The sequence below is a fragment of the Corynebacterium afermentans subsp. afermentans genome (assembly GCF_030408355.1).
Taxonomy (GTDB): Bacteria; Actinomycetota; Actinomycetes; order Mycobacteriales; family Mycobacteriaceae; genus Corynebacterium; species Corynebacterium afermentans.
In genome coordinates, this window is sequence record NZ_CP046606.1 from 1869305 (window position 1) to 1925579 (window position 56275).

Sequence of the window (56275 nt, forward strand, 5' to 3'; positions counted from 1 at the left end):
CTGATCCGCGACGGCGAAATCGTGGACGGCCAGCCCGGCATCGAGGAGATCCGCGAGCTGCACGCGGCCGCCCGCAAGACGCTGCCGTGGGAGGGCCTGGCCCTATCGCGCGGCGAGGTGGCCATCCCGACGAAGTTCGTCGGCTTCCCGGAGCCCACCGAGTAGTCCGTGGCTGCAGACGAACCACTCACCCAGTCCACCACCGACCTGCTCGCCGCCGCGGTCGAGTCCCTCAGCGGCTCGCGCCGCCCCGGCCAGGTGAAGATGGCCAAGGCGGTGACCAACGCACTCGGCTCCGAGCGCCACCTGGCTGTGCAGGCGGGCACGGGCACCGGCAAGTCCCTGGCCTACCTCGTCCCCGCCATCCGGCACGCCCAGGCGCACGGCACCACCGTGGTCGTCTCCACGGCGACGATCGCGCTGCAGCGGCAGCTGGTGGATAGGGATTTGCCCCGGCTGGCAGACGCGCTTGAGCCGCTGTTGCCTGAGCGCCCCACCTTCGCCATTCAGAAGGGCCGCAACAACTACCTGTGCAAGCACAAACTGATGCTGGATAACGCGCCTTCGGAGTCCCTCATCGAGGAAGAGGACCTGTCCTGGCTGGGTAAGCACGTCAAGCGCGTGTCCGAATGGGCGCAGAACACTGAGACGGGCGACCGCGACGATCTGGTCCCCGGCGTACCGGACATGGCGTGGCGGCAGGTGTCCGTGACCTCCAACGAGTGCCTGGGTGCAACCCGCTGCCCGCACGGCGAGGAGTGCTTCGCGGAGCTCGCGCGCGAGCGCACCAAGGACGTGGACATTGTGGTGACCAACCACGCGCTTTTGGCTATCGACGCGCTCGCGGACGTGGCCGTGCTACCCGAGCACGACGCCGTGATCATCGACGAGGCCCACGAGCTCGACGGCCGCATCACCTCGGTTGCCACCTCCGAGATCTCCGCCCGTGCCCTGGCGATGGCCGCCCGCCGCGCTGGCAAGCTGGGAGCGGAGCGGGACACGCTCGAGGGTGTTATCGACGACTTCACCGCCGCCATCGACCTGGAGTCCCCGGGGCGCTGGGAGACCATCTCGGAGCCGGCCCGAGGCGCTTTCGCCGCGCTTCGCGACGCCCTGTGGAAGACCCGCACCGCCATCTCCGACGCCCCTCCCGGCGAGTCCGAGAACGACCCCGAGAAGTTCGCGGAACGCGCCAACCTGCGCAACCACCTCGAGGACCTGCACGACGCGGTGGTGCGCATCCTGGAGGTCTTCGACGAACCAGACCCCGCAAAGCACTCGGACGTGGTTTGGCTGACACGCTCGGAGCGCTACGGCGACTCCGTCTCCGTCGCGCCCCTGTCCGTGGCGGGTCTGCTGCACGAGAGGCTCTTTGGCGAGAAGACGGTGGTGCTCACATCAGCCACCTTGACCGTGGGCGGCAACTTCAACGCTATGGCCGCTTCCTGGGGCCTGCCGCAGGGCTCCTGGGACTCGCTTGACGCCGGCACGCCGTTCGATCCGCGCAAGTCCGGCATCCTCTACACCGCGCGCCACCTGCCCACACCGGGCCGCGACGGGCTGTCCGCAGAGACGTTGGACGAGATCGCGGAGCTGATCACCGCCGCCGGCGGGCGCACCCTCGGGCTGTTCTCCTCCCGCCGCGCCGCCGAGCAGGCCGCCGAAGCCATGCGCTCGCGCCTGCCCTTCGACATCCTGCTCCAGGGCGAGGACTCCACCGGCACGCTGGTGGACACGTTCGCCAAAAGCGAGAACTCCTGCCTGTTTGGCACGCTTACCCTCTGGCAGGGCGTGGACGTGCCGGGCAGCGCGTGTTCGCTGGTGATCATCGACCGCATCCCCTTCCCCCGTCCCGACGATCCCCTGCTGCAGGCGCGCTCCAACGCCGCGGATGCCGCGGGCCGTTCCGGCTTCATGGAGGTCTCCGCCACGCACGCATCCCTGCTCATGGCGCAGGGCGCGGGCAGGCTCTTGCGGTCTGTCGACGACCGCGGGGTTGTCGCCGTGTTAGACAACCGGTTGGTGACAAAGCGTTACGGGTCGTTCATCCGGCGCAGCCTCCCGGCGTTCTGGGACACCACGGACGCGGAAACTGTGCGCGGGGCGCTGCGCAGGCTCGTGGCTAAGCGATAGCAATCGCTGTGGTGGAGCCGGGCGCAACCTCGGTGAACCCCGCGTCGCGCACCGCCACCGCCTCGGGGCGTGCGGCAAGCTCAGCGAACTCCTCGCGGGGCATCTCGCGCACGTTCAGCGGGAAACCGGCTTGCGCCCACTGCTGCACCCAGGCCGTCTCACGTGCGGCCGCCAGCAGCATCGAAGCGTGGCCGGCCTGCGCCGCGGCCTTACCCGCAGACATCTGCAGCGACGCGTCGAGTGCGATTAGCGGCGCCTCTGAGTCGAGCGGGAGCACCTCCCCCGGTTCGATCTCCGTGCCCTTGATCTGCAGCTTCGCAATCGCGTGCGGCACCTCAGAGACCGCCGAGGGGGCAAACGCGCGCACGTTGCCGACGGTCACCCCGGGCAGCGCGTGCACATCGTCCCAGGCCTTGTTGCGGGCGCGGCGGGCCACTTTACGGATGCGGTGGGAGTACCAGGCGTCCAACGCCTCGCGCCAAAACCCGTCCTCTCCCGCGCGCGGGTCTAGGCACACCGCAACGGCGGCGCGGGCGGCGTCTGCAAGCACCTGGTTGCGGCTCGGCGGATCCTGCTTGGGCAGGTTGATGGCCAATTGCATCGCTTGCACCGACTGCGGGTCGTCCGGGTCCTCGGAGCGGGCCTTGTAGTCCCCCGAGACGCGCTGCTGGAGGAGACGGTGGGCGGATGCGATGTTCGGGTCAGTCACCCGCGCCATGGTACTACCACTGGCCGGGGGCGCCCTGCGGGCCGTGGTGCAGTCCACGCTGCGGTTGCTGCCAGACGCCGCCAGATGGTGCTTGGCCCTGCGGGTGCTCGGATACAGCGGTTTGCTGGAGGCACTCGCGGGTCCCATACACCGCAGCGCCGAGGCCGACCAGCGCGGTGAGCAGCCACGCCCACTGGCTCAGCGGCTCGGAGGTGAACAAGGCGTTCTTCGACCGGATAACGAAGTTGAAGAACCACAGCACCTGCCACACATGGGCCGTGACCAGCACGGACCACCCGATAGTTACGCGCTTGAGCACCAGGCACACGATGCCCGCGATTACGGTGAGCGCGAAGCCGTAGCCTGCGAACCGTCCGAAGTTCCAGCGGCTAATATCCGCGTAGAAGTCAGCCACGTCGGACAAGGAGAAGAAGAACACCGCGGCGCACACCGCTGCTACCCCTGCTGCGATCCACTGGTTTGAGCTGACTCGAGACTTGCCCCAGAACTGCTGGTCCTCGCCCGCGCGGCGGGACCGGACAAGCTCAGCAACGGTGATGGCGAGACCAGCCAGCGCCAGAAGGATCCACAACCACGTGCCCAACCCGGTGGAGGTCTCTGGGTCACCGTTCTTTAGTGCCCTTTCCAATCTGACATCCTCAGAATAATACTGCAGCAAAAAGGTAGTCCAGGATAGGCTGACGAACAGTTGGGCACCGTAGACAGCCAAACCAGCTACCGCCGTCTTCCACGAGCGTTCACCAATCGTTGCCAGCGCCACCAGCGCCAACATGGAAAACAGGACGAGCGACGTAGCAAGAGGCAATGGCGGGATCAAGCGGTTAATGCGCCACGATTGAATATTTGCTGGAGTATCTCACGTGGGGTTGCTCCGCCGAGGACTTGTCGTGGTGTGTCGTTGAGTTCGTCTTGTACCCAGGCGACGTGCTCGGGGGTTACTTCGGCGAAGTCGGTGCCCTTTTTGTAGAAGCGGCGGCGGATCTCACCGTTGGTGTTCTCGTTGGTCGGCCGCTGCCACGGCGCGTGCGGATCGCAAAAGTACACCTCGCAGCCGTCTTTGATGCGCACACGTGCGGTTTCAGCCATTTCCACGCCTTGATCCCAGGTGATGGTCTTGAGCTGTTCAGCGTTGAGGTCTTTGACCATCTGCTGGATCGTTTCAATCACCGTCATCGATGTGTGTTCGGTGGGCAGATGACCAAGCAGGGTGTAGCGGCTGGTGCGCTCCACCAGGGTAATCAGCGCGCTTTTGCCGCCGGTGCCGATAACAAGATCGCCTTCCCAGTGCCCGGGGATTGCCCGGTCGTCAGCCTCTGGGCTGCGCTTGGTGATCTCAGCGCCTTTGATCCACGGCTTACCGGTGAGCACACCGGCATTACGGGGCCGGGCTTTTCGCCGCTTGCCGCCGCGGATGAGCACATCTTGGGTCTTCATCACCGCTTCAAGCTCGGCGCGCAAGCTGCCTTTGCCCTGGATGTACAAGGCACTGTAGATCGCTTCGTGGGAAATACGCATGCTTTCATCATCGGCGAAAGCATGCTGAAGCCACACACTGATGCGCCCGGGCGACCACCGGCGGGCAAGACACGTCACCACCACAGCACGAAGTGCCGGGTTGTCGTCAAGCTTGCGCACCTTCGGCCGGCACGCACGCGCCTTGGCGCCCAGGCCGGCTTGCCGGGCGTTGTAGTACACCGTGGCCTCACCGTCTTCGCCGACAACTTCCCACCCGTTGCGGGCGATTTCCCGGCTGATCACGCTGTGGTGGCGCCCCAGCAGCGTTGCGATCTGCCTGGCTGACATTCCCTGGCTGCACCCATGTTGGATCGTCAGGCGGTCTTCATACGACAGTCGGACCCCGCGGCCGACTTTCACACGGTCCTCGGCATAGTCGGCAGGCGCGTGGCCTGCTTGCGTTTTCATTGGTGCTGGCACGGAATCAACTTTGCTGTGTGCAGGTGGTTTTACCGTGCAAGCCTCCGGCGTGTCCGCGCGCTGTGACGCATCACGGTTTCCGCCCGCCTTCTCCTGGCGTGCTTGCTGCACCCAGCGATACACCGAATTGGCAGACCGGTCGAACGCCGCCGCGACCTTGTCAACCGGCTCACCAGCCAGCACCCGTGCGACCGCGTCAGCTTTCTGCTGCGGGGTGATGCGGGGCTTTTGCTGCAGTTCGGTGAGCACACCGACTTTCGCCAACCGCTGGTACAACGCCCCTGGTGACATGCCTAACGTCGCAGCCGCATCCGGTACCGACATACCTGAAGCCACCAGCGCCACCGCCTCGTCGATGAGTTGGTCACGTGCACGTGCCAACGCCTTCTTCGGTGGGAGTGCGCCTGCTTGCTTGACCCATTCATAAACCGTGGCCTCTGCCACACCGGCCTCACGTGCAATCTCGCCGACATCATCGCCTGCAACAAGCCGCGCCACAGAAGTAGCCTTCACATCTTTCGGAGTCCAACGACCAGCCACAACAACCTCCAAGTCGAGGTGGCGCATTCACCCACTGACAACTCCAATGCCACCCACTCTGAGAATTTCAGGCCTCGAATGACTAGATCGAATTTGAAGCCGGTTTCGACGTTCCCCGAGTTATCGGCCGTGCGCTGGTATCCCCAGAGATTCTTCGATATCTCAACCCAGTCGCCCCCTACCGACGCTTTGTATGTAAACACGCGCAGGAAAGATGTAGCGACCGACAGCAAAAACAGCACGCCCACGCCGGCCGGGAACAGCTGGCGCGGAATCGTGCGCCCCGGAGGCGGCGCCTGGAGCTGGCCGGGGAAGCTGGGGCCCGGCTGCTGCCACTGCTGCCCCTGCACCGGTTGCTGGAACTGGGCAGGTTGGCCGCCGGCGTAGGGCGGAAAGCCCTGCTGCTGCGGAGGCTGCTGACCGCCCGCAAACGGGTTGTAACCCTGGGGTTGCTGCGGCTGCTGGTGCGGGGGCCAACCTTGATTGCTCACGGGGAACGGTCCTTTCATCGCGTTAGACAGACATGCAGTGTAGACGCAGCCAAGTCACAGCGCAGGGCAATATGCGCGGAACCACCCTGAAACGACGAAAACCCCCGCCGAAGCGGGGGTTTGTTCAGGAGGCTAGGTGGCCTGGACTACTTGGAGTCGCGGTGACCGACGTGAGCCTCGCGGCGCAGGGTCTCCACCATGTGCGGGTAGTGCAGCTCGAACGCCGGGCGCTCAGAGCGGATACGCGGCAAGGCGGTGAAGTTGTGGCGCGGCGGCGGGCAAGTGGTTGCCCATTCCAGCGAGTTGCCGTAGCCCCACGGATCGTCAACGGTGACGATCTCGCCGTAGCGCCAGGACTTGAACACGTTCCAGATGAACGGCAGCATGCCGATGCCCAGGATGAACGAGCCGACCGTGGAGACCTGGTTCAGCAGCGTGAATCCATCGGTGTCCAGGTAGTCGGCGTAGCGGCGCGGCATACCCATGTTGCCCAGCCAGTGCTGGATCAGGAAGGTCATGTTGAAGCCGACGACGGTGAACCAGAAGTGGATCTTGCCCAGCTTCTCGTCCAGCATGCGGCCGGTCATCTTCGGGAACCAGAAGTACACGCCAGCCGTGGAAGCGAACACCACGGTGCCGAACAGGGTGTAGTGGAAGTGCGCAACCACGAAGTAAGAGTCGTGCAGGTGGAAGTCCAACGGCGGGGAGGCCAGCATGATGCCGGTCAGACCACCGAATAGGAAGGTGAACAGGAAGCCGACGGCCCACAGCATCGGGGTCTCGAACGTGAGGTGGCCATTCCACATCGTGCCCAACCAGTTGAAGAACTTCACGCCGGTCGGCACGGAGATGAGGAAGGTCATGAAGGAGAAGAACGGCAGCAGAATCGCACCGGTTGCGAACATGTGGTGCGCCCACACAGCCATGGACAGACCAGCAATTGCCAGCGTTGCGAAGATCAGGCCAATGTAGCCGAAGACCGGTTTACGGGAGAACACCGGAACGATCTCGGAGATCAAGCCGAAGAACGGCAGCGCCAGGACGTACACCTCGGGGTGGCCGAAGAACCAGAACAGGTGCTGCCACAGAATCGTGCCGCCGTTGGCGGTGTCGTAGATGTGGCCGCCGAGCAGACGGTCGTAGAGCACGCCCATCGCCGCAGCAGTCAGCAGCGGGAAAATCATCAGGGCGATGATGGAGGTGACGAAGACAGTCCAGGTGAACGCCGGCAGACGGAACATGGTCATGCCCGGCGCACGCATTGTCAGCACGGTGGTGAGCATGTTCACTGCGGAGGCGATGGTGCCCACACCGGTGGCACCCACGCCGACAATCCAGAGGTTGGCTGAGACGGACGGGGTGTGCACAGAGTCAGCCAGCGGCATGTACATGGTCCAACCGAAGTCGGCAGCGCCACCCGGGGTGACGAAGCCGAGAAGCATGGCGATGACGCCGATGCTGGTGACCCAGAAGCCGAACGCGTTCAGGCGCGGGAAGGCCACGTCCGGTGCGCCGATCTGCAGCGGCAGCACGTAGTTGGCAAAACCCCAGACGATCGGGGTGCCGAACGCCAGCAGCATGACAGTGCCGTGCATGGTGAACAGCTGGTTGAACTGCTCGTTGGACAGGAACTGCAGGCCCGGGCTGAACAGCTCGGCGCGGATAAGCAGTGCCATCAGGCCGGCCACGAAGAACCAGACGAAGGACATGATGATGTACATGATGCCCAGTTCTTTGTGGTCAGTCGTGGTGAGTTGCTTGTAAATCTGCGAGCCCTTGCGAGCGTTGCCCGTGGGCTCTGGGCGTGTCGGCGGGACGTAATTATCCAGCCGCGGTGCCACAGCGGTCATCTGATCCTCCTGACTACGGCGCCTGCGCCTACCCCGGCCGACGCCGGATTAGGCCCAGATGCCACGAGTGATACCGGATCAGCATAACGTTCTGCACACTGTTTTTCCAGCCTCCGGCAATGCTGCCCCCGAGCGGGGTCAGCACCCGGCCAAGCCAACCCGGGCTGTAACTGGTGAGGCGCATGGGAACTGCCCGGCGGGCATGTAAAATCCCCGGCTCGCGGGCGCGAACCGGGGGGTCACGGAAGGTACGTCGTAAAGTTTGTGCCTAGAAATCCCAGTCGTCGTCCTGAGTGTCCTCCGCGCGTCCAATGACGTAGGAGGAGCCGGAACCGGAGAAGAAGTCGTGGTTCTCGTCCGCGTTCGGCGACAGCGAAGCCAAAATTGCCGGCGACACCTTCGTCTCGTCCACCGGGAACAGGCCCTCATAACCGAGGTTGTTCAGCGCCTTGTTGGCGTTGTACCGCAAGAAGCGCTTCACGTCTTCGGTCCAGCCGAGCGCGTCGTAGATGTCCTCGGTGTACTGGTTTTCGTTCTCGTAAAGGTCGTAGAGCAGCTCGAATGCGTAGTCCTTCAGCTCCTCCTTGCGCTCCTCCGACTCGCCTCGCAGCGCCACCTGGTACTTGTAGCCGATGTAGTAGCCGTGCACCGCCTCGTCGCGGATAATCAGGCGGATGATGTCGGCGGTGTTCGTCAGCTTGGAGTGCACCGACCAGTTCAGCGGCAGGTAGAAGCCGGAGTAGAACAGGAAGGACTCCAGCATCACAGACGCAATCTTGCGCTTGAGCGGGTCGTCGCCCTCGTAGTAGCTCAGGATGATTTTCGCCTTGCGCTGGAGGTACTCGTTTTCCTCGGACCAGCGGAACGCGTCGTTAATTGCGGGAGTGTCCGCAAGGGTCATGAAGATGTTGGAGTAGGACTTCGCGTGCACCGACTCCATGAAGGCGATGTTGGTCAGCACCGCTTCCTCGTGCAACGAATTCGCGTCCGGCAGCAGCGAGACCGCGCCGACGGTTCCCTGGATGGTGTCCAGCAGCGTCAGGCCGGTGAACACGCGCATGGTGGCTTGCTTTTCTTCGTCGTTGAGGGTGTTCCAGCTCGGGATGTCGTTGGACACCGGAATCTTTTCTGGGAGCCAGAAGTTGCCGGTCAGGCGATCCCACACTTCAAGGTCCTTGTCGTCCGGGACGCTATTCCAGTTAATAGCCTTCACGGGCTTTTCGTGGGACTCGAGGTAACGCGCGTAATCGTCAGTCATGGCGACCATCCTACTTCGGTGTCAAACGCCTCGGGAGACGTCCTGCGCCCCGCCCGGAAATCGGCTCCACGCGATGCCATAACTGGGCAGCTGCATGACATAAACTACTCGCATACTGTCGCAAACATCATCTCTTAAAGGAGGTCGCGCCGTGGCTACCAGCGGTCATCGGTCCTCTCAGCCACTACTTTCGTCGATCCTGGACACGCTCGGCGAGGAAATCGTTTCAGGCAGCCAGCCCGAGGGGCACACGTTCACCCTCCACGACCTGTCGGAGCGCTTCGGCATCTCCCGCACCGTCGCCCGCGAGGCGATGCGCGCGCTCGAGCAGCTCGGTCTTGTGTCTTCGTCCCGCCGCGTGGGGCTGAAGGTTCTGCCGCAAAGCGAGTGGAACGTGTTCGACCACGCGATTATCTCCTGGCGCCTGCGCACTGAGGAGCAACGCCCGGCCCAGTTGGCGTCGCTGCGCGAACTCCGCGACGCCATCGAGCCCACCGCCGCCCGCCTCGCCGCCACCAACGCCACGAAGGAGCAGGGCCGCCGCTTGTGCGAGCTGGCAGACCAGATCGTCGAGCTGGCCGGTCAGGATGCCGGCAACTCGGACGCATTCCAGGAGGCGGACCTGGAGTTCCACGCGCTCATGCTCGAGGCGTCGGGCAACGAGATGTTTGTGGCGCTGACCCCGCCGATCATGGACATCATGTCCGGCCGCGCGCTGTACGGCATCATGCCGGACGACCCGCACGTGGACACCATGCAGATCCACGTGGATCTGGCGCAGGCCATTGCTTCCGGCAATGCGGATGCTGCCGAGGATGCTTCTCGACGCCTACTCCGCGGCGTCAACGACTTTATGGAGATGTAACTCTCCCCGGTGAGCCCCGCCATGTTGCTGATCTGCTAGTTGCCCAAAAACGGAACTAGCAGATCAGCGGTTTTCTCGTCGAGAAGCACGCGCTCCCCTACCGCCCTAGAGCATGCAGGAAACGCAGCCCTCGATCTCGGTGCCTTCCAGCGCCATCTGGCGCAGGCGGATGTAGTACAAGGTCTTCACACCCTTCTTCCACGCGTAGATCTGCGCGCGGTTGATGTCGCGGGTGGTCACCGTGTCCTTGAAGAACAGGGTCAGCGACAGGCCCTGGTCGACGTACTTCGTGGCCACCGCGTAGGTGTCGATGATCTTCTCGTAGCCGATCTCGTAGGCATCCTTGAAGTACTCGATGTTCTCGTTGTCCATGTGCGGCGCCGGGTAGTAGACGCGGCCGATCTTGCCTTCCTTGCGGATCTCAATTTTGGAGGCGATCGGGTGGATCGAGGACGTGGAGTTGTTGATGTAGGAAATCGAGCCGGTCGGCGGCACGGCCTGCAGGTAGCGGTTGTAGATGCCGTCGCGGGCGATGTCGTCCTTCAGCTGCGCCCACTCCTGCGCCGTCGGCACGGCGATGTTGGAGTTTGCGAACAGCTCCTTGACCTTGTCAGTCTTGGGCTGGAATTCGGCCGGGTCGTAGCGGTCGAAGAACTCGCCTGTGGCGTACTCGGACTTGGCGAAGTCCGCGAACGCGGTGCCCTTCTCCACGGCGATCTTGTGGGAGGCCCGCAGGCACTGGTACATCACGGCGGCGAAGTAGGCGTTGGTGAAGTCCAGGCCTTCCTCGGAGCCGTATTCGATGTGCTCGCGGCCGAGGTAGCCGTGCAGGTTCATCTGGCCCAGGCCGATGGCGTGGGAGGCGTCGTTGCCGTCGCGCACCGGCGGCACGGAGTCGATGGAGGTCTTGTCCGCCACTGCGGTCAGCGCGCGGATGGAGGTCTCGACGGTTTTGGCGAAGTCGTCGGAGTCCATCGCCATCGCGATGTTCAGCGAGCCCAGGTTGCAGGAGATGTCGTGGCCGGTCTCGGCGTAGGTCAGGTCCTCGTTCAGCACGGACGGGGAGTTGACCTGCAGGATCTCCGAGCACAGGTTGGACATGTTGATGCGGCCGGTCTTCACCGGGTTCGCGCGGTTCGCCGTGTCCTCGAACATGATGTACGGGTAGCCGGACTCGAACTGGATCTCGGCGATGGTCTGGAAGAACGCGCGCGCAGAGATCTTGGACTTGCGGATGCGCGGGTCTTCGACCATCTCCTCGTACTTTTCGGTCACGGAGATGTCCGCGAACGGCACGCCGTAGACGCGCTCGACGTCGTACGGGGAGAACAAGTACATGTCGTCGTTGCGCTTGGCCAGCTCAAAAGTGATGTCCGGGATGACCACGCCGAGCGAGAGGGTCTTGATGCGGATTTTCTCGTCCGCGTTCTCGCGCTTGGTGTCCAGAAAGCGCATGATGTCGGGGTGGTGGGCGTTGAGGTACACCGCACCTGCACCCTGGCGTGCGCCGAGCTGGTTGGCGTAGGAGAACGCGTCTTCCAAAAGCTTCATCACGGGGATGACGCCGGAGGACTGGTTTTCGATGTGCTTGATCGGCGCGCCGGATTCACGGATGTTGCTCAGAAGCAGTGCCACGCCGCCGCCGCGCTTGGACAGCTGCAGCGACGAGTTGATGGCGCGGCCGATGGACTCCATGTTGTCTTCGATGCGCAGCAGGAAGCAGGACACCAACTCGCCGCGCTGCGCCTTGCCGGCGTTCAAGAACGTCGGGGTGGCGGGCTGGAAGCGGCCGGTCATGATCTCGTCCACAAGCGCGAATGCGAGCTCCTCGTTGCCGTCGGCGAGGAAGAGGGAGGTCATGGCCACGCGGTCCTCGAAGCGCTCGAGGTAGCGGCGCCCGTCGAAAGTCTTCAGCGTGTAGGAGGTGTAGTACTTGTACGCGCCGAGGAAGGACTTGAAGCGGAACTTGTACGAGTACGCGCGCTTGAACGTGTCCTTAATGAAGTTCCAGTCGTACTTCTCAATGGTGTCCGGCTCGTAGTACTTGTTGGTGACCAGGTAGTCGATCTTTTCTTCCAGGTCGTGGAAGTAGACGGTGTTCTGGTTGACGTGCTGGAGGAAGAACTGGTTCGCGGCCTCGCGGTCCTTTTCAAACTGGATCTGGCCGTTTTCGTCGTAGAGGTTCAGAAGCGCGTTGAGCGCGTGGTAATCCAGCTGGTCGCTTTCCTTGACCGGCTCCGGGACATTCTTACCGACAGTCTGGGTAGTCACATCTCGTCCTTCATCGTGTTCTTGAATATTTACCGGCGTATTTTTCGCGCAGTTTTGCAAGCCGCTCGGATTCGTCCGGGGCATCTTGCCTATCGACGACCTCCGGTCCCCCACGCAGCCCCAACCTTCCAGCGTTTTCGACCAGTTGGCGGCGCACGTGCGCAACGTCCTCGGCCGAGCCCATGAGCTCGAACCGGTACAAGTATGGGACCTTACACTTGTCGGCGATAACCTTCCCGGCAAGACAGTAATCTGCCCCGAAGTTGGAGTTGCCGGCGGCGATGACACCCCGGATCAGGCTCCGGTTGCCTTCGTTGTTGAGGAAGCGGATCACCTGCCCCGGCACCGGCCGCGAGTTGCCGCCGCTGACGCTCACTCCGCCACCGTATGTGGGGCAGATGAGCACGTACGGCTCGTCGACGTTGAGTTCCGGGTCGTTCCTGCGCAACGGGATGCGCTGGGACGGGAGGCCGAGCTTCTCCACAAACCGCTTCGTGTTCTCCGTCGCGGAAGAGAAGTAGACCACCAGCATGGCAGCCGCCTTTCTTCGTCTTGAGTTTTCTGTTGTGTGGCGCCCGCGCTTTTCCCGCCCCCTCCCAGAACCAAATCCAGCTACTAGGTTCCAGCTATTCGCCTTTTTGGGACCGTTAGCTGGGTCTTACTAGCTGGATCCGCGGGCCGGACGGGCGCGGGCGGCGGGGACCGGGCAGTTACGCAGCGGCGGCGAGGCCCTTGATGCGGTCCGGGCGGAAGCCGGACCAGTGCTCACCGTTCGCCTCGACGACCGGGGCCTGCACGTAGCCGAGGGCCATGACGTAGTCGCGGGCCTCGTCGTCCATGGAGATGTCAACCGTGGTGAACTCGAGGCCGGCCTTGGTCAGGGCCTTCTCGGTTGCCTTGCACTGCATGCAGGCCGGCTTGCTGTAAACGGTGATCGACATAGTTCTTCAGGCTCTTTCTGTGCGGGTCTTCGACCGGGATTCGACAGGGTTTCGACGCTTTTTCTCGCTTCCCCGGCTCCCCCGGGGCAACACCAAGAGACACTATACCTTGGGGGAAACTTCGGCAACTGCTACTACATGTAGTAGTTACACGGGTGGTATTCCCAGGATAGGGGTGGCGAATCACCTACATGTAGTTAGAACATGGACAGCTTTGGGCTCCCACGCGTGTAATTTTGGCCGAAATTAGTTTCAGGACGGGGGTTTCGCAGAAAAGCAAAAAGCCCCGCCACCAACCGGTGACGGGGCAGGATTCGCGCTTAGCCCTGGCGAGCCTTAAAGCGGGGATCCTTCTTGTTGATCACAAAAACCTTGCCGTGGCGGCGCACAACCTGAGCGCCCGGCTTGTTCTTCAGCGACCGAAGCGACTTGCGGACCTTCATCGGGCGCTCCTTTCTGCTCGGATTACCTGCAATTAGCGACCATCGGCGGGCTGCCGGGTCGCAACACGGGGGTAAATGTTACACACCGGACGCGCCGAATCAAAACCTCCTACCATGAGCGCCATGCAGTCAGACATCATCGCCGCCCTCGGCGTGGCACCGACCATCGACCCGCAAGAAGAGATCACCCGGCGCGTTAAGTTCCTGGTGGACTACCTGGACGCCACCGGCGCGAAGGGGTACGTACTCGGCATTTCCGGCGGGCAGGACTCCACGCTCGCTGGGCGTCTGGCGCAGCTGGCGGTGGAGAAACGCCGAGCAGACGGTAGCGACGCGACCTTCGTTGCGGTGCGGCTGCCTCACGGCGTGCAGGCCGACGAGGACGACGCGCAGCTGGCACTCAAGTTCATCCAGCCCGACGAGACGGTCACGGTGGACATCGAGCCAGCCACCACCGCCCTAGCTAGTGCTGTGGCGGACGCGCTGGGAGCGGGCAGCCTCGGCGATTTCAACAAGGGCAACGTCAAGGCGCGCATGCGCATGATCGCCCAGTATGCCATCGCCGGCGAGCGCGGCCTGCTGGTGGTGGGCTCGGACCATGCGGCGGAGAACGTCACCGGGTTCTTCACCAAACACGGCGACGGCGCCGCCGACCTCGTGCCGCTGGCCGGGCTGAACAAGCGCCAGGGCGCGGCGCTTTTGGCCCACCTCGACGCCGAACCCCGCCTGTGGGAGAAGGTCCCGACCGCGGACCTGGAAGAAGACCGCCCCGCGCTTCCCGACGAAGAGGCGCTCGGCGTCACCTACGTCCACATCGACGACTACCTGGAGGGCAAGCGGGTTCCCGCCGAGGCCGCCGAGCGCCTCGAGCACCTGTGGCGTGTCGGCCAGCACAAGCGCCACCTGCCGCCGGGCCCGAACGACACCTGGTGGCGTTAGGGCAGGTCGCGGAGGTCCGCCATCACCCGCTCTAAGCGCTCCTCACCGCGTTCCTCTTCGAGCCATTCCTCCAGAGTGAAGTCGAGCTGGATAGGTTCCCAGGTCACTTCGAAGGGTTTGCCGCGCTGCTCGAGAAGCCCAAGTTCTTCGAGCCTATCTAGCGAGTTTTTTACATTCCCCATCTGAATCTCCTCCTTTATTACCTACTGTCTATCACGCGCAGGGTCTCCTCCGCCGCGCGCACGAGCGCGGAGCCGTAGGACGGGCCGTGCGTCCACGCGTGCACCGCCAGCGGGTGCAGTTGGTGCACCGCGATGCGACGCTGCCAGTCGCGCCCCAGCTCGCCGCCGGCATCCAGGTACCCGTCCACGATCGCGCTGAAGTGCGGCGCGCCGAACAGCTCGAGCATCGCGATGTCGGTCAGCGGGTGCCCGCCGTGCGCGGCCGGGTCGATAAACCGCGGCCCGTCCGCGCCGAACAGCAGGTTGCCCGCCCACAGGTCGCCGTGGATGCGCGCCAGCGGGGCGTCCTCGTCTTCTTCGAGCAGCGCATCGCATGCTTGCTTGACGACGTCCATACCGCCGCCCCCGAGATTCCCCGCCCTTAGCGCCTTCTCGGCGAATGGCAGCACCCGCTGATGCACGTAGAACTCGGCCCAGCGCTCGGTGGGCTCGCACGCCTGCTGGCGGGTGCCGATGAAGTTGGGGCCTTCCCACCCGTCCGCGGGCGCGCCGAACGCGGCGGCCCCCATGGCGTGGATGGCGGCCAGCTCCCGGCCGGCCTCGCGTGCCGCGTCCACGGTCGGGCGGGCCGAATCCACTTTCTCGATGGTCAGCGTGTTCGCATCCTCGTCCAGGTCCAGCACCTCCACCACCGCGGTGGAGCCCTCGCGCAGCCAGCGCAGGTACGCGGCTTCCGCGGCCGCGGCTCCCGGCGCGCTGCCGTGCTTGACAAACGTGTCAGACATCGATGCCCTCGATTCGCAGTAGGAAACGTTTTGCCTCTACCCCGCCACGGTAACCGCCGAGTTGGCCGTCGGAACGCAGCACCCGGTGGCACGGGATGAACAGCGGCAGCGGGTTAGTGGCGCACGCGCTGCCCACCGCGCGCACCGCATTGGGGTTGCCCACCGCGCGGGCGAGCTCCGCGTAGGAGGTGGTCTCCCCGTACGGGACTTTCTCCAGCTCCCGCAGCACCGCAGCGCGGAACTCGGTCACGTTCTGCAGGTCCAGCGGCACGGAGAACTCCCGGCGCGTGCCGGCAAAGTATTCGGTCAGTTCTTGGGTGGCTACGGGGTGGTCCGAAGGTTCGTCGATAAGCAATTGCTCCCCCTCGAAGCACACGCGGGTCACGCCACGCTCACTGGCGACGAAGCGCAACGGCCCGATCGGTGACGCAAACATGCAGTTCAGAGTAGCTCCCGGCCGATGAGATCGCGCTACACTCCTAGCCATGCACCGGAAACTCACCACCGTCCTCGCCTGCGCCGCGGCCCTTACCTTGGCCTCCTGCGGCAACTCATCCGACATCATCGCTGGCACCAGCCCCGCTATCGCCTCCGCAGTGTGCGACGGCGACGACGGGTGCGAATCCGACATGCGCCAGCTCAGCCACAAGCTCGATGCGTCGGACGATGCCGACGGCGACGGCATCATCAACCGCGAGGAGCTCGACGCCGCCCTCACGCGTTTGGACAAGGAAGCCGAGGAGAAGGAGGCCGCCGCCTCGTCGTCTTCCGCGGCGGCCGCGTCCTCCTCCGCCGCAGCAGCGTCGAAATCCGCGGAAGCAGAGCGCGAAGCGGCCGAACGCGAGGCAGCGGAACGTGAAGCCGCAGAACGAGAAGCGGCCGAGCGAAAGGCAGCTGAACGTGAGGCAGCGGAGCGCGAAGCAGCCGAGCGTGAAGCCGCGAACCAACAACAGCAAGCACCCGAACCCGCACCCGAGCAACAGGCACCGGCGCAACCCGCGCCGGCGCAATCCGGCCCGCCAGCCATGGAGTGGGCCACCCTCGGCCCCTACGGGAGCCTGTTCACGTGCGAGCAAGCGCGCGACGTGTGGCCCGTTGATTCACACGCCTGCTACACCGGCGCTGACGGCAACGCATACTTCGAAGGCATGCGCCAGGCCGCTCAGTAGCGCCGCCCCCGCGAAACGAGAAAACTGCCCGGCCGAACAGCCGGGCAGTTTGTGTTTTGGTGGAGCTAACGGGATTCGAACCCGTGACCCCCACACTGCCAGTGTGGTGCGCTACCAACTGCGCCATAGCCCCTTGGATAACTCACGTAAATATACAGCCGGGCGCGCGGGCCTCCAAATCCCCAGCGGGAAAGCGAAACCGCCCCACCCCGGGGCCGGAGTGAGGCGGTGAAAACGTTAGCCGAAAGGCTTACATGCCGGCCAGGGTCTCCGGCCAGTTATCACGCTTGCCCTCAATGTCCTCGATGTCCTTACCGTCGACCAGGACGCGCGGGGTCCACGCCTCGCCGGTCTCGTCCTCCTGGTACTTCATGTTCTCAGAGCCCATGCGCTTGGCGGCCTCGATGTACTTGCCGTCGCGGATGTCCTGGATGGCCGCGTCGGATGCCTCGTAGTCCTTGGCCAGGTCGGCGAAGCCGTCGTTGTCGTACTTGTTGTACGCGGACTGTTGGTTCTGGAACAGGTAGTCGCGGACGGTGAACGCCTGCGCCAGGTCGCCGTTGGCGATCAGGGCCAGCTCGGCAGCGAGCGCCTTGGTGGAGTGGCCTTCTTGGCCTTGGTCCAGGGCGGTCATCGGGCGCAGTTCAACGTTGATCTCGCCGGCCTTGAGCTTCTCCAGCATTGCCTCGTCGGTGGCGATGTGCAGGTCCGCACAGTGGGTGCAGGAGAAGTCTTCGAACAGCTCGGCAGTCTTCGCGTCGGCGTTGTCGCCGGTGAGGTGGATGGTGTTTTCCTCCCCATCCCAGGCGACGTTGACGCCCTCGACGTCGATCATCTCTTCTTGGATTGCGGCGCTGCGGTTTTCGCGGCCGTTGAAGACGATCAGGCCGATCACCACGAGGGCGATGGCCAGGACGGCGAGGACTGCCCAGATGAAGGCGGCGTTGCCCTTCTTGTTCGGGTTTTCCACTTTGCGTGTGGTCACAGTTATCTCCTGTTGTGCGTGCCTTGCGGCATGACGGGTACTGTCTACCCGCTCAAGTTTAGGGGTAGATAGCGAACTTCTTAAACGGGCGCCACATCATAAACCCGGTAATCGCGATGTAGGCCAGGTCGCGCGCCACGGTGACAAGCAGGTTGCTCTCGCCTTCGCCGGCCTCAGACGGGTCGAAGCAGCCGCAGTCGATGACCAGCCCGCGCTGCCAGGCGGATAGCAGGCCGATGATGAACAGCGTCAGCACGATGATTGACACCTTGCCGGACCAGCGCAGCTTGATGCCTAGAAGCAGCAGCAGGCCGCCGGCGACTTCGAGCGGGCCGATGATGTGAGCCAGCAGGTAGGACCAGTCGGGGGTGAAGATCTCGTAGGCCTCGATGGTCTTGGTTACGTCGAGGGGGACGCCGAGTTTCGCGATGCCGGCGTCCAGCCATACGTATGCCATGAAGAAGCGCGCGAGTGCGGAAAGTACATCCAGCACCAGCGCTTTCGTGTCGCGCTCGGGCGCGGGGGTTGTCGTTGTGCTCACAGGTCGTACGTTACTCCATTAGTTGTCCAAAACTTCAGAAACGAGCGCCTGTGCCTCCTCTTGCACCTGCTTCAAATGCGCGTCGCCCTTGAAGGACTCGGCGTAGATCTTGTACTTGTCCTCGGTGCCAGAGGGCCGCGCGGCGAACCACGCGTTTTCAGTGGTCACCTTCAGCCCGCCGATGGCGGCACCGTTGCCGGGAGCTTCAGTCAGCTTTGCGACGATAGCTTCGCCCGCCAACGCATCCGCCGCGACCTGGTCCGCCGACAGCGCTTTGAGCTTGGCCTTTTCTTCGCGGCCGGCCGGGGCGTCGATGCGCGCGTAGGCCGAGGCACCGTACTCAGTCTCGAGCTCCGCGTAGCGCGCGGACGGGGTTTTACCGGTCACGGCGGCGATCTCCGCGGCGAGCAGGTCCATAATCAACCCGTCCTTGTCGGTGGACCAGACGGTGCCGTCCTTGCGCAAAAACGACGCGCCGGCAGATTCTTCCCCGCCGAAGCCGATCGTGCCGTCGATAAGCCCCGGCACAAACCACTTGAAGCCGACAGGCACCTCCACCAGCTCGCGGCCGAGCGATGCGACCACGCGGTCGATCATGGAGGACGAGACCAGCGTCTTGCCCACCGCGGTGCCATCCGCCCAGCCGTCGCGGTGGCTGAATAGGTACTCGATGGCCACGGCCAGGTAGTGGTTCGGGTTCATCAAACCGGCGTCCGGGGTGACAATGCCGTGGCGGTCCGCGTCGGCGTCGTTGCCGGTGGCCAGATCGAACTTGTCTCGGTTGTGCACCAGCGAGGCCATGGAGTTCGGGCTGGAGCAGTCCATGCGGATCTTGCCGTCGGTGTCCAGCGTCATAAACCGCCAGGTGGCGTCCACGTGCGGGTTGACCACCTCGAGGTTCAGCCCGTAACGCTCGCCGATCGCACCCCAGTAGTCCACGGACGCACCGCCCATCGGGTCAGCGCCGATGTGCAGGCCGGACGCCTTGATCGCGTCCATGTCCACCACGTTGCCCAGGTCGGAAACGTAGTGGTCGAGGTAGTCGAACTTCCCGGCGCGCTCGTCCAGCACGCCAGTGACAGGGGTGCGCTTCACACCGTCGAGGCCTGCGGCGATGTACTCGTTGGCGCGCTTGGCAATCCAATCCGTCGCCTCCGCCGGCGCCGGGCCGCCGGTGGGCGGGTTGTATTTGAAACCGCCGTCGCGCGGCGGGTTGTGGGACGGGGTCACCACAATGCCGTCGGCCTTGCCGCTGGTGTGGGTCAGGATGGCGTGGGAGACGGCCGGGGTGGGAGTGTAGCGCCCTTTAGCGTCGACAAGCACCGGCACCCCATTGGCGATGAGCACCTCGATCGCGGAGACCATCGCCGGCTCGGACAGGGCGTGGGTGTCGCGGCCGATGTAGACCGGCCCGTCGATGCCCTCGCCGCGGCGGTAGTCCACGATCGCCTGCGTGGTGGCCAGGATGTGCGCCTCGTTGAACGCGTTGTCCAGGGACGAGCCGCGGTGGCCGGAGGTGCCGAAGGCGACCTGCTGGTCCGGGTTGTCCGGGTCGATGTCGCGGGTGTAGTAGGCGGTGATCACCTCGGCGATGTCGATGAGGTCGTCCTCGCGGGCGGGCTGTCCGGCGCGTTGGTGTGCCATGGGAATACTCCTTGTGTCTCAGGCAGAGTCCTTCCCACCATCATCGCCCGTGAATGTTTTTCCTGCCACCTATATATTATTCACCGCGCTGTATGTTTTACTTCTGTTCATGGCTGACAACTTGAACAACATCCTCAGTGCTATCTCCACCTTTGTCTGGGGACCGTTCCTGCTCATCCCTCTGCTGCTGGGCACCGGCCTGTTTTTGACCGTACGCCTGCGCGGCATCCAGTTCCGCACCCTCGGCCGCGCCACCCGCCACGCCTTCGTGGACAAGTCCGAGGAAGGCGCGGGCGACATCTCCAACTACCAGGCGCTGACCACCGCCCTGGCCGCCACGGTGGGCACCGGCAACATCGTCGGCGTGGCCACCGCGATCTCCATCGGCGGGCCCGGCGCGCTGTTTTGGATCTGGCTCACCGGCATCGTCGGCATGGCCTCGAAGTACTCCGAGGCATACCTGGGCGTGCGTTTCCGCACCACCGACAAGAAAGGCAAGCAGCAGGGCGGGCCCCACGAGTACTTAAAAACCGGTGTCGGCGGCCGCTTCGGTAAATTCCTCGCTGCGGCGTTTACCCTGTTCACCATCTTCGCCTCCTTCGGCATCGGCAACCTCGCCCAGGGCAACTCCATCGCCGCGGGCATGAACGACGCCTTCGGCATCAGCGCGAACGTCGCCGGCGTGATCATCTTCTTCGCCGTCGGCGCGGCCGTGCTCGGCGGCATCGAGGGCATCGGCAAAATCACCGCGGCGTTCGTGCCGCTGATGATCGTCATCTACGTCGGCGGCGGCATCACCGCGCTGGCGCTGATGGCGGACCGGGTGCCGGCGGCCATCACCACCATCTTCACCGACGCGTTCACCGGCACCGCAGCCACCGGCGGTTTCGTCGGCTCCGGCATCATGCTGGCCATCCAGTTCGGCGTGGCCCGCGGCATCTTCTCCAACGAGTCCGGCATGGGCTCCGCCGCAATCGCCGCCGCGGCCGCGAAGACGCAGCACCCGGCGCGCCAGGCGCTGGTGTCCATGACCCAGACGTTCATCGACACCATCTTGGTTGTCACGATCACCGGCCTGGTCATCGTCACCGCCGGCACCTGGGACATGGGCCGCGACCAGGCCGCGATCATGACCGCCACCGCCTTCGAGACGGCCCTGCCCGGCGAGTGGGGCAGCCTGATCGTCTCCGTCGCCCTGATCTTCTTCGCGTTTTCCACCATCCTGGGCTGGTCCTACTACGGCGAGCGCGCCATCGTGGCACTGTTCGGCGACTGGGCGTCCATCCCCTACCGCATGTTCTTCACTGCCCTGTCGTTTGTCGGCGCGGTGGCGTCGCTGGAGCTGGCGTGGACGTTCTCCGACCTGTCCAATGGGCTGATGGCCATCCCGAACCTCATCGGTCTGCTCATCCTGTCGGGCTTGGTGGTGCGCGAGACCCGCGAGTACCTCGCCTGGGACCCGAAGCTGACTAAGACGCCGGAAGAGGTCGCCGACTTCGTGGAACGCCAGCAGATGGACTGGCGATAGACTCGCAGCCGTGGACACATTCCGGACAGCATTGCTGATTGGCCTCGGGGCGGGCCTTGGGGCCGTCGTCAGGCACCTTGTTGTGCTCTATGGCGCCGCACCCGGCACCACCGCGGCGCTCGCACTGACCTTCGCCGTCAACATCGCAGGCTGCTTCGCCATGGGCGCGTGGAAACCGGGCCCAGTGTGGGGCACCGGGTTTTTGGGCGGCTTCACCACCTTCTCCGCGATTTCGGTGGCGGCGATGCAGTCGGAGGCGATCATCGCGCTGGTCATCATTGCACTTAGCTTTGCGACGTCTATAGTTTCCTACCTTCTCGGCCACACCCTCCGGGAGCGCCGCCATGGCTAGCTGGCTCGGATTGGCACTCACCCTCGCCGTGGTGTTCGCCGGCGGCGTGCTCGGCGGCATGTCCCGGTTCGCCTTAACGAAGCTGATCGGCAACGCCCACGCCGCCACCTTCGCCGCCAACACCGTGGCCTGCGCCGTAGCCGGTTTCGCCGCCACCGCCCCAATCGCGTGGCAGATCGCGCTCGGCGCAGGCTTCGCCGGCGCGCTTTCCACCTGGTCCACGCTGGCGCGTGAGCTCGGCGACCTGATCGCCGCCGGGCGCCACCGTGAAGCACTTCGCTACGCGCTGTGCACGGCGGTGCTGGGCATCGTCGCCGTCTGGTTCGGCATGCGCTGGGGCCTTCGCGCCTTCGCCGGATAGGGCGCTAAGGTGGACAAATGTGCAGTTCGATGACCTAACAACCGGCCTTTCCGTGGCGTTGGGCGCGGGGCTTGGAGCTGTCGCACGCTACCTGGTCCTCATCTGGGTTAGCCCCACCACGCCCGAAGCCCTCGCGCTGACCGTCACCTCTGCGGTGAACCTGGTCGCCTGCTTTGCCATGGGCCTGTTCCAACCCGGCCCGTTCTGGGGCGTGGGCTTCCTCGGCGGGTTTTCCACCCTGTCCGCTGTTTCCCTGACCGCGGTGTCGGATTCGCCGGTGTGGGCCGGATTCATCATCGCGCTCAGCCTCACCACCGCCACCCTGGCCTGGATGGCCGGCGACGCCACCCGGGGACACCGGCATGCCTGACCTGTTGCCTCTACTCATCGGAGTTGTGGCCGTGTTCATCGGCGGAATGCTAGGCGGGTTTGCCCGCTGGGTACTCATGCGCCAGATCCACAGCACGCTTGCGTCCACTTTCGCGGCGAACGTCTCGGCGGCCGCAGTCATCGGCTTCGCGGTGGCAGCGCCGGGCGTGTTGCGCGTCGGCATCGGTGTGGGTTTCGCAGGTGCCCTGTCCACCCTGTCCATGCTCGCGCGGCAGCTCGGGGAGATGGCAAAGGCCGGCGAGTTCGTCCTGGCCGCGAAGTACGGCGTGGGCACCGCCCTGGCCGCCATCGCCGCCTCCGCGGTCGGCGTGTACGGCTTCGGGTGAGCCCCCCCTACTCCGCGATCGCGTCCAGCGGCGGCGTCTTCGCGGCCCTGCCGGCCGGCCACACCGCGGCCAACAAACCGACGACAAACGAGCCGCCAAGCACGGTGCCGATGAGCGGCCACGGGACCACGATCGTCGTTAAGCCTTTCGCCTCAAGGACAGTAAGGAACGCCCACCCCAAACCGAGCCCCAACAGCACGCCGAGGATCGCGCCATAGACCGTCATCTGCACCGACTCGAGCGTGATCATCGTCCGGATCTGGCGGCGCTGCGTGCCCACCGCGCGCAACATGCCGATCTCCTGGCGGCGCTCTATCACCGACAGCGTCAGCGTGTTCACAATGCCCAGCACCGCAATCACCACCGCCAGGGACAGCAGCGCATAGAGGATGAACAGCATCTGGTCGATCATGGCGGAGACCTCGCCGGCCATATCCTGCGTGGAGCGCACCTGCACCACAATGTCGTGGCGCACCAGCTCCTCGAGGTTGGCGCGCAGCTGGTCCTCGTCCACCGTGCCGTCGTTGTTCACACCGATCATGAGGATCCGGCCCGTGCCGCGCGCGCCCGTGGCGGCGGCCGCCTCGTCGGAAACCACAAACGACTGCAAGATATTTGACGGCGCAAACAGCCCGCCCAGGGTTGCCTGAACCGACTCCCCGCTGGGCCCGGCGACAGTCAACGTGTCGCCGACGCGCCAGCCGTGCTCCTGCGCCAGCGGCTCGGGCGCGATGATGGTGTTGCCGTCCAGGCTGGAGCTCCCCGCAACCATGTCCAGGGTGATCAGGTCCGCCGGGTCGCCGCGCAGCACGTCGGTGACGCCGAAACCGCCGAGCTGGTAGCCGAACTGCCCGTCCACCGAGATCGGCGCCTGGGTGTAGGCGGCTGTCTCGCCAGCGCCCTCGACCGATTGCAGGCGCTCCGGCAGGTCCTCCGGCAGCGGGAACACCCCGTTCTGCGGTCCGGAGAGCACGAAGTCCGCGGACACCTCGCTGGTGGCGACGTCATCCACCGAGCGCTTCATCGACGCGCCCAGCATGCCAATCACCGTCACAAGCGCAATGCCCAGCATCAGTGCAAACGCCGTGGTGGCGGTGCGGTGCGGGTTGCGGCGCGTGTTTGTGGAGGCGAGTGTGCCCACCGCGCCGAACGGCGCGCCGATGACCCTGCCCAGCGGCGGCACCACCGGCAAGCTCAGCGCCGGGCCGGACAAGAACAGGCCGGTAATCGCAGCCAGCGCCGCCGCCCCCACCAGGGCCGCTCGGCGCCCGGTCGGTCCGTCGTCCCAGCCCATCGCGTACACCGCGGCGGCCACGCCCGTGGCCACCAGGACAAGACCCGCGACAGTGCGCCAACGCAGCGGCTGCGGCGTGGCGGCCTCGCTGGAACGCATCGCCTCCACCGGCTTGACCTGCCCCGCCTTGCGCGCCGGCGCCAGGGCTGAGAGCACCGTCACCAGCGTGCCCACCACAATCGGCACTACCACCGCGCGCACGGACAGGCCCGTACCCGCATCCGGTAGCGGCATGCCGTAGCGCGCCATCGCCACCCGGATCAGCGCCACCAGCCCCACGCCACCGGCGACGCCGAGCGCAGAGCCAATCACACCCACCAGGGCGGACTCGAACGCCACCGAGCGGGTGATCTGCCCGCGCGCGGCCCCCAGCGCGCGCAGCAGCGCGAACTCGCGGGTACGCTGCGCCACGATCATGGAGCAGGTGTTCGCAATGAGGAACGTCCCCACCAACAAGCCCACCAGGCCGAACGCGACCAAAAAGTAGCTGACAAAGCTCAGGCCATCCCGAATCTGCTGGGAGATTTCTTCGGCCACATCCGCGCCCGCGCGCACCTCCAACTCAGGAAACTCGCTTTTCAACCTATCGACGACCCCCTGTCCCCCATCCACCGTCACCGCCGGCACCGACGCGCCATCCCGGTACACGTCAAGGTATGCCTGCTCCCCCACCCGCAGCACCAGCGACGTTTCCTGCGCCAGCGGGTCCTCATACAACCCCGTGACGGTGAACTCGTTGCGCCCGTCCTTGTCTACCACGATGAGCTTCTCGCCCATCTCGATGCCGTACTTCTGCGCGCCGTTCGCGTTGACGGCGATGTCGCCGGCGGCGGTGGGAGCGGAGCCGTCGATAAGCAAAGGCGCCCTTCCCACTGCCTCACCTTCGCCGTAGAAAGGCATGAGGCGCGAGGTTCCGAGTTGCGTCTGAATCGCAACTTCATCTTGCCTAGCGACGACCACAGGAACATCCACGAACACATTCACCCGATCGACGCCCTCGGTGCCCCTGATGGCGTCGAACGTGTCCCTATCGATGCTGCCCTCGGTCGGGCGCACCACCGCATCCACGTCCTCGAGCGCCGTGTCCACCGCAGAATCGAACGTGGCGGACAGCATGTTCGTGAACATCAGCGCACCCGACAGGAACGCCGTGCCCAGCACAACTGCCAGCACCGTCAGCGCGAGTCGCAGCTTGTGCGCTGCGACGTTGCGCAGCGAGACCTTCGTCAGCGTGTCGGCCATCTAGTCCTCCATGCCAGCCATGACGCGGAGGATGGAATCCATGTCCGGGTCGCGCATCTCGTCGACGATGTTGCCGTCACGCAAAAACACCACCCGGTCGGCATAGGACGCAGCACGGGCATCATGCGTGACAATGACCACCGTCTGCCCGTCCTTATCCACCGCCGTGCGGAGAATCTCCAGGACCTCGCGCGACGCGTTGGAATCCAGGTTCCCCGTCGGTTCGTCGCCGAAAATCAACTCAGGGCGGCTCACCAACGCGCGGGCGCAGGCGACGCGCTGCTGCTGGCCTCCCGACAGCTCCGCCGGGCGGTGATCCAGGCGCTTGGCTAGGCCGAGGCGCGCAGTAACCTCATCGAACCACGCCTGGTCAACCTTGCCGCCCGCAATGCTCGTGGGCAGCGTGATGTTCTCAGCGGCGGTGAGAGTGGGAACCAGGTTGAAGGACTGGAAGATGAATCCGAGGCGGTCGCGCCTCAGTGTCGTGAGCTCCTTGTCATTCAGCTCCGACAGATCTGTCTCCCCGATGTACGCCGACCCCGTGGTGGCGGAGTCAAGCCCCGCCATCACGTGCATGAGCGTCGACTTCCCCGAACCGGACGGTCCCATAATCGCAGTGAACTCGTTACGGCCGAACTCGATATCGACGCCGTCGAGCGCTCTGACTTCGGTATCGCCCTTGCCATACGTCTTGACCAGCGACACCGCTCGTGCCGCAGCCCCGCTCACTGCGGGTTCTGGCGTTCCTGTGCCGGGTGCACCTGTGTGGGGTGTTTCTGTCTCAAGGATCTCGTCCGAATCAGCCATCGAGGTTCGCCTCCCTGTCATTCCGTTCCTCCGGGACTATACGCACCCGGTAAGGCGGGGAAGGTCGTTAGCTACTCCCTTGAAGAATTCGTGGGTGTTCCCCAATGATGGGGGTCGGCAGGTTGTCCGCAATGCGGATGTTCGCGGCGGCGGCTTTCGTAAACGTTGACGGTCCAGCCGTTTTCGGCCGCTGGTTGCCCAGGTGGGAAATCGCGCGCTTTGTGTCAACTTTTACGAGACCGCCAGCTACATGGTCCGTGGGTAAGCACCCATTGTTGGTGCAGGCCCAGTTGTCCGCAATGCGGAGTTTGGTGGGGCCGGGCTTTCGTGGGTGTGCGCCAATGATGGGTGCATCTGGGGTTGTCCGCAATGCGGAGTGTGGACCGTACCTGGGTTGTTGTGGGTGCGTTGTTGGTCGAGTAGTGGAGGTCGAGTCCGTCGGTGTACGCGGGCGTACTCGACGTCCGGTACTCGACTTTCGCCCCACTGTCGGCGTCATCGTGGCTGCGTGTGCTGTCCCCGCGACCTATGTGGCCCCTAGTTGGCAGGTCGCGGCCCGCCGGGTGATTTCGCCCCGGGGATTTCATGGGTGTGCACCAATGATGGGTGCCACTGTGCTTGTCCGCAATGCGGAGTGAGGCCCGGGCACGGAATTGGTTGGTGTGCACCAATGATGGGTGCGGGTGTGGTTGTCCGCAAGGCGGAATTGCACCCCGGACTTTCGTGGGTAAGCGCCAATAGTTGGTGTATCTGGTGTTGTCCGCAATGCGGAGTCTAGCCAGGTGGGTTCGGGCCAGGCATAGCAAAGCACCCGCCGCACCATCAGTGTTGGTGCGGCGGGTGTGTTGTGTGAAGTTGTTGGGTCGGCGGTAACCTACTCTCCCACTCCCTCCCGGGGGCAGTACCATCGGCGCGGGCGGGCTTAGCTTCCGGGTTCGGAATGGGACCGGGCGTTTCCCCGCCGCCATCAACCACCGACACACCTTTGGGGCATGGTCGGCTGATTAACAATCAGCGTGATGCAATTATTGTTGGCCAACCGGTTGTATCGCCGGTGGTGTGTTGTGTCAGTGACTGCACAGTGGACGCAAGCAACAAGCTTGTGTGTTTCTTCGCGGTGTTCACAACCTATTGGTGTGTGATTGGTGTTTATTGGTGTATTAGTACCGGTCGCCTCCACACATTGCTGTGCTTCCAGGTCCGGCCTATCAACCCAGTAGTCTCCTGGGAACCTCAAATGAAACCTCATCTTAAAACAGGCTTCCCGCTTAGATGCTTTCAGCGGTTATCCCTCCCGTACGTAGCCAACCAGCCGTGCTCCTGGCGGAACAACTGGCACACTAGAGGTACGTCCGTCCCGGTCCTCTCGTACTAGGGACAGCCTTCTTCAAGTTTCAACGCGCGCGGCGGATAGAGACCGAACTGTCTCACGACGTTCTGAACCCAGCTCGCGTGCCGCTTTAATGGGCGAACAGCCCAACCCTTGGGACCTACTCCAGCCCCAGGATGCGACGAGCCGACATCGAGGTGCCAAACCATCCCGTCGATATGGACTCTTGGGGAAGATCAGCCTGTTATCCCCGGGGTACCTTTTATCCGTTGAGCGACACCACATCCACAAGTAGGTGCCGGATCACTAGTCCCGACTTTCGTCCCTGCTCGACTTGCAAGTCTCGCAGTCAAGCTCCCTTGTGCACTTACACTCTACACACCTGATTGCCAACCAGGCTGAGGGAACCTTTGGGCGCCTCCGTTACATTTTGGGAGGCAACCGCCCCAGTTAAACTACCCACCAGGCACTGTCCCCAACCCAGATCATGGGCCAAGGTTAGATATCCACTACGGTCAGAGTGGTATTTCAACAACGACTCCACACACACTGGCGTGCATGCTTCCAAGTCTCCCACCTATCCTACACAAACCGCACCGAATGCCAATACCAAGCTATAGTGAAGGTCCCGGGGTCTTTTCGTCCTGCCGCGCGAAACGAGCATCTTTACTCGTACTGCAATTTCACCGGGCCTGTGGTTGAGACAGCAGGGGAGTCGTTACGCCATTCGTGCAGGTCGGAACTTACCCGACAAGGAATTTCGCTACCTTAGGATGGTTATAGTTACCACCGCCGTTTACTGGGGCTTAAATTCTCCGCTTCGGACAACGTCCTAACGGGTCCTCTTAACCTTCCAGCACCGGGCAGGCGTCAGTCCGTATACATCAACTTAACCGTCTTCGCACGGACCTGTGTTTTTGATAAACAGTCGCTCCCCTCTCTTCTCTGCGACCCCAACCAGCTCAACACGAATGTGTGTCACCGGTTGTGGTCCCCCTTCTCCCGAAGTTACGGGGGCATTTTGCCGAGTTCCTTAACCACAGTTCACCCGCTCGCCTTAGTATTTTCTACCTGACCACCTGTGTCGGTTATGGGTACGGGCCGTACATGCACATCGCTAGAGGCTTTTCTCGGCAGTACAGGATCACCAACATCACCCGATTCGGGCTACGCATCACGCCTCACACTTGATGACAACCGGATTTGACCAATGTTGTCGTGCCACACGCTTGCACCGCAATCCAATAAGCGGCTTAGCTACCTCACTGCGTCACCCCATCACTGACCTACAACGGATCAGGCCCCACGCATCACCACCAACCAACCATCCCCGAAGGGATGGCAACGATCGGCAGATCAGGGTGGTTAGTCTCACCGCTTCGATACTGGGCGCGCACATACGGGTACGGGAATATCAACCCGTTAACCATCGACTACGCCTGTCGGCCTCGCCTTAGGACCCGACTCACCCTGGGAAGACGAACTTGACCCAGGAACCCTTAGTCATCCGGCGGGCAAGATTCTCACTTGCCATTCGTTACTCATGCCTGCATTCTCACTCGCATGCAGTCCACCGCTCCTTCCGATACGGCTTCACCCCACACACGACGCTCCCCTACCCAAACAACAAAATTGTTTGCCGCGGCTTCGGCGGTGTGCTTGAGCCCCACTGAATTGTCGGCGCGGAACCACTCGACCAGTGAGCTATTACGCACTCTTTCAAGGATGGCTGCTTCTAAGCCAACCTCCTGGCTGTCTTCGCGATCCCACATCCTTTTCCACTTAGCACACCCTTAGGGGCCTTAACCGGCGATCTGGGCTGTTTCCCTCTCGACTATGAAGCTTATCCCCCACAGTCTCACTGCAATGCACCACTATAACCGGTATTCGGAGTTTGGCTGACGTCGCTAAGATGATAGTCCCGCTCAACCAACCAGTAGCTCTACCTCCGGCAAGCTCACATCACGCTGCACCTAAATGCATTTCGGGGAGAACCAGCTATCACGGAGTTTGATTGGCCTTTCACCCCTACCCACAGCTCATCCCCTCAGTTTTCAACCTAAGTGGGTTCGCGCCTCCACAACCTCTTACAGCTGCTTCACACTGGCCATGGGTAGATCACCCCGCTTCGGGTCCAGGACATGCCACTTGCCACCCTATTCGGATTCGCTTTCGCTACGACTACCCCACACAAACGGGTTAACCTCGCGACATGCCGCTGACTCGCAGGCTCATTCTTCAAAAGGCACGCCATCACACACAAGGTGCTCTGACGGATTGTAAGCGCATGGTTTCAGGAACTCTTTCACTCCCCTCCCGGGGTACTTTTCACCATTCCCTCACGGTACTTCATCCACTATCGGTCACACTGAGTATTTAGGCTTACCGGGTGGTCCCGGCAGATTCACAGCAGATTCCACGAGCCCGCTGCTACTCGGGAACACAAACAACACAACCACACACACCTTCACGTACAGGACTCATCACCTACTCCGGTGCACCATCCCAGATGCTTCCGCTGATGCATATGCGTTGCGCTTGCAGTCGGCAGCCTGCAACATTTGCGCCCCACAACACCGCACACGCAACCCCTGCCAGGTATCACACGCACACGGTTTAGCCTCATCCGCTATCGCTCGCCACTACACACGGAATCACAATTGTTTTCTTCTCCTACGGGTACTGAGATGTTTCACTTCCCCGCGTCAACCCCCACACAGACTATGAATTCACCTGCGGGTAACACCACACAACCGGTGCTGGGTTTCCCCATTCGGACATCCTCGGATCAACGCTTTGTTGGCAACTCCCCGAGGCATAACGCAGCCTCACACGTCCTTCATCGGCTCAGCATGCCAAGGCATCCACCATACGCCCGTAACAAAACACACGGACACACAAACAAACAGGTATAAACACCAAAACACAAAAAAGAAAGATACTCGCGTCCACTATACAGTTCTCACACAACACAACCCCACACACAACCAACCACAACAACGCAGCCGTGTACGCAGGGCCCAACAGGAACAACCAATGCTGCCCCAGACACCCAACAGTGCACCAACGAAAAACCCCTTTTGTCACGCAATATGGTGTATCCACCAACCCCAACACCACGCAGCACACACCCCAACCAGGCACCACCATCACCACCTTCGATGACACGGCGACCTACGGGTATGCCTCCACCCGGCAAAAACAACACAGTGGCAGTCACACACTCGGCGACTCAACCACATTCGCCCACAACTGTGGGCACACAAAATAAAAGCTCCTTAGAAAGGAGGTGATCCAGCCGCACCTTCCGGTACGGCTACCTTGTTACGACTTCGTCCCAATCGCCGATCCCACCTTCGACAGCTCCCTTTAACAGGCCACTGGCTTCGGGTGTTACCAACTTTCATGACGTGACGGGCGGTGTGTACAAGGCCCGGGAACGTATTCACCGCAGCGTTGCTGATCTGCGATTACTAGCGACTCCGACTTCATGGGGTCGAGTTGCAGACCCCAATCCGAACTACGACCGGCTTTCAGCGATTAGCACACCCTCACAGGCTCGCAAACGCGTTGTACCGACCATTGTAGCATGTGTGAAGCCCTGGACATAAGGGGCATGATGATTTGACGTCATCCCCACCTTCCTCCGAGTTAACCCCGGCAGTCTCTCACGAGTCCCCAACCGAATTGCTGGCAACATAAGACAAGGGTTGCGCTCGTTGCGGGACTTAACCCAACATCTCACGACACGAGCTGACGACAACCATGCACCACCTGTACACCAACCACAAAGGGAAACCGTATCTCTACGGCGATCTGGTGTATGTCAAGCCCAGGTAAGGTTCTTCGCGTTGCATCGAATTAATCCACATGCTCCGCCGCTTGTGCGGGCCCCCGTCAATTCCTTTGAGTTTTAGCCTTGCGGCCGTACTCCCCAGGCGGGGCGCTTAATGCGTTAGCTACGGCACGAACCCCGTGGAAGGGACTCACACCTAGCGCCCACCGTTTACGGCATGGACTACCAGGGTATCTAATCCTGTTCGCTACCCATGCTTTCGCTCCTCAGCGTCAGTTACTGCCCAGAGACCTGCCTTCGCCATCGGTGTTCCTCCTGATATCTGCGCATTCCACCGCTACACCAGGAATTCCAGTCTCCCCTACAGCACTCAAGTTATGCCCGTATCGCCTGCAGTCCCGCAGTTAAGCTGCGGGCTTACACAAACGACGCGACAAACCACCTACGAGCTCTTTACGCCCAGTAATTCCGGACAACGCTCGCACCCTACGTATTACCGCGGCTGCTGGCACGTAGTTAGCCGGTGCTTCTTCTCCAGGTACCGTCACAAATAAGCTTCGTCCCTAGCGAAAGGAGTTTACAACCCGAAGGCCGTCATCCCCCACGCGGCGTCGCTGCATCAGGCTTGCGCCCATTGTGCAATATTCCCCACTGCTGCCTCCCGTAGGAGTCTGGGCCGTATCTCAGTCCCAATGTGGCCGTACACCCTCTCAGGCCGGCTACCCGTCGACGCCTTGGTAGGCCATTACCCCACCAACAAGCTGATAGGCCGCGAGCTCATCCCACACCGAAAAACTTTCCACCACACCATCCAAAATGTGGTCCTATCCGGTATTAGACCCAGTTTCCCAGGCTTATCCCGAAGTGCAGGGCAGATCACCCACGTGTTACTCACCCGTTCGCCACTCGAGTACCAGTGCAAGCACTGGCCTTTCCGTTCGACTTGCATGTGTTAAGCACGCCGCCAGCGTTCATCCTGAGCCAGGATCAAACTCTCCACAAAAAACGTTTCAGAAAGAAACAGGCCGTGAAAAGCCCAATACCCAACCAAAAACAAACCAACCAACACCCAAACAGGCGCCGGACTGGCAAAAATCCAAAAATTACAAGGTTCAACAACCGACCCCAACCCGACGGGGTTATAAAGCAGGGCCGATCAAAATACGTGAAACATGTTCAACCACACCCCACGCACACTATGAACCAAAAGATGACGCGATCCATCATTGGAATTCAACCACGCCACCACCGGCACACACCCAAAAAGGCGCACACCACACAGTGCACAAAAAGAGGCAGGCAAACACACCCACGCAACAAAAGTACATTGGCACACTATCGAGTTCTCAAACAACACCAGCACACCCAACACCAACCCACACACAGTGAGCCAGCATCAAAGTGACTTTGGAATCTACCAGCGATTGTTTTCCTGCCCGCCACACAAACCGGAAAGAATCTCACCTTCCAGCGGGGCGTTGTCGGTCTCGCTGACTCGATATAAGTTACACACACCCCACACACAACACAAACCCGCAGCGCACAGTCGGTTTTTAAGCGCGTTCAACATGTGCACCAAGCGCGTTTAACTGCTCGACGAAAGCCGGGTAGCCGCGGTCGATGTGGTGCACCTCGTGCACGGTGGTCACCCCGTCTGCAACCAGACCGGCGAGCACGAGGCCGGCGCCTGCACGGATGTCGGAAGACCAGACGTCGGTCGAAGACAGGTTGTTCACCCCACGCAACATGACGTGGTGGCCGTCCACATGCGCGTCAGCCCCCAGGCGCAGCATTTCGTCCACGAACCGGAAGCGCGCCTCGAAGACGTTCTCGGTGATCACGGATACGCCGTCGGCAATCGCGGACAGCGCAATCGCCATGGGCTGCAGGTCGGTGGGAAATCCCGGGTATGGCAAGGTCTGATAGTCCACGGCGCGCGGGCGGTGGTCCATGCGCACGCGGAATCCGTTGTCATACGTCTCCACGTCGGCGCCCGCGAGCTTCAGCTTCGAAAGGGCCAAGTGCAGGTGCCCGGGTGCCGCACCGGTGACGGTGATGTCGCCCTGCGTCATCGCGGCCGCGTACGCCCACGTGCCGGCGACGATGCGGTCGCCGACCACCGTGTGCTCCGTCGGCGAGAGCGAATCGACGCCATCGACAGTGATGGTGGACGTGCCGGCACCGTCGATACGCGCGCCCATGGAGTTCAGCAAGGTGCACAGGTCCACAATCTCCGGTTCGCGCGCCGCGTTGTCCAGCACTGTGCGGCCATCCGCGAGCACGGCTGCGGTGATGATGTTCTCCGTCGCTCCCACGGACGGGAAGTCCAGTTTGATGGAGGCGCCGGTGAGTCTCTCGGCACGCGCCACCACTGCTCCGTGCTCGATATGCGTGGTCGCGCCCAGTTTCTCCAGGCCGGACTGGTGCATATCCAGCGGTCGGGACCCGATCGCGTCGCCGCCGGGAAGCGCCACATACGCCTCGGTGCAGCGGGCCACCAACGGTCCTAGCACCGCCACGGAGGCGCGGAACTGGCGCACCGCATCAAAGTCGGCGTGCGGGGAAACCTCGGCCGGGGTGTGAATGCGCACCACGTCGCCTTCGATGTCCACCTCGCAGCCCAGCCCGACCAGGACGTCGCGCATCAGCGGAACATCAAGGATCTGCGGGCAGTTACGCAGCGTGGTGGTGCCTTCGGCCAGAAGGGCTGCGGCCATCAGCTTGAGCACGCTGTTCTTGGCGCCGTCGACGCGAACTTCGCCCGCAAGCCGGGCGCCACCTGAAACCAAAAACCGTTCTTTCACGTCCGCCACAGTACAGAACCGCAAGCGACGTCGATAGGCAAATGCTTAAGGCAGCGCGCCGATGCGACGGGCGGCATTGACCGCCTCATACCTGGTGTGAGCACCGAGTTTGCGCATCACGCTGCGGAGGTAGGACTTCACGGTCTCAGCACCGATGCCCATCTCCGCGGCAGCCTCAACGTTGGTGTGCCCAAGGGCCACGCAGGCAAGCACGTCCAGCTCGCGCGCCGACAACTTGGTGGTCTGCTTCACGGCGACCGGAGACACCAGCTGCTCGCAGAGCTGCTCCAGCTCCTTGCGCAGCTTCTCGTCCTCCACCCGGTTCGTCAGCATGCGCAGCTTCGAGTGGGTCGCGCGCACCTGCTCCCACTCCGCGCCGTTCATCGCACGCCCGGACTTCGCGCCAGCCCGGTCCCCGCCGTCGGAGGAGCGCAGCGCCGCATTGACCGCAAGCTCCTGCTCGAGGGTGCGGGCGGTCATAGCGACCTCTTCGATAACTTTGTCGCCCAGACGCACGGGCGAATGCACGCCGACGTACAAAACGCCCCGGATCTCGCGCTGCACGATCACCGGCACGGCCACGACGGAGTGCAGGCCCTCGTCCTGAATCTGCTGGTCGTACTCGTGGGAGATCACAGAAGCGCGCGTGTAGTCGGCGATACCCACGGCGCGGCGGGTAGACACGACACGGCCGCCAACGCCAGCGCCCTCAGCGATGCTGAGGTTCTGCAGTGCCGGAGTGCGCAGGCCGATCCATTGGGTGATCTGGATCCGGTTGTCCGACAAGAGAGTGCCGTACATCGCCACTGGAATGCCGGTTGCGGTCTTCAGCGCGGTCAGCGCCGCGCGAATCGCGTCATCGTCGTCCTTGATGCGCTGCGCATCCATCGTCATACGTGTCGCCTTCCACCGTTTCGGGGGCACCCATTTGGGGCACACCCGAATCCGAACAGGACTCAAAAACCACAGTGATCATATCGCGCGAACGGGGGTAGCCAAATTTAACCCCGCTCTCAAAGCGCGAGACGCGTCCCACCGAAACCCCTTCCGTACCGGACAGTACACTACCGACAAACCATACTGTCTACTTCGGCGTGTATGCTGTCACTGGAAACGCAACAAACCAAGAAAACCCCAGGAGGGGATGACTTATGGCGAAGATCGCAAGCAACGTTCTCGACCTCATCGGCGGCACCCCGCTGGTGGAACTCACTGACATCACCGAGGCCAACGGCTCCAAGGCCCGTGTGCTGGCCAAGCTGGAGTTCTACAACCCGGCAAACTCCGTCAAGGACCGCATCGGCAAAGCCATCATCGAGGCCGCCGAGGCGTCCGGCGACCTGAAGCCGGGCGGCACCATCGTCGAAGCCACCTCCGGAAACACCGGCATTGCGCTCGCACTCGCGGGTGCCGCGAAGGGCTACAAGGTCATCCTGACCATGCCGGAAACCATGTCCAACGAGCGCCGCGTGCTGCTGCGCGCGTACGGCGCTGAGATCGTGCTCACCCCGGGCGCTGCCGGCATGAAGGGTGCCGTGGAAAAGGCCAACGAGCTGGTAGAGCAGAACGAGGGCGCCATTCTGGCCCGCCAGTTCGAGAACGAGGCCAACCCAAAGATCCACTACGCCACCACCGGCCCGGAGATCTGGGAAGACACCGACGGCGAGGTGGACATCCTCGTCGCAGGTGTGGGCACTGGCGGCACCGTCTCGGGCGCCGGCAAGTACCTCAAGGAGCAGAAGGCGGACGTCAAGGCCGTGGCCGTCGAGCCGGCTGCGTCCCCGCTGCTGTCCAAGGGCGAGGCTGGCCCGCACAAGATTCAGGGTCTGGGCGCGAACTTCATCCCGGGCACCTTGGACCGCAACGTCGTGGACGAGATCATCGCCGTGACCAACGAGGACGCGGTGTCCACCTCCCGCGAGCTCGCGGTGAAGGATGCCATCCTCGGCGGCATCTCCGCAGGCGCGAACGTTAAGGCAGCGCTGGAGCTGGCCGAGCGCGAGGAGAACGCGGGCAAGACCATCGTGGTGATCATTCCGGACTTCGGCGAGCGCTACGTCTCCACCGTCCTGTACGAGGACATCCGCGACTAAGCACTTTTGCTTAGCGACGAGCTGTCGCCCCCCGGCACCGACACCATCCGGCGCCGGGGGAATTTTTATCCCCACAGAAAATGAACCGCTTGGTACACTGCGCCCCATGCTTTCCCTGGCTGCAAAGGTTGTTTCCACTGTCCGCGAGGACCTGGCGAACGCGCGCGATCACGATCCCGCCGCACGCGGCGACGTCGAAAACGCGGTGGTGTACTCGGGTCTGCACGCCATCTGGGTGCACCGCCTCTGCCACGCAATGTGGGAACGGAGCTGGAAGGGCCCGGCGCGCATCCTGGCGCAGCTGAACCGGTTCTTCACCGGCATTGAGATCCACCCCGGTGCGACAATCGGCCGCCGGTTCTTCATCGACCACGGCATGGGCATCGTGATCGGCGAAACTGCGGAGATCGGCGACGGCGTAATGCTCTACCACGGCGTCACCCTGGGCGGGCAGGTGCTCACGCAGACGAAACGCCACCCCACCATCGGCGACAACGTCACCATCGGCGCGGGCGCGAAGGTGCTGGGCCCGGTGACCATCGGTGCCGGTTCCGCCGTCGGCGCGAACGCGGTGGTGACCAAGGACGTGCCGGAAAATTCCATCGCAGTTGGTATTCCGGCGAAGGTCCGTCCGCGTAAGACGGACGAGTGCGTGAAGCTGGTGGACCCGGACAGCTACATCGATCCGGGCAGCTACATCATCTAGTTACGCCAGCAGGTCCCGGTACTGCGGGTTTTGCTCAATGTAGCGCTCAACAGCGGGGCAGGACGGGGTGACCAACATGTCGTCTGCGCGGGCGTCGTCGAGCGCCGCCTGGATAAGCGGCTTGGACAGGCCCTGGCCGCGGAATTTGGGGTCCACCACGGTGTGCGGCAGGTCGCGCACACCGTTCGCGTCGGCGTAGGTGGCAAAGCCCGCCACTTCCCCGCCCACGAGGATTTCGTACTGGTTTTCCGTCTCGTTCTTCTGCACGGATATTTCCGGGTTCTCAGACATGCAGCCGACTATATGCGAAACCCCTTCCGCATTGCCGCGGAAGGGGTTTCGGGAGTGTGGCCAGAGCCAGGATCGAACTGGCGACCCCACACTTTTCAGGCGTGTGCTCTACCAACTGAGCTATCTGGCCGGAACTACTCGTTTGCCAAGCAATTCAGCGACCCTGACGGGACTTGAACCCGCGACCTCCGCCGTGACAGGGCGGCGCGCTAACCAACTGCGCCACAGGGCCTTATTCTGTTGTTTTCAGTGCGCCTTCCAGTGTGTTTCACACTGTCTCTTGCACGAGTTGATACATTACACAGCACCCTCGATCGGCCACAAATCGCCAGCGTACGGGAGGTTGCAGGCCCGGATTGCTCTTCGACGCCCACGTGCGAGGAAGAACACGACCGCCGAGCAGCCCCGCTCCGATCCGTCTTCATGCGTCGGCGTCCAATCCGGGCCGCCGTTGCCAAGTTCGCCATCCATGGCCACCTCGAACTCGAAAGGCTGCTCCGCGCCAGTGATGTCATAGCCTTCATGCACCCGCCCCATGCCGACCCAGATGTATTACTCACCCTGGTAGGGAGTGCTGGTGTCGTGCCTTGCGCAGCGCGTTGCCCATCGGTGTGTAGCCCTTCGGCGTCAGCCCGTCGATAGCCGCGCCGAACTTTTGGTTGTCCACCTTGCCAATTAGCACGAGGCGCTGGATGTCCTTGCAGCCTTTTTCGCGGTTGTCGGGCGCGTTGGATTCCTGCGCGCCGTAGGCAATGAGCCCCATCTGCGCGGTATCCGGCAGGAAATCAACGAGCTCGCGGGTCGCTTTCTTCGCCGCGTCGATACGCGGCCCCTCGGCGTCCTCCTCGACCATGGAGTAGGACGCATCCAGAATCAGAACACCCTTCGCGTCAGCGGAGCCTCCGCTTGCCGACGCCCTCGTGGTAGAGCTCGACAGCGTCTTCGTCTCAGCGCTGACTGCAGTGCTCGATTCCGCGGCAACAGATGTTCTGGAGATAGCAAAAGGCCAGTCCCCGGTTTTCCGAGAACTGGCGTGCATTTGGCGACCCTGACGGGACTTGAACCCGCGACCTCCGCCGTGACAGGGCGGCGCGCTAACCAACTGCGCCACAGGGCCGTACCCCCAACGGGATTCGAACCCGTGTTGCCGCCGTGAAAGGGCGGAGTCCTAGGCCTCTAGACGATGGGGGCCTGTCAAAAAGACAGCTCGCCCATCATACGACAGCGCGCCTATATCAACCAAATACGCAGTTCGGCTGGCTAACGGGCGACCGGAGTCATGCGCGAACGGTCATCGTTGGAACGAACAACCTGGGTACCGAACGGGAAGCAGGTGACGGGGATGAGCTTGAGGTTCGCCCACGCCAGCGGCAGACCGATGATGGTGACCGCTTGGGCAGCCGCGGTAATGACGTGGCCGATGGCCAGCCACAGCCCCGCGACGATAAACCAGATGACGTTGCCGAGCAGGCCAAACGCCCCGGTATCGCCCTGCACGACCTCGCGGCCAAACGGCCAGATAACGAAACCTGCGATGCGGAACGACGCCACCCCGAACGGGATAGTCACAATGAGCACGCACGCGATGATGCCCGCCAGCACGTAGCCGAGGAACAACCAAATGCCCGCGGTGAGAAACCAGATGATGTTGAGAATGAAGCGAAGTAAACCCATACCTGGATCCTAGCCAGGCAAGACGAGCAGGCTCACCGCCATGACCGCCATACCTGCGATGAGGCCGTAGATGGCGGTGTGGTGGCGGCCGGTCTGGATGGCGGTGGGAAGCAGTTTGTCCAGGCTGACAAACACCATGATCCCGGCGATGGCGGCGTAGGCCACGCCGAGCGTCTCCGGGCCCAGGAACGGGCGAAGCAACAGGAACCCGATAAGAGCACCCAACGGCTCGGCCAACCCGGACAGCGTGGCCCAGCCGGCGGCCTTCCACTTCTGCCCGGTGGCCTGCCGTAGCGGCACCGCCACGGCCACACCTTCCGGGATGTTGTGGATGGCGATCGCGATAGCAATCGGAAGGCCCAGCGCAGGATCTTCAAGCGCCGCGATGAAGGAGGCGAACCCCTCCGGGAAGTTGTGCACCGCGATGGCTAACCCGGTAACCACGCCGACATTGCGCATGGTTTTTCCGCCCGAAGGGTCTTCGTGTGGATTGATCTCTTCGGGCACGAACCTGTCAATCAACGCGATGACGGCGATGCCCGCGAAGAACGCGACGGTGCCCCACACTTGCGCCCTGTCGTCGCCCCCGAGCGAGGCGACCCCCTCCGGCAGCAGCTCCACCAGCGAGATGTAGACCATCACGCCGGCGGAAAATCCCAACGAAGCAGCGAGGAACTTGTCGCTGGGGTTGCGCTTGAGCGCCACAAGCAGGCCGCCGAGGCCGGTGGAAAGGCCGGCGAAGAGCGAGAGCCCGAACGCAAGCGCAACATTCATGCGGGTAACTCTAGCCCCTAGTTGCCCTACTGGGCGCTAGCGGGCGGACGCCCAATCGCCGCCGAGACGGGCTTGCCCCACTTGACCAGATCCTGCGTCATATCGTCGTGCGGGATCTGCGCTTCGATGACCACGGGGCGACGGGTGTTTTCGCTGGCGATGCGAAGCGCCTGGCGAAGCTCGCCGGCAGTGGTGGCGGTGATGCCGATGCCCTCGCCGTCGCCCGCGTTGAATGCGCTGACCAGGCCTGCGTAGTCCCAGTTCTTGTAATAGTTGTATGGGCCCTCGTGCAGGGCGGATTCGATGACGTAGCCCTTGTTGTTCACCACGATGACGGTGATGTTGTCCTCGTAGCGGATCATGTTGCACACCTCTTGGGCGGTGAGCTGGAATGAGCCGTCGCCGACCATGAGGATCGTGTGGTGCTCGTTGCCTTTAGCTATGGCGTATCCGTGGGCGGAAGGCACCGACCAGCCGATGGCGCCCCACTGCATCTCAATCTCAAAGCCCGCGCCGCCTGGCAGCTGCATGTGCATCCCGTTGAACCAGGAGTCGCCGGTTTCAGCGAACAGCGTGGAATCGGCGCTGATCAGCTCGTTGATCTGGTGCACCATCTCGGCGCGGGTGAGCGGAGCCGAATCCTCTGCAGGGGTGTAGTCGGCCGCCTCACCGGTGATGTCGTCCCGGTTGTATTGGTCGAGTGTGGCGGTGTTGCGCTCCACCTTTGCCTCGAGTGCCTCCAGCACAGCGGCGATAGGCAGGTTAGTGTACTTTGCGCCCGGCGTGGTCACGCCGTCCTCGGCAACGGCGATGTAGCCGGAGTCGTTCGGCACCGTGGTCGTCCAACCCACCGTGGAGTAATCCGTGAACATCGGGCCCGCAGCCAACACGCAATCGGCAAGGTCCACCATGGCCTCTGCACCTGGAGCGGAGGAATTGCCCAAGTAGTGGCCGATGAATTGCGGGTGATCCTCCGGGAAGAAGCTCTTGGCGTTCGGCTGCACGGCCACCGCGCATCCGATGGTCTCCGCCACACGTTTGAAAGCGTCGATGGCACCGTACGGGCGCAGGTGCGGGCCGGCAAGCAGGAGCGGTTTTTCCGCAGCGTTGATTCGCTCGGCGATCTCGGATGCCGCCCGCTCGACCGCCTCCTGGTCGTAGTCGACCTCCCACGCACGCTCGAACGTTCTCGGCTGCGGGTCCGCGCACTCGGCGTCCGCCAAGTTGGAAGCGATCTCGATGTAGCACGGTTTGGATTCGCGCAGGGCGGTGGCGATGGCGTCGTCGATAAGCGACGGTGCCTCCTCGGCGGTGAGGATGCGAACCGTCTTGCAGGTGACGGGGCGGAACATCTCCTCTTGGTAGGAGTAATCCGTCGTGCCGATGGTGTGGTGCAGGAAGCGGCCGGACGCCTCGTCGTTAGTGTTGTAGCCGGCGGAGATGAAGATCATGGGCAGGCGTTCCGCGTACGCGCCGGCGACGCCGTTGAGCGCGGAGAATGCGCCTACGTTGAAGGTGATCACACAGGCGGAGGCGCCGTTTGCGCGGGCGTAGCCCTCGGCGGCGTAGGCGGCGTTGAGCTCGTTGGTGCAGCTCATCATCTTCAGGTTGTCGTTCTTCAGCAGCTCATCCAGCAGTTGCAGGTTATAGTCACCCGGAACCTGGAAGTAGTGGTCCAGGCCGATTTGCTCAAGTCGGGTGGCCAGGTAGTGGCCGACGGTGGTAGTCATGGTTGCCTTTCTGTAGGACCGTTGGATCACCCACGGTATGCAACACCCGTATTGATAGCACCATAATCTTGGCGACTCCCCCGCTTCATTGTGACGCGCACAACAAACCCCCGCCACGGTGTGTGACGGGGGTTGAAGGTGGGCCCTGCGGGGATCGAACCCGCGACCTGCGGATTAAAAGTCCGTAGCTCTACCAACTGAGCTAAAGGCCCGCGGGGGCTAATGGTAGCCCGTGGGCCCATTAGCCCGGAAATCGGGGCTGGCTTAGTCCTGCTTCAGCATGGTGCCGGTCTCTTCCATGCGCAGGTGGAAGTCGAAGGCGTGGCGCAGATCGTGCGGGGTTGCCTGGTACTTGCACTTGGAAGCGAGCTCGACGTACTCCTCCAGCAGCGGGCGGTACGACGGGTGGGCGATGGAGATCATCTTGGCCACGCGGTCACGCGGTGCGAGACCGCGCAGGTCGGCCACGCCGTACTCGGTGATGAAGACCATGGCGTCGTGCTCGTTGTGGTCGATGTGGGACGCGAACGGGACGATGGCAGAAATCGCGCCGTCCTTCGCCACCGACGGGGAGATGAAGGAGGAGATGTAGGCGTTGCGCGTGAAGTCGCCGGAGCCGCCCAGCGCGTTCATCAGACGGGAGCCGTTGATGTGGGTGGAGTTGGCGTTGCCGTAGATGTCCGCCTCGATCATGCCGTTGGACGCGATCAGGCCGGTGCGGCGGATGACCTCCGGGTGGTTGGAGATGGACTGCGGGCGCAGGATGATGGACTCGCGGTAGCGCGACGCCTCGCTGTTCATCTTCTCCGCGTACTCCGGCGACAGGGAGAACGAGGTCGCGGACGCCACGGTCATCTTGCCGGCGTCGATGAGGTCGACCATGCCGTCCTGGATCACCTCGGTGTAGGCCTGGATGTTCTCAAACTTGGAGTCCATCAGGCCCGCCATCACGGCGTTGGGGACGTTGCCCACGCCGGACTGCATGACGTAGCCGTCGTAGGCCAGGCGGCCGGCTTTGACCTCGTTTTCGAGGAAGTCCAGGAAGTTGCCGGCGATCTGCTCGGAGATCTCGTCCGGCGCCTTGAACGGGGCGTTGCGGTCGGGCGCATCCGTCTTAACCACGGCGATGACCTTCTCCGGGTCGATCTCGATGTAGGTGGTGCCGATACGGTCGCCGCACTTGGTGATCGGGATCGGGATGCGGTTCGGCAGCGGCGGCACGGTCCAGATGTCGTGCATGCCCTCGAGCTCCTCGGACTGCCACTCGTTGACCTCGATGATGATCTTCTTCGCGGCGTTGAGGAACTCCACGGAGTTGCCCACCGAGGAAGACGGGACGATGTTGCCCTCTTCGGTGATGCGCACGGCCTCGACGATGGCCAGGTCCACCTCGCCGAAGAAGCCCTGCTCAACCAGCATGCCGGAGTGCGACAGGTGGATGTCCTGGAACTTCATCTCGCCGGCGTTGATCTTTTTACGCATGGTCGGGTCGGACTGGTATGGCATGCGGTAGCGCAGCGCACCAGCCTCTGCCAGCACACCGTCGCACTCCGGGGCCGTGGAGGCGCCGGTGTACATGTCGATGGAGAAGTCCTGGCCCTTGTCGTGGGCGGCCTTCGCCTTCTCCGCAATCGCGGCCGGCAGGGCCTTGGGGTAGCCGGCGCCGGTGAAGCCGGAGGTGCCGACCTTGTCGCCGTGGTTGACAAACTGGACGGCCTCTTCGGCGGACATGACCTTGTCGCGCAGCTTGGCGCTTGCAATGCGGTCGCTCATGATGCTCCCTCAAATCGTTTCGTGCGGGTAGATAACATTCCCCACAATATTGTGACGTACGCCCCACTGCCAGAATTCGGGCGGAGTGCGTCGTAAAGCAAGTGCTTATCGACGGGACCGTACCCCCGAACGGGCGTAAACCCGACGATTGGACGGGACCCATGCTGCACAGGAAGAATGGGCCGCACTATGACTGCAGTTGCCCCCGCCCTGACAATCGGCGGCATTGACCTGAGCTCCCCCGTCATCCTCGCGCCGATGGCCGGGGTGACAAACATGCCGTTTCGCGTGCTGTGCCGCGAGATCGAAGAGGAGCTCACCGGCACCTCCTCCGGCTTGTATGTCTGCGAGATGATCACGGCGCGCGCCATGGTGGCCCGCAACAAGAAAACCCTGCACATGACCAGCTTCGCCGACGTGGAGACCCCGCGGTCGATGCAGCTGTACACCGTGGACCCGAAGTTCACCTACGAAGCCGTGCGCATGATCGTGGAGGAAAACATCGCCGACCACGTGGACATGAACTTCGGCTGCCCCGTGCCCAAGGTCACCCGCAAAGGCGGCGGCTGCGCCATCCCGTACAAGCGACGCCTCTACGGCAACATCGTCGACGCAGCGGTGCGCGCTGCCGAAGGCTCCGGCATCCCGGTCACGGTGAAGTTCCGCATCGGCATCGACGACGAGCACCACACGCACCTCGATGCGGGAAGGATCGCCGCCGAAGCCGGCGCGGCCGCCGTGGCGCTGCACGCCCGCACCGGCGCCGAGCGCTACTCGGGCACGGCGCACTGGGACGAAATCGGCCGCCTGGTCGAGCATATGGACGGCACCGGCGTGCCCGTTATCGGCAACGGCGACATCTTCGCCGCCGATGACGCGGCGAAGATGATGGAGCAGACCGGCTGCCACGGCGTGGAGGTCGGCCGCGGGTGCCTGGGACGGCCGTGGCTGTTCGCCCAACTCGGCGCTCAGCTGCGCGGCGAGGAGATCCCGCCGGAGCCCACCCTGGGGCAGGTTGCAAGCATCATCTACCGCCACGCGGAGCTGCTGGCCGCCCACGACGGCGAGGAACACGCCTGCCGTGACATCCGCAAACACACCGGCTGGTACCTGCGCGGCTTCCCCGTGGGCGGCGAATTCCGCAAGTCGCTAGCCCAGGTCAGCTCCCTAACAGAGCTGAAAGAGCGCCTCGTCCCCATCGCGGACTCTGAAGAGAAGGCCCAGCACGCCGACGACGCCCGTGGGCGTCAGGGCTCCGCCGGCAAGATCGCGCTGCCCGAGGGATGGCTGGACGACCCGCAGGACGACACCGTGCCGGAAGGCGCCGAAATTGAAAATAACGGCGGGTAACACCCCGGTTCCCGTAGCATGTAGCCATGCTACGCACCGTGTACAGGGAACATCTTCAGGCATTCAACGAAGACGTCCTCGAGATGTGCGACTCCGTGCGCGAAGTTATGGAATACGCCACAGCCGCGCTCTTGGAGCAGTCTTTAGAGGACGCCGAGGCAGCCCTCACAGCCACCGACGCGCTCAAGGAGATCGGCCAGCGCTGCGAAGAACGCAGCATGAGCCTGCTCGCGCTGCACAGCCCCGTCGCTTACGACCTGCGCCAAGTGGTCTCCGCGATCTACATCGTGGAAAGCTTCGAACGCATGGGGTCCCTTGCAAAGAACATTGCGCTGTTAGCCCGCCTGCGCCACCCCTCCCCCGTCTACCCTGAGCAGCTGCATGGCTACGTCCAGGAGCTCGTCCGCCTCGTCTACGAGATGGGTGCCGCGACGCGGAAACTGCTGGTCGAGCCTGACGCGGACGCTGCCGTGGAGCTGCACACTATCGACGAAGGTGTGGACGATATGAAGGCATTCCTCAGCACCCTGGTCACCGACCGGGAATGGCAGTTCACCAACCGGGAAGCCGTCGACGTGTCTATGCTGGCGCGCTACTACGAACGCTACGCCGACCGCTGCGTCAGCGTGGGCCGCCGCATGGTCTTCCTCATCACCGGGCTCAAACCTGAGGCGTACGTGCAGCAGCGAGACGAGGTGGACTACGACCCGGCGGAGAAATTCGCCACCATCGAGCGCAAGTTCCGCATCCAGAAATAGGTGCAAAAGGGCGACGCCCCTTACGGTGCGTGGTGCACCGTAGGGGGCGTCGGAAAGCGGAATGCTTTAGCCGAAGCGACCGGAGATGTAGTCCTCGGTCTCCTTCTGCTCCGGGTTCTCGAAGATGGTGGTGGTGTCGTTGAACTCCACCAGGTGGCCCGGCTTGCCGGTGGCCTCGAGGGAGAAGAAGGCGGTCTTGTCGGACACACGCGCAGCCTGCTGCATGTTGTGGGTCACGATCACGATGGTGTACTCGTTCTTCAGCTCGTGGATGAGGTCCTCCACGGCCAGGGTGGAGATCGGGTCCAGGGCGGAGCAGGGCTCGTCCATAAGCAGAACTTCAGGGCGCACCGCGATCGCACGCGCGATGCACAGACGCTGCTGCTGACCGCCGGAGAGGCCGCCGCCCGGCTTGTCCAGGCGGTCCTTGACCTCTTCCCACAGGTTCGCACCGCGCAGGGACTGCTCGGCGACCTCCCTGAGCTTCTTCTTGTCCTTCTCGCCGGACAGGCGCAGCCCTGCCACGACGTTGTCCTCGATGGACATGGTCGGGAACGGGTTAGCCTTCTGGAACACCATGCCGATGGTGTTGCGCACGGCGACCGGGTCGACGTTCTTGCCGTAAATGTCGTTGCCGTCGAGGCGGATTTCGCCCTCCACGTACGCGCCGGGGATGACCTCGTGCATGCGGTTCAGGGTGCGCAGCACGGTGGACTTGCCGCAGCCGGACGGGCCGATGAAGGCGGTCACAGCCTTGGACGGGATCTGCATGTTGACGTTCTGCACGGCGTGGAAGTCGCCGTAGTAGATGTTGACGTCGTTGAGTTCGAGCTTGGTAGACATCTGGGTATCTCCTGGGTGGGTGTGGGAACGCGGGTGGGTTACTTCTTGACCGAGAAGCGCTTCGCCACGAAACGTGCGAGCAGGTTCAGGGTGACAACGAGGATCACGAGCGTCAGCGCCGCGCCCCAGAGTCGGTCGTTTGCCGGGCCGGTTGCACCGGACTTCCACATGTCCAGCATGAACAGCGGCAGTGAGGACTGCGGCTTGTCAAACATGTTGAACCAGTTGGTGGTCGGGGTGGAGCCGACGAGGATCAGCACCGGGGCGGACTCGCCCATCACACGAGCGATGGCGAGCATGACACCGGTGACGATGCCGGACAGCGCAGTCGGCAGCACGATGCGCATGATGGTCTTCCACTTCGGAACACCCAGTGCGTAGGATGCCTCGCGCAGGTCCATCGGAACCACGCGCAGCATCTCCTCGGTGTTGCGGACCACAACCGGGATCATGAGCAGGATCAGCGAAAGCGACACCGCGAAGCCGGAGCGCTGCTGGCCCAGGATAGTAATCCACAGGGCGTAGACGAACAGCGCCGCAACGATGGACGGCACACCGGAGAGGATGTCCACCATGAAGGTGGTCATTTTGCCCAGCTTGTTGCCGTTGGAGTACTCCACCAGGTAGATCGCGGTGAAGATGCCGATCGGGATGGAAAACAGCGACGCAACTAGCGTCTGCATGAGGGTACCGGCGATGGCGTGGAGTGCGCCGCCGCCTTCCTTGGATGAGCGGACGCCGACCATGTCCTGGGTCCACCAGGCCGGGTCGATCACGGCGCCCAGGCCGCGGGAGACCACAGTGATGAGCAGCCAGAGCAGCGGGATCAGCGCGAGGATCATGCACAGCCACATCAGGCCACCCATGATGGAGTTGGTGGTCTTGCGGCTTGAAGCGATGTCCGTGAACGGGCTCTCGCCGGTGCCGCGAGAGCTGCGTGCCGGAGCGGGGTTTTTGATAGCTACCTCGGAGGAGCCGTTATTCGGTACTGCAGTAGACATTTCTGCTTTCCGCTCCTTACTTGTTAACGATCGCGCGCGCGATCGAGTTGACGATGAAGGTCAGCAGGAACAGCACCAGGCCGGCTGCGATGTAGGCACCTGCGGAGACCGGGTTGCTGAACTCCGCGGCGGCGTTGGCGATCGCGGTGGCGAAGGTGGTGCCGCCGTCGAACAGGGAGCCGCGGAAGTCGTTCGCCGGTGCCACGGCCATGTACAGTGCCATGGTTTCACCCAGTGCGCGACCCAGGCCCAGCATGGAACCGGCGATGAAGCCGGACATGCCGAACGGGATCACGGTCATGCGGATAACTTCCCAGCGGGTGGCGCCGAGCGCCAGTGCAGACTCGATCTGGCCGGGAGGGGTCTGCACGAAGATCTCGCGGGCGGTTGCGGCGATGATCGGCAGAATCATGATGGCCAGGACGATGCCACCGGTCATCATGTTGCGGGCCGTGGAGAACGGCGGGGAGTTTTGGTAGGTGGCGAACAGGAAGAAGTCGCCGCCCCAGCTGTTGACCCACTTGTAAAAGTCGCCCAGCAGCGGACCGAGCACCTGCGCGCCCCACAGGCCGTAGACGATCGACGGCACGGCGGCGAGCAGGTCCACCAGGGTGCCCAGCGGGCGAACCAGCTTCTCCGGACAGTAGTTGGACAAAAACAGCGCCACGCCGAGCGCAATCGGCATCGCGATGATCAGCGCGATGAGGGAGATGGTCACCGTGGAGAGGAACATGTTCGGAATGCCGAACTTCATCGCCTCCAGGTTCGCCGTCTGCCACTGGCCGCCGTAGGTGAGGAAGCCCAGCACGCCACGGTCGTTACGCATCAGGGGCGGGAGGGCCTGGATGAGCAGGAAGATGCCGATCGCCGCGACCAGCACAGTGATTAGGGTTGCGGAGGTGGTGGAGAGGAACTCGAAGACGCGGTCGCCGGGGCGCTTCACGCCGGCACCTTTGCCGGATTCGCCCGTCAGGGGAGCCTTTTCCTCGTGCTCCTTGGTCAGAGTGGTGCCCGTGGAGTTCTGGTTTACAGGATCAGTGGTGTTCGCGGGCCCTGCACCGCGGTCGAGGTGATCGTTAGCAGCCATTTGCTCGAATCCTTCGAAGATGAATCATTGTGGACGGCGGAAATTGGGGCTCGCGCTCCGCGTCTCCGCATAGAGAGACCCCCCGAGATCGCAATCTGAGGGGGTCTATCTGCCTACCGCGGCGTTAAAGACCGCGGAGGCCGGTTTGCCAGCGTTTACTTGATGGCGTTGATAGCCTCACGCAGACGCTCAGCGTGTGCACCCTTGACCGGGATGAAGCCCTCGGAAGCGAGCTCCTCATCCTGGCTGTCCAGTGCGACGTTCAGGAAGTCCTTGACCATCTTGGAGGTGGACTCGTCGTAGCCTGCGGAGCAGACGATCTCGTAGGTGGTCAGGACCAGCGGGTAGGCGCCAGCGACGTCGGTCTGGAACAGCTTGTCAGCGTCGACGACCATGTTGTGGCCCTCGGTCTTGAACTCAAGGTTGTCCAGGGTCTTCTCAACAGCCTCGTCGGTCAGCTCGACCGGGCCGCCACCGAAGTCGATGTTGGCCTTCTTGTCAGCGAAGCCAGCCTCAACGTAGGTGATTGCACCCTCGGTTGCGTTGACCTCCTGTGCCACACCGGAGGAGCCGTTGGCGCCGGTGCCCACAGCGTTCGGGAATGCCTTGCCGGTGGACTCCCACTTGCCGTCGGAAGCGGCAGCCAGGAACTTCTGGAAGTTGTCGGAGGTGCCGGACTCGTCGGAGCGGTAGAAGACGTTGATCGGAGCGTCCGGAAGCTCAACGCCCTCGTTGTTCTCTGCGATCTTCGGGTCGTTCCAGGTGGTGATGACGCCCTGGAAGATCTCGACGATGTTGTCGATGGACAGGTTCAGCTCGTCCACGCCCTCGAGGTTGTAGGCGATGGCGACCGGGCCGACGACGAACGGCAGGTGCCAAGCCTCGTTGCCGCCGCAGCGCTCTGCAGCAGCCTCAACCTGGTCGTCCTTCAGCGGGGAGTCGGAGCCAGCGAAGACAGCCTGGTTGGCGATGAAGTTCTTCTGGCCGGAGCCGGAGCCGGACGGGGTGTAGGCCAGCTGAGCACCCGGAACCTCGGATGCGTAGACGGACGCGAAGTAGTCCATCGCGTTCTGCTGGGAGGAAGCGCCCTCAGCAACGAGGGTGCCTTCCTGGCCGGACAGCTCGTAGTCGCCGGACTTCGCGTCGCCGTCCTTGCCGTCCTTGTCGTCGGAGGAAACAGCCTCGGTTGCGGACTCAACAGCTTCGGTAGCTGCGTTGTCCTCGGAGTCGCCGCAAGCGACGAGGGAAGCGGAAGAGAGGGCAACGACGCCAGCGATTGCGGCGGTGCGCTTGAAGTTACGGATCACGGGATACCTTTCCGGTGCTAACGGGTCAGTTTCGAGTGTCGGAGCAACTGTCCGAATACTCACAAGTGAAAACCTACGGAACCCTGGTTAATGGCCGGTAGCCAGTTAAGTGAATAACTGGTGAACTCCCGTCCATCACACTGTTTTCGCAGGTTAAGGCCAGGCTACTTGTACACGACGTGACTTTCATCAACTTTGAATCCGAGCTGCAAATACCGCTTCACGGCCGGAACATTATCCGCCTCAACATAGAGGATGACCTGCGGTGATCCCTCTACAACAAGGTGGTTCAGCCCCATCTGCATCAGTGGTCCCCCCATTCCCTCCCCCCGATGCCGCGAGGCAATCCCAACCACATACACCTCACCCGTCCCATCCGGGTGCCGTTTGGTCCAGTGGAACCCAGCCAACTGTTCGCCTTCATACAGCAATTGCACACCTGCAGGATCGAACCAGTCGGCTTCCATCGCGCGGTGTAACCGCTCCAGGTCCCAGCCACCTTGCTCAGGGTGCCAGGAGAACGCGTCGTTGTTTACTTCGAGCCACTGCTTCTCGACGGCGTCCCGTCCCCAAAGCTCCACCGCACCTACGTAGTCCAGTGCTTCGAACCCACCCGGCAGCTCAGGCCCGCCGCTAGGGATGTCGTCGGCGGAAATCCCCATCACCAGCAGTTCTCGAGACACGCTGAGTCCCAGTTTCGCCGCGAGCGCCTTCGCCCCCGCAAGGTTGCCGTGCGCCCACAGGCCAGTATCGGGGCTTTCCGCACGGACTTTGCGCGCCAACGCCTCGCCGATCCCCTTGCGGCGGAAGTCAGGGTGCACGACCAGCTCCGCGGAGCCGTCCTCCGCCAGCCCCGCGCAGGCCACCACGTCGCCGCCGTCTTCGACCAGGAAGTGGGTGTGGCGCACGCGCTCGTCGTCAAGCCCCTGCACAAAGCTTTCAGAAAAGGCGGCGATGCCATCGGCGTCTTCGGCGGCCTCAAGCAAGGGTCGCACGCGGTCGCCGGGCAGGTGGGCGCTTAGGATATCTGCAGTCATGGCTCCCAAGGCTACGTGCGGGAAGGAGGGCGCGGTGAAGAAAGCAGCCGTGGTTGCGGTAGCGCTCGTCGCAGCCCTCGGGCTCGCGGACACCGCGCTGGCCTCGCATGTGGAGCACGGTCTCGCGCGCGAGGGCGTGGAGACGGAGGTCAGCGCCGTGCCGTTTGCGTGGTCGGGCGTCACCGGCCGCGTCCCCCGCGTCACCGTGAAACGCACCGACGCGGACATTCCCGGCCCCGGGGTGGGCACCGTGAGTGTGGAGATGTTCAATCTGAAGCTGGACAACCCTGCGGATGCGCTGCGCGGCGAGGTCGTCGGCGCAGATGCCCGCCTGGTGCGCCGCCGCATCCGCCTGGATGGCGTCGGCTTCGGCGAGCTGCTGGGCATCACCGATCTGGACATGGCCAACCCCTACGACATCTCCCCCGCCGGCGGCGTGGCCAGCGAGGCGCGCCTGACCGGCACTGTGCCCGGCGCGCGGGAGCCCGCAACGGTGGTGGTGACGCTGCGGCTTGTCGACGGCACGTTCCACATGCGCCCCAGCCAACTCATCGATGTCGCAGCTGGCGAAGAACAAACCGTACTGGACGGGTTCACGTTCGACCTGGACACCCGCGGGCTGCCCCTGGGCGGGCCCGCGGACTTGGTGCAGCTGCGCGGCGGTTCGTTTGAACTATCCCGCGACCGCGTAAACACCGTGGTGGAACCTGCGGATCTGGAGCCGCTGGCGGGAGCGTCTACGCTGGGACAGCATGACTGAACAGAACAACACCCCGGAACAAACTCCAGACAACAAGCTCAACGGCAACGACGCTGTGAACCTCGCGGCGGAGCAGTCCAAAAACACCGCCCACCGCAACATCCCGGAGCTGGGTTTTGAGGACATGCCGCTCGAGGCGGACACCGCGAACCTGCGTTACGGCCCCTCGCTCCACGACGGCCTGTTGGCCCTGCTGCCGCTCGTCGGCGTGTGGTCCGGTTCCGGCCAGGCCAACGACCCTTCCGACCCGGAGGGCGAGGAGTACGCCTTTGGCCAGCAGCTCATTGTTTCCCACGACGGCGAGAATTACCTGCGTTTCGAGTCCCGCATCTGGCGCTTGGACTCCGAGGGCGACGCCACCGGCGCGGACCAGCGCGAGGTGGGTTTTTGGCGCATCTCGCTTAAGGACGAGATTGAGGTGACGTTGACCAATTCCCGCGGCCTGGTGGAGATCATGTACGGCGGGCTGGTCAACGAGCGCGCATGGCAGCTCACTAGCGCCTCCACCATCGCCACTGAAACCGGCCCGGCGGCCCACGGCCCAGGCAAGCGCCTCTACGGCCTGATGCCCAACAACAACCTGGGCTGGGTGGACGAGCGCGTCGTCGACGGCGAGTCGGTGCCCTACATGTCCGCCGAGCTGAAGCGGGTGGCGGGCTAGCCTATCGCGCCTTCGATGAGCTGCCTGATCTCCGACGCGTTGTCGGGGGCGGGCAGCTTTTCGCCGTCGAGGCGCTTCACGCGCGCGGCGATGCGGGTGGAGCTGACCAGCCAGACCGACTCTGCCTTGAATAGCTCGTTGAGGTAAATGTCTTTGGTCTTGCACTTCCAGCCCAGCTTTTCCGCGTGCTCAAAAACGGCGGCCTGAGTGGTGCCGGCCATCACGCCCGCCCCGGGGGCTGGTGTGCGCAGGCGGCCGCCCTTTTTCACCATGAGCACGCTCGAAGTCGCCCCCTCAAGCACGCGCCCGGTCTCCGGGTCGACGTAGATGATGTCGTCCGCGCCCTGCTCGTCCGCCCAGCGCAGCGCGGCCATGGTCAGCGCGTAGTTGAGCGTTTTCGCGCCGTCGCGCATCCACGGCACATCGAGATCGATGGCGTAGCCGCGCGGGGTGGTCAGCACATTCACCCCGCGTTCGCGCTGGCGCAGCACCTTTTTCGGCAGTGTCCGCACGGTGATCCACGCGGTGGGCACTCCGGTGGTTTCGCGGCCGCGGGTCATGGTCCAGGTGCACTTGGCCTCGATGTCCGGGGCGTCCCCGCGCTCGCGGCAGTAGTCCGCCACGGCTTCCTCGGTCGCGCGAATCCAGTGCTCCCGGCCCGGCTCAGGCAGGCCCAAAAGTTCCGCGGAGCGCGCGAAGCGTTGCAGGTGCTTGTCCAGGTTCTGCGGTTTGCCCCCACGCACCAGGATGGACTCGAAGATGCCGTCGCCGCGCGTGACGGCCGCGTCGTCCCAGAACACGTGCGGCATGTTCGGGTTCTGGCGCCGCACCGAGCCGCCGAACGGCTCCACAAGGTAGATCACGGGCGCTGGCGTTAGCTGGGGAAAAACCATAATGCCCCTATGATAGGCGTCCATGGGTTACACAACGGAGCTTTTGACACGTCCCGGCGCACAGGAGCTGCGCGGCCCTTCGCTTCTCGACGCCAAGGGTGTCCCCTGGCACTACGGCAACCCCCTCGTGGAGCAGCGTATTACCGAGCCGACGCTGGTGGACCGCTCCCACCGCGCCGTCGTTGCCGTCTCCGGGCCGGACGCGCCGGCGTTTTTGGACAACCTGCTGTCGCAGAAGTTGGACGATGTGGCCGACGGCTTCGCCGCCTCCGCCCTGGACTTGGACACGCAGGGGCGGATCCTGCACCACGCGGACGTGGCAGTGGCAGACGGTGTCTACTACTTCGATCTGCCCTCCTACGAGCGCGAATCCTTCGTGGACTTCCTGCGCAAGATGGTGTTCTGGTCCGAGGTGACCATTGAGGAACCGGACCTGGGCGTGCTGACCATCCTGGGGCCGGTGGCGGAGCCGGACCTGGGCCAAGTGGTCACCCGCCGCCTCGACGGCTGGGGCGGGATCGGCCGTACCGACATCGCGGTGCCGAAGCAGCAGATTGGCCAGGTCGCCGACCAGTTCCCGCTCGCGGGCCTGATGGCGTTTACCGCCTACCGCGTTGCCGCAGGCGAGCCGGAAACGCGCGCGGACCTAGACGAAAAGTCCATCCCGCACGAGGCCCCGAGCCTGATCAACCGCGGCGAGGCCATCCGCGCCGTGCACCTAGAAAAGGGGTGCTACCGCGGACAGGAAACCGTCGCCCGCGTGGAGAATCTGGGCCGCTCCCCGCGCCTGCTGGTCAAGCTGCAGCTGGACGGCTCCTCGCCGAACGAGCCCGAAATCGGCGCGGAGATCACCGCCGGTGGGCGCAAGGTGGGCAGGCTCGGCACCGTGGTGCACGATGCCGACGAGGGACCGGTCGCGCTCGCGCTGGTGAAGCGTTCTGCGTTGCAGGCCCCGCTGGACATCGACGGCACGGCGGCGTCGGTGGACCAGTCGTCGTTCCCGGAGGATGAGGGTGAGCATGCGGGGCGCCGTGCCGTCGATAGGCTCAGGCGCGGACCTGAGAGCCAGCTATAAGTGCTGTTCAGCCCCCCGAAGCGCATTTTTCCTGAGAGCAGGCTATAGTGTCCTACAGGAAAATATCGTAAATAAGTATGAGGCCGCCTCTTAAGAAGGCCGCCCAAGAACCACCTCAAGGGGGTCACGCCATGGGCCGCGGACGCGCAAAAGCCAAGCAGACCAAGGTTGCTCGCCAGCTGAAGTACAACACTCCTGAAATGGACCTGGATTCCCTGCAGCGAGAGCTTGTAGGCCAGGCCCCGCGACGCAGCTGGGACGACGACGAGGCTGAGGTGGACGACCAGTACGCGGAGTACGCGGACTGGGACGACGAGGACGACGACCGCTAACGTCCACAGCCTCGATGTAAAAGCACCCCTCGCGGGGTGCTTTTCCTTTTGCCTAGTACTGCGGGTGCGAACCGGTCAGCACGGCCCGGGCAGTGTCGCCCTCGTCCGCGGCACGGACCTCGCCTAGGTCCCACGCGTCGATGTGGCGCGCGGCCAGGATCGCCAGGGCGCGGTCCCGGTCCTCCGGGCTGACCACGGCGACCATGCCGACGCCCATGTTGAACGTCTTTTCCATCTCCTCGTCCGGCACCTGGCCGACTGATTTGATGGTGCGGAAGATCGGGCCCGGAGTCCAGGTGGTGCGGCGCATGTCCGCCACCAGGCCCTCGGGGATGATGCGCTCCATGTTGCCGGCCAGGCCGCCGCCGGTGACGTGGCAGAAGGTGCGTACGTCGCACTCCGCGGCCAGTGCCAGGCAGTCCAGGGCGTAGATGCGGGTCGGCTCCAAAAGCTCCTCGCCGAGGGTGCGGTCCAGCTCCTCTATCTCCGCGTCCAGCGGCAGCCCGGCGCGCTCCAGCAGCACGTGGCGGGCCAGGGAGTAGCCGTTGGAGTGCAGGCCGGAGGACGCCATCGCGATGATGGCGTCGCCCTCGCGGACCTTGTCCGGGCCGAGCAGCTCGGAAGCCTCGACGACGCCGACGGCGGTTGCGGAGACGTCGTACTCGTCCGGGTCCATCACGCCCGGGTGCTCAGCGGTCTCGCCGCCGAGCAGGGCGCAGCCGGCCTGGACGCAGCCCTCGGCGATGCCGGAGACGATCTCGGCGACCTTCTCGGGCACGACCTTGCCGATGGCGATGTAGTCCTGCAGAAACAGCGGCTCGGCGCCGCAGACGACCAGGTCGTCCACGCACATGGCCACCAGGTCGATGCCGATGGTGTCGTGCTTGTCCATCGCCTGCGCCACAGCGAGCTTTGTGCCCACGCCGTCGGAGCCTGCCGCCAGCAGCGGCTCTTTGTACTTGCCCAGCGCGAACAGGCCGGCGAACCCGCCCAGGCCGCCGCGGACCTCCGGGCGGGTGGCGCGCTTGGCGTGCGGGGCGAAAAGCTCCACGGCCTTGTCGCCGGCCTCGATGGACACGCCGGCGGCTTCGTAGGACACGGGTTGCTGTTCAGTACTCATTTAGGCTTCTGCACCTTTCTGGATGCGTCGGACAAGGTCGGCGTTGGGGTTGCCCTCCGGCAGACCCAGCGGGTAGTGGCCGGTGAAGCAGGCCGCGCAGAGGTTTTCCTTGGGCTGGTTCGAGGCGGCGATCATGTCGTCGATAGGCACGAATGCTAGTGAATCCGCCCCCACCATCGTGCGGATGGACTCGGCGATCGCCTCCTCCGAATCCGTGCGGCCGTGGTTGGCAATCAGCTCGCCGGGGCTGGCGAAGTCGATGCCGTAGAAGCACGGCCACTTCACCGGCGGCGAGGCGATGCGCACGTGCACCTCCGCCGCGCCCGCCTCCCGCAGCATGCGGATGAGTTTGCGCTGCGTGTTGCCGCGCACGATGGAATCGTCCACCACCACGAGCTTTTTGCCCTCGATGACTTCGCGCACCGGGTTGAGCTTCAAACGCAGGCCCAGCTGGCGCAGGGTGTCGGAGGGCTGGATGAACGTGCGGCCCACGTAGGCGTTTTTCATCATGCCCTGTTTGAACGGGATGCCGGATGCCTCCGCGTAGCCGATCGCCGCAGGGGTGCCGGATTCCGGCACGGGCATGACCAGGTCCGCCTCCACGGGGCTGACCTTGGACAGGCGGCGGCCGATCTCGATGCGGGACGCGTTGACGGACTGGCCGTCGATGACGGAATCGGGGCGCGCCACGTAGACGTACTCGAACACACAGTGCGCCTTCGGAGTTTCGGCGAAGCGCTCGGAGTGCACGCCGGTCTCGTCGATGGCGACCATCTCGCCCGGCTCAATGTCGCGGACGAAGGAGGCGCCGACGATGTCCAACGCGCAGGTCTCGGAGGCAACCACCCAGCCGCCGTCGAGGCGGCCCAGCGACAGCGGTCGGACGCCGTGCGGGTCGCGCGCGGCGTAAAGCGTGTGGCCGTCTGTGACCATGAAACAGAATGCACCCTTGACGCGGGGCAGGAGTTCACGTGCGGCGTCGAGAAGCGTCTTGCCCTCGGTGACCAGATCGGCCAGCAACGCCGAAACCACCGCGGTGTCCGAGGACGAGCCCTGGCCATTTACCCCGGTAGGAGAA

At 63.6% G+C, this 56275-nt stretch carries 53 protein-coding genes, 6 tRNA genes, 3 rRNA genes and 1 pseudogene (2 of these 63 cut by a window edge); 18 read left to right on the plus strand and 45 right to left on the minus strand.

The features are described 5' to 3' along the window. A protein-coding gene (locus CAFEA_RS08960) for a nicotinate phosphoribosyltransferase (protein WP_063937847.1) crosses the window boundary here: on the plus strand, positions 1–165 show its final stretch. Its footprint begins 1182 nt before the window's first position; the window shows 165 of its 1347 coding nt (coding positions 1183–1347); its start codon lies off the left edge, out of view; the stop codon is at positions 163–165. 3 nt (positions 166–168) lie between these two features. Further along, positions 169–2133, plus strand: a complete 1965-nt coding sequence (locus CAFEA_RS08965; RefSeq protein WP_063937845.1) for an ATP-dependent DNA helicase — start codon at positions 169–171, stop codon at positions 2131–2133. Here CAFEA_RS08965 and CAFEA_RS08970 read toward each other — a convergent pair. The 7 genes and pseudogenes from CAFEA_RS08970 to nrdF form a co-directional block, all read right to left on the minus strand. Beyond that, complete coding sequence (locus tag CAFEA_RS08970; protein ID WP_063937843.1) at positions 2123–2851, minus strand: peptidyl-tRNA hydrolase; 729 nt, start codon at positions 2849–2851, stop codon at positions 2123–2125. The two genes, CAFEA_RS08965 and CAFEA_RS08970, sit on opposite strands and share 11 nt — an antisense overlap. Positions 2852–2855: 4 nt before the next feature. After that, complete coding sequence (locus CAFEA_RS08975) at positions 2856–3491, minus strand: hypothetical protein (protein WP_063937841.1); 636 nt, start codon at positions 3489–3491, stop codon at positions 2856–2858. Positions 3492–3676: 185 nt separating this feature from the next. Continuing rightward, a complete protein-coding gene (locus CAFEA_RS08980) occupies positions 3677–4786 on the minus strand; it encodes an IS30 family transposase (RefSeq protein ID WP_290183926.1) in 1110 nt (369 codons plus the stop codon). Positions 4787–4879: 93 nt separating this feature from the next. Further along, positions 4880–5365, minus strand: a pseudogene (locus CAFEA_RS11340) (transposase); the annotation flags it as partial. Further along, entirely contained in the window at positions 5308–5829 is a 522-nt protein-coding gene (locus CAFEA_RS08990) for a hypothetical protein (protein ID WP_063937282.1), read from the minus strand. The gene CAFEA_RS08990 and the pseudogene CAFEA_RS11340, both read right to left, overlap by 58 nt. Positions 5830–5975: 146 nt before the next feature. Next, entirely contained in the window at positions 5976–7679 is a 1704-nt protein-coding gene (gene ctaD, locus CAFEA_RS08995; protein WP_063937281.1) for an aa3-type cytochrome oxidase subunit I, read from the minus strand. Positions 7680–7947: 268 nt separating this feature from the next. Next, positions 7948–8937 carry a class 1b ribonucleoside-diphosphate reductase subunit beta gene (gene nrdF / locus CAFEA_RS09000; RefSeq protein WP_034998077.1) on the minus strand — a complete coding sequence of 330 codons (990 nt, stop codon included), beginning with the start codon at positions 8935–8937 and terminating at the stop codon, positions 7948–7950. 151 nt (positions 8938–9088) lie between these two features. Between nrdF and CAFEA_RS09005 the strand changes: the two genes are divergently transcribed. Next, entirely contained in the window at positions 9089–9802 is a 714-nt protein-coding gene (locus CAFEA_RS09005) for a FadR/GntR family transcriptional regulator (protein WP_063937280.1), read from the plus strand. Positions 9803–9907: 105 nt separating this feature from the next. Here the strand turns inward: CAFEA_RS09005 and nrdE are convergent, their stop codons facing one another. The 4 genes from nrdE to ykgO form a co-directional block, all read right to left on the minus strand. Continuing rightward, positions 9908–12073 carry a class 1b ribonucleoside-diphosphate reductase subunit alpha gene (nrdE, locus tag CAFEA_RS09010; RefSeq protein WP_063937279.1) on the minus strand — a complete coding sequence of 722 codons (2166 nt, stop codon included), beginning with the start codon at positions 12071–12073 and terminating at the stop codon, positions 9908–9910. A gap of 10 nt (positions 12074–12083) precedes the next feature. Next, positions 12084–12605 (minus strand): class Ib ribonucleoside-diphosphate reductase assembly flavoprotein NrdI, encoded by a 522-nt coding sequence (gene nrdI, locus CAFEA_RS09015; protein ID WP_076590071.1) that lies wholly within the window; start codon positions 12603–12605, stop codon positions 12084–12086. Between the two features lie 178 nt (positions 12606–12783). Further along, entirely contained in the window at positions 12784–13014 is a 231-nt protein-coding gene (gene nrdH / locus CAFEA_RS09020; RefSeq protein WP_034998070.1) for a glutaredoxin-like protein NrdH, read from the minus strand. A 320-nt stretch (positions 13015–13334) separates the two neighbouring features. Continuing rightward, a complete protein-coding gene (gene ykgO, locus CAFEA_RS09025) occupies positions 13335–13457 on the minus strand; it encodes a type B 50S ribosomal protein L36 (RefSeq protein WP_012732041.1) in 123 nt (40 codons plus the stop codon). Positions 13458–13571: 114 nt separating this feature from the next. Here ykgO and nadE point away from each other — a divergent pair, with 114 nt between their 5' ends. Beyond that, the gene (gene nadE / locus CAFEA_RS09030; protein WP_143313375.1) at positions 13572–14396 is read left to right on the plus strand and encodes an NAD(+) synthase; all 825 of its coding nucleotides are present in this window, start codon (positions 13572–13574) and stop codon (positions 14394–14396) included. Here the strand turns inward: nadE and CAFEA_RS09035 are convergent. Genes CAFEA_RS09035 through CAFEA_RS09045 form a run of 3 tightly spaced genes read right to left on the minus strand, consistent with a single transcriptional unit; the run spans position 14393 to position 15799 of the window. Continuing rightward, entirely contained in the window at positions 14393–14578 is a 186-nt protein-coding gene (locus CAFEA_RS09035; RefSeq protein ID WP_034998061.1) for a hypothetical protein, read from the minus strand. The two genes, nadE and CAFEA_RS09035, sit on opposite strands and share 4 nt — an antisense overlap. Positions 14579–14595: 17 nt before the next feature. Next, a complete protein-coding gene (locus CAFEA_RS09040; RefSeq protein WP_063937277.1) occupies positions 14596–15363 on the minus strand; it encodes a fructosamine kinase family protein in 768 nt (255 codons plus the stop codon). Then, a complete protein-coding gene (locus CAFEA_RS09045; RefSeq protein ID WP_063937276.1) occupies positions 15356–15799 on the minus strand; it encodes a methylated-DNA--[protein]-cysteine S-methyltransferase in 444 nt (147 codons plus the stop codon). Before CAFEA_RS09045 ends, CAFEA_RS09040 begins: the two co-directional genes overlap by 8 nt. 49 nt (positions 15800–15848) lie before the next feature. Here CAFEA_RS09045 and CAFEA_RS09050 point away from each other — a divergent pair, with 49 nt between their 5' ends. Beyond that, positions 15849–16532: a hypothetical protein gene (locus CAFEA_RS09050; RefSeq protein WP_063937275.1), complete on the plus strand. Its 684-nt coding sequence runs from the start codon at positions 15849–15851 to the stop codon at positions 16530–16532. Between the two features lie 57 nt (positions 16533–16589). Here the strand turns inward: CAFEA_RS09050 and CAFEA_RS09055 are convergent. The 4 genes from CAFEA_RS09055 to pgm all read right to left on the minus strand — a co-directional run bounded on the left by CAFEA_RS09055 (position 16590) and on the right by pgm (position 19702). Then, positions 16590–16665: transfer RNA gene (locus tag CAFEA_RS09055), tRNA-Ala, on the minus strand. Between the two features lie 117 nt (positions 16666–16782). Further along, positions 16783–17517, minus strand: coding sequence for a thioredoxin domain-containing protein (locus CAFEA_RS09060; protein WP_063937274.1), 735 nt, complete (start codon positions 17515–17517; stop codon positions 16783–16785). 58 nt (positions 17518–17575) lie between these two features. After that, a complete protein-coding gene (locus CAFEA_RS09065; protein WP_253704925.1) occupies positions 17576–18058 on the minus strand; it encodes a MauE/DoxX family redox-associated membrane protein in 483 nt (160 codons plus the stop codon). Between the two features lie 18 nt (positions 18059–18076). Next, positions 18077–19702 carry a phosphoglucomutase (alpha-D-glucose-1,6-bisphosphate-dependent) gene (gene pgm / locus CAFEA_RS09070; protein ID WP_063937273.1) on the minus strand — a complete coding sequence of 542 codons (1626 nt, stop codon included), beginning with the start codon at positions 19700–19702 and terminating at the stop codon, positions 18077–18079. A gap of 109 nt (positions 19703–19811) precedes the next feature. Between pgm and CAFEA_RS09075 the strand changes: the two genes are divergently transcribed. Genes CAFEA_RS09075 through CAFEA_RS09095 form a run of 5 tightly spaced genes read left to right on the plus strand, consistent with a single transcriptional unit; the run spans position 19812 to position 22659 of the window. Then, a complete protein-coding gene (locus CAFEA_RS09075; RefSeq protein WP_063937272.1) occupies positions 19812–21230 on the plus strand; it encodes an alanine/glycine:cation symporter family protein in 1419 nt (472 codons plus the stop codon). 10 nt (positions 21231–21240) lie between these two features. Then, complete coding sequence (locus CAFEA_RS09080; RefSeq protein WP_063937271.1) at positions 21241–21582, plus strand: CrcB family protein; 342 nt, start codon at positions 21241–21243, stop codon at positions 21580–21582. Further along, a complete protein-coding gene (locus tag CAFEA_RS09085; RefSeq protein ID WP_143313377.1) occupies positions 21575–21943 on the plus strand; it encodes a FluC/FEX family fluoride channel in 369 nt (122 codons plus the stop codon). The genes CAFEA_RS09080 and CAFEA_RS09085 overlap by 8 nt, the downstream gene beginning before the upstream one ends. A 19-nt stretch (positions 21944–21962) precedes the next feature. Beyond that, a complete protein-coding gene (locus tag CAFEA_RS09090; RefSeq protein WP_063937270.1) occupies positions 21963–22313 on the plus strand; it encodes a CrcB family protein in 351 nt (116 codons plus the stop codon). Continuing rightward, on the plus strand, positions 22306–22659 hold the full coding sequence (locus CAFEA_RS09095; RefSeq protein ID WP_034998032.1) for a FluC/FEX family fluoride channel: 354 nt from the start codon (positions 22306–22308) through the stop codon (positions 22657–22659). Before CAFEA_RS09090 ends, CAFEA_RS09095 begins: the two co-directional genes overlap by 8 nt. A gap of 7 nt (positions 22660–22666) precedes the next feature. Here CAFEA_RS09095 and CAFEA_RS09100 read toward each other — a convergent pair whose 3' ends face one another. The 7 genes from CAFEA_RS09100 to ramA all read right to left on the minus strand — a co-directional run bounded on the left by CAFEA_RS09100 (position 22667) and on the right by ramA (position 34820). Then, positions 22667–25195, minus strand: coding sequence for an ABC transporter permease (locus tag CAFEA_RS09100; protein ID WP_063937269.1), 2529 nt, complete (start codon positions 25193–25195; stop codon positions 22667–22669). Beyond that, positions 25196–26002: an ABC transporter ATP-binding protein gene (locus tag CAFEA_RS09105; protein ID WP_172796709.1), complete on the minus strand. Its 807-nt coding sequence runs from the start codon at positions 26000–26002 to the stop codon at positions 25196–25198. Between the two features lie 861 nt (positions 26003–26863). Then, positions 26864–26981: ribosomal RNA gene (rrf, locus tag CAFEA_RS09110) — 5S ribosomal RNA — on the minus strand. Between the two features lie 155 nt (positions 26982–27136). Beyond that, positions 27137–30223 (minus strand): 23S ribosomal RNA (locus CAFEA_RS09115). Positions 30224–30614: 391 nt separating this feature from the next. Beyond that, positions 30615–32131, minus strand: a 16S ribosomal RNA gene (locus CAFEA_RS09120). Together the 16S, 23S and 5S rRNA genes form the textbook arrangement of a ribosomal RNA operon. Positions 32132–32681: 550 nt before the next feature. Beyond that, positions 32682–33932 carry a UDP-N-acetylglucosamine 1-carboxyvinyltransferase gene (gene murA / locus CAFEA_RS09125; RefSeq protein WP_035000286.1) on the minus strand — a complete coding sequence of 417 codons (1251 nt, stop codon included), beginning with the start codon at positions 33930–33932 and terminating at the stop codon, positions 32682–32684. A 45-nt stretch (positions 33933–33977) separates the two neighbouring features. Then, positions 33978–34820, minus strand: a complete 843-nt coding sequence (gene ramA, locus CAFEA_RS09130; protein ID WP_035000287.1) for an acetate metabolism transcriptional regulator RamA — start codon at positions 34818–34820, stop codon at positions 33978–33980. A 263-nt stretch (positions 34821–35083) separates the two neighbouring features. Between ramA and cysK the strand changes: the two genes are divergently transcribed. Together cysK and epsC are read left to right on the plus strand one after the other, a co-directional pair. Continuing rightward, positions 35084–36025, plus strand: a complete 942-nt coding sequence (gene cysK / locus CAFEA_RS09135) for a cysteine synthase A (RefSeq protein ID WP_063937288.1) — start codon at positions 35084–35086, stop codon at positions 36023–36025. Between the two features lie 106 nt (positions 36026–36131). Next, entirely contained in the window at positions 36132–36731 is a 600-nt protein-coding gene (epsC, locus tag CAFEA_RS09140) for a serine O-acetyltransferase EpsC (protein WP_063937287.1), read from the plus strand. Here epsC and CAFEA_RS09145 read toward each other — a convergent pair whose 3' ends face one another. From CAFEA_RS09145 to scpC, 12 genes are all read right to left on the minus strand, one after another. Beyond that, entirely contained in the window at positions 36732–37022 is a 291-nt protein-coding gene (locus tag CAFEA_RS09145) for a GNAT family N-acetyltransferase (RefSeq protein ID WP_063937286.1), read from the minus strand. 57 nt (positions 37023–37079) lie between these two features. Continuing rightward, positions 37080–37152 (minus strand) — tRNA-Phe (locus tag CAFEA_RS09150). Between the two features lie 28 nt (positions 37153–37180). Continuing rightward, positions 37181–37254: transfer RNA gene (locus tag CAFEA_RS09155), tRNA-Asp, on the minus strand. A gap of 65 nt (positions 37255–37319) precedes the next feature. Then, positions 37320–37550, minus strand: coding sequence for a hypothetical protein (locus CAFEA_RS09160; protein WP_143313343.1), 231 nt, complete (start codon positions 37548–37550; stop codon positions 37320–37322). A 28-nt stretch (positions 37551–37578) separates the two neighbouring features. Next, positions 37579–38061, minus strand: a complete 483-nt coding sequence (locus tag CAFEA_RS09165) for a VWA domain-containing protein (RefSeq protein WP_082855645.1) — start codon at positions 38059–38061, stop codon at positions 37579–37581. 1 nt (position 38062) lies between these two features. After that, positions 38063–38139: transfer RNA gene (locus tag CAFEA_RS09170), tRNA-Asp, on the minus strand. 1 nt (position 38140) lies between these two features. After that, positions 38141–38213: transfer RNA gene (locus CAFEA_RS09175), tRNA-Glu, on the minus strand. A gap of 69 nt (positions 38214–38282) precedes the next feature. Further along, on the minus strand, positions 38283–38696 hold the full coding sequence (locus CAFEA_RS09180) for a YccF domain-containing protein (RefSeq protein WP_063937234.1): 414 nt from the start codon (positions 38694–38696) through the stop codon (positions 38283–38285). 9 nt (positions 38697–38705) lie between these two features. Further along, positions 38706–39470 carry a zinc transporter ZupT gene (gene zupT / locus CAFEA_RS09185; RefSeq protein WP_063937235.1) on the minus strand — a complete coding sequence of 255 codons (765 nt, stop codon included), beginning with the start codon at positions 39468–39470 and terminating at the stop codon, positions 38706–38708. A gap of 26 nt (positions 39471–39496) precedes the next feature. After that, a complete protein-coding gene (locus tag CAFEA_RS09190; protein ID WP_063937236.1) occupies positions 39497–41200 on the minus strand; it encodes an alpha-keto acid decarboxylase family protein in 1704 nt (567 codons plus the stop codon). A 139-nt stretch (positions 41201–41339) separates the two neighbouring features. Further along, positions 41340–41412 (minus strand) — tRNA-Lys (locus CAFEA_RS09195). 52 nt (positions 41413–41464) lie between these two features. After that, on the minus strand, positions 41465–42973 hold the full coding sequence (scpC, locus tag CAFEA_RS09200) for a succinyl-CoA:acetate CoA-transferase ScpC (protein ID WP_063937237.1): 1509 nt from the start codon (positions 42971–42973) through the stop codon (positions 41465–41467). Positions 42974–43162: 189 nt separating this feature from the next. Here scpC and dusB point away from each other — a divergent pair, with 189 nt between their 5' ends. Together dusB and CAFEA_RS09210 are read left to right on the plus strand one after the other, a co-directional pair. Continuing rightward, entirely contained in the window at positions 43163–44323 is a 1161-nt protein-coding gene (dusB, locus tag CAFEA_RS09205; protein ID WP_143313341.1) for a tRNA dihydrouridine synthase DusB, read from the plus strand. Positions 44324–44349: 26 nt separating this feature from the next. Next, positions 44350–45081, plus strand: a complete 732-nt coding sequence (locus CAFEA_RS09210; protein WP_035000032.1) for a phosphate signaling complex PhoU family protein — start codon at positions 44350–44352, stop codon at positions 45079–45081. A 66-nt stretch (positions 45082–45147) separates the two neighbouring features. Here CAFEA_RS09210 and pstB read toward each other — a convergent pair whose 3' ends face one another. The 5 genes from pstB to mshD form a co-directional block, all read right to left on the minus strand. Further along, on the minus strand, positions 45148–45924 hold the full coding sequence (gene pstB / locus CAFEA_RS09215) for a phosphate ABC transporter ATP-binding protein PstB (protein ID WP_063937239.1): 777 nt from the start codon (positions 45922–45924) through the stop codon (positions 45148–45150). A gap of 38 nt (positions 45925–45962) precedes the next feature. Further along, entirely contained in the window at positions 45963–46790 is an 828-nt protein-coding gene (gene pstA, locus CAFEA_RS09220) for a phosphate ABC transporter permease PstA (protein ID WP_243427189.1), read from the minus strand. Positions 46791–46941: 151 nt separating this feature from the next. Then, positions 46942–48012, minus strand: coding sequence for a phosphate ABC transporter permease subunit PstC (gene pstC, locus CAFEA_RS09225; RefSeq protein WP_082855646.1), 1071 nt, complete (start codon positions 48010–48012; stop codon positions 46942–46944). A gap of 155 nt (positions 48013–48167) precedes the next feature. Next, a complete protein-coding gene (gene pstS / locus CAFEA_RS09230; protein WP_063937240.1) occupies positions 48168–49319 on the minus strand; it encodes a phosphate ABC transporter substrate-binding protein PstS in 1152 nt (383 codons plus the stop codon). Between the two features lie 164 nt (positions 49320–49483). After that, the gene (gene mshD, locus CAFEA_RS09235) at positions 49484–50356 is read right to left on the minus strand and encodes a mycothiol synthase (RefSeq protein ID WP_063937241.1); all 873 of its coding nucleotides are present in this window, start codon (positions 50354–50356) and stop codon (positions 49484–49486) included. 34 nt (positions 50357–50390) lie between these two features. On the opposite strand from mshD, the gene CAFEA_RS09240 reads away from it, so the two are divergent. Together CAFEA_RS09240 and CAFEA_RS09245 are read left to right on the plus strand one after the other, a co-directional pair. Continuing rightward, positions 50391–51116, plus strand: a complete 726-nt coding sequence (locus CAFEA_RS09240; RefSeq protein WP_253704923.1) for an LmeA family phospholipid-binding protein — start codon at positions 50391–50393, stop codon at positions 51114–51116. Continuing rightward, positions 51109–51777 (plus strand): heme-binding beta-barrel domain-containing protein, encoded by a 669-nt coding sequence (locus CAFEA_RS09245; protein ID WP_063937243.1) that lies wholly within the window; start codon positions 51109–51111, stop codon positions 51775–51777. Before CAFEA_RS09240 ends, CAFEA_RS09245 begins: the two co-directional genes overlap by 8 nt. On the opposite strand, the gene CAFEA_RS09250 is transcribed toward CAFEA_RS09245, so the two are convergent. Beyond that, complete coding sequence (locus CAFEA_RS09250) at positions 51774–52670, minus strand: aminodeoxychorismate lyase (protein WP_063937244.1); 897 nt, start codon at positions 52668–52670, stop codon at positions 51774–51776. The two genes, CAFEA_RS09245 and CAFEA_RS09250, sit on opposite strands and share 4 nt — an antisense overlap. Positions 52671–52692: 22 nt before the next feature. Between CAFEA_RS09250 and ygfZ the strand changes: the two genes are divergently transcribed. Together ygfZ and CAFEA_RS09260 are read left to right on the plus strand one after the other, a co-directional pair. Next, the gene (ygfZ, locus tag CAFEA_RS09255; RefSeq protein WP_063937245.1) at positions 52693–53745 is read left to right on the plus strand and encodes a CAF17-like 4Fe-4S cluster assembly/insertion protein YgfZ; all 1053 of its coding nucleotides are present in this window, start codon (positions 52693–52695) and stop codon (positions 53743–53745) included. Between the two features lie 131 nt (positions 53746–53876). Further along, positions 53877–54077: a DUF3073 domain-containing protein gene (locus CAFEA_RS09260; RefSeq protein WP_035000042.1), complete on the plus strand. Its 201-nt coding sequence runs from the start codon at positions 53877–53879 to the stop codon at positions 54075–54077. Positions 54078–54129: 52 nt separating this feature from the next. Here the strand turns inward: CAFEA_RS09260 and purM are convergent, their stop codons facing one another. Both purM and purF read right to left on the minus strand, forming a co-directional pair. Beyond that, positions 54130–55197, minus strand: coding sequence for a phosphoribosylformylglycinamidine cyclo-ligase (gene purM, locus CAFEA_RS09265; protein WP_035000043.1), 1068 nt, complete (start codon positions 55195–55197; stop codon positions 54130–54132). Continuing rightward, on the minus strand, positions 55198–56275 hold the 3' portion of the coding sequence (gene purF / locus CAFEA_RS09270) for an amidophosphoribosyltransferase (protein WP_051106505.1). 431 nt of this gene lie beyond the right edge of the window; the window shows 1078 of its 1509 coding nt (coding positions 432–1509); its start codon lies off the right edge, out of view; it ends in the stop codon at positions 55198–55200. It abuts the gene before it with no gap.

Excerpts from the sequence above, each read along its gene's own strand:
- CAFEA_RS09190 (WP_063937236.1), bottom strand. The coding sequence starts at position 41,200 with ATGACTACCACCGTCGGCCACTACCTGGCCACCCGACTTGAGCAAATC.
- dusB (WP_143313341.1), top strand. The coding sequence starts at position 43,163 with ATGACTGCAGTTGCCCCCGCCCTGACAATCGGCGGCATTGACCTGAGC.
- zupT (WP_063937235.1), bottom strand. The coding sequence starts at position 39,470 with ATGAATGTTGCGCTTGCGTTCGGGCTCTCGCTCTTCGCCGGCCTTTCC.
- CAFEA_RS09210 (WP_035000032.1), top strand. The coding sequence starts at position 44,350 with ATGCTACGCACCGTGTACAGGGAACATCTTCAGGCATTCAACGAAGAC.
- CAFEA_RS09260 (WP_035000042.1), top strand. The coding sequence starts at position 53,877 with ATGGGCCGCGGACGCGCAAAAGCCAAGCAGACCAAGGTTGCTCGCCAG.
- pstC (WP_082855646.1), bottom strand. The coding sequence starts at position 48,012 with ATGGCTGCTAACGATCACCTCGACCGCGGTGCAGGGCCCGCGAACACC.
- nadE (WP_143313375.1), top strand. The coding sequence starts at position 13,572 with ATGAGCGCCATGCAGTCAGACATCATCGCCGCCCTCGGCGTGGCACCG.
- mshD (WP_063937241.1), bottom strand. The coding sequence starts at position 50,356 with ATGACTGCAGATATCCTAAGCGCCCACCTGCCCGGCGACCGCGTGCGA.
- ramA (WP_035000287.1), bottom strand. The coding sequence starts at position 34,820 with ATGGATGCGCAGCGCATCAAGGACGACGATGACGCGATTCGCGCGGCG.
- scpC (WP_063937237.1), bottom strand. The coding sequence starts at position 42,973 with ATGAGCGACCGCATTGCAAGCGCCAAGCTGCGCGACAAGGTCATGTCC.
- CAFEA_RS09095 (WP_034998032.1), top strand. The coding sequence starts at position 22,306 with ATGCCTGACCTGTTGCCTCTACTCATCGGAGTTGTGGCCGTGTTCATC.
- pgm (WP_063937273.1), bottom strand. The coding sequence starts at position 19,702 with ATGGCACACCAACGCGCCGGACAGCCCGCCCGCGAGGACGACCTCATC.
- CAFEA_RS09045 (WP_063937276.1), bottom strand. The coding sequence starts at position 15,799 with ATGTTTGCGTCACCGATCGGGCCGTTGCGCTTCGTCGCCAGTGAGCGT.
- CAFEA_RS09085 (WP_143313377.1), top strand. The coding sequence starts at position 21,575 with ATGGCTAGCTGGCTCGGATTGGCACTCACCCTCGCCGTGGTGTTCGCC.
- CAFEA_RS08980 (WP_290183926.1), bottom strand. The coding sequence starts at position 4,786 with ATGAAAACGCAAGCAGGCCACGCGCCTGCCGACTATGCCGAGGACCGT.
- ctaD (WP_063937281.1), bottom strand. The coding sequence starts at position 7,679 with ATGACCGCTGTGGCACCGCGGCTGGATAATTACGTCCCGCCGACACGC.
- purM (WP_035000043.1), bottom strand. The coding sequence starts at position 55,197 with ATGAGTACTGAACAGCAACCCGTGTCCTACGAAGCCGCCGGCGTGTCC.
- pstA (WP_243427189.1), bottom strand. The coding sequence starts at position 46,790 with ATGGGTGGCCTGATGTGGCTGTGCATGATCCTCGCGCTGATCCCGCTG.
- nrdI (WP_076590071.1), bottom strand. The coding sequence starts at position 12,605 with ATGCTGGTGGTCTACTTCTCTTCCGCGACGGAGAACACGAAGCGGTTT.
- epsC (WP_063937287.1), top strand. The coding sequence starts at position 36,132 with ATGCTTTCCCTGGCTGCAAAGGTTGTTTCCACTGTCCGCGAGGACCTG.
- CAFEA_RS09250 (WP_063937244.1), bottom strand. The coding sequence starts at position 52,670 with ATGGTTTTTCCCCAGCTAACGCCAGCGCCCGTGATCTACCTTGTGGAG.
- pstB (WP_063937239.1), bottom strand. The coding sequence starts at position 45,924 with ATGTCTACCAAGCTCGAACTCAACGACGTCAACATCTACTACGGCGAC.
- CAFEA_RS09040 (WP_063937277.1), bottom strand. The coding sequence starts at position 15,363 with ATGTCTGACACGTTTGTCAAGCACGGCAGCGCGCCGGGAGCCGCGGCC.
- CAFEA_RS09180 (WP_063937234.1), bottom strand. The coding sequence starts at position 38,696 with ATGGGTTTACTTCGCTTCATTCTCAACATCATCTGGTTTCTCACCGCG.
- ygfZ (WP_063937245.1), top strand. The coding sequence starts at position 52,693 with ATGGGTTACACAACGGAGCTTTTGACACGTCCCGGCGCACAGGAGCTG.
- CAFEA_RS09100 (WP_063937269.1), bottom strand. The coding sequence starts at position 25,195 with ATGGCCGACACGCTGACGAAGGTCTCGCTGCGCAACGTCGCAGCGCAC.
- CAFEA_RS09075 (WP_063937272.1), top strand. The coding sequence starts at position 19,812 with ATGGCTGACAACTTGAACAACATCCTCAGTGCTATCTCCACCTTTGTC.
- CAFEA_RS09050 (WP_063937275.1), top strand. The coding sequence starts at position 15,849 with ATGCACCGGAAACTCACCACCGTCCTCGCCTGCGCCGCGGCCCTTACC.
- CAFEA_RS09145 (WP_063937286.1), bottom strand. The coding sequence starts at position 37,022 with ATGTCTGAGAACCCGGAAATATCCGTGCAGAAGAACGAGACGGAAAAC.
- CAFEA_RS09035 (WP_034998061.1), bottom strand. The coding sequence starts at position 14,578 with ATGGGGAATGTAAAAAACTCGCTAGATAGGCTCGAAGAACTTGGGCTT.
- ykgO (WP_012732041.1), bottom strand. The coding sequence starts at position 13,457 with ATGAAGGTCCGCAAGTCGCTTCGGTCGCTGAAGAACAAGCCGGGCGCT.
- CAFEA_RS09245 (WP_063937243.1), top strand. The coding sequence starts at position 51,109 with ATGACTGAACAGAACAACACCCCGGAACAAACTCCAGACAACAAGCTC.
- nrdF (WP_034998077.1), bottom strand. The coding sequence starts at position 8,937 with ATGACTGACGATTACGCGCGTTACCTCGAGTCCCACGAAAAGCCCGTG.
- CAFEA_RS09165 (WP_082855645.1), bottom strand. The coding sequence starts at position 38,061 with ATGCACGCCAGTTCTCGGAAAACCGGGGACTGGCCTTTTGCTATCTCC.
- CAFEA_RS09105 (WP_172796709.1), bottom strand. The coding sequence starts at position 26,002 with ATGGCTGATTCGGACGAGATCCTTGAGACAGAAACACCCCACACAGGT.
- CAFEA_RS08970 (WP_063937843.1), bottom strand. The coding sequence starts at position 2,851 with ATGGCGCGGGTGACTGACCCGAACATCGCATCCGCCCACCGTCTCCTC.
- nrdH (WP_034998070.1), bottom strand. The coding sequence starts at position 13,014 with ATGTCGATCACCGTTTACAGCAAGCCGGCCTGCATGCAGTGCAAGGCA.
- cysK (WP_063937288.1), top strand. The coding sequence starts at position 35,084 with ATGGCGAAGATCGCAAGCAACGTTCTCGACCTCATCGGCGGCACCCCG.